The following is a 57,671-nucleotide window of genomic DNA, read 5'->3' as shown; positions in this document are numbered from 1 at the left end:
TCCATCATTGGCAGCCGTACAGTTAAGCTGGAAATTGCGGATCATTCCAATCCAGCGTTGAACCAGTGGTGGTCTGAGGCCATGTTTCCGGTAGCTGAAGCGATGGAGAATAAAAAATACACTCAAATTTCATCTACCGTTGAGCAGATGAAAAAGAAAAAAACCGGTATCGAGGCCGATACCGATATGGATTCAAACAACGTCTATATCCGACTCAGCGAAGGCAAAGCGACCAAGTTTATCGTTTTGCCACGTCAATCTCAGCAAATGGGGGTATGGCCTAATGCCTAGATGGATCAAGGAAACACTAATCGGCATTGTGCCGGTCACCATTATATTTCTCATTTTTATCGGGGTGAATATTATCCCTTTTCTTATCGTAGGTTTGATGCTCAGCGGCTTGTTAATGCTCATGCATGCACGTGGAGGCTTGGCTGTAGGGGCCGGGCAAGAACGTAAACGTAAAAAGAATGGCCCGGACAAGCTGACTTTTGAGGAAATTGGCGGGCAAGAAAGCGCCAAGCAGGAGCTGCGTGAAGCGCTGGATTTTTTGAATCGTCATGATGAAATTTCCAAGTTTGGCATTCGTCCATTAAAAGGTGTTTTGCTTACAGGCCCTCCGGGGACCGGGAAAACACTGATGGCAAAGGCAGCTGCGCACTATACCAATTCTGTATTTGTTGCCGCTTCAGGCAGTGAGTTTGTTGAAATGTACGTAGGTGTTGGTGCAGGCCGTGTCCGTGAGCTGTTTCGGGAGGCTCGTACTCGTGCAGCCAAGGAAAAGAAGGAAAATGCTATTATATTTATTGATGAGATCGACGTGATTGGCGGCAAGCGTGAGGGTGGACAGCAACGTGAATATGACCAAACCTTGAATCAGTTGCTGACTGAAATGGATGGCATCTATTCAGTAGATACTCCGCGCATTTTGATCATTGCGGCTACAAACCGTAAAGAAATGCTGGACAGCGCCCTAACGCGTCCGGGGCGTTTTGACCGTCATATTCAAGTGGACTTGCCAGATAAGAAGGGCCGTCTTCATATTCTTAAAATCCATGCCAAAAACAAACCGATTCAGGAAGATGCGAATCTGGACAAAATTGCTGAGGAATCCTACGGGTTTTCCGGTGCACAGCTGGAAAGTGTTATGAACGAAGCGGCAATCTATGCGATGAGACAGGAACAGGAAACGATTGCGCAAAAGCATCTGTCGATGGCGATTGACAAGGTGATGATGGGTGAGAAAACGGATCGTGAATCAACGCTGGAAGAGAAAAAACGTGTAGCGATTCATGAACTGGGACATGCTATTATGGCTGAAATCGTTCGTCCGGGCAGTGTCAGCCAGGTAGCGCTCAGCCCGCGTGGGAAAGCGCTCGGCTATGTGCGGCACAATCCACAGCAAGAGCATTATTTGTATACCAAGCAGTTTCTGGAGGAGCAGATCATGATCTCGCTCGCAGGAGCTACGGCGGAAGAAATGTACTATGGCGGTCGCAGTACAGGCTCTAGCAACGATTTTGAGCAGGCGCTGAACATTGTTCATACGATGATGACTTCCGGTTTGACTTCACTTGGCATTATTAACATGGAAATGGTAACGAAAGAAGAGCTCATGCGCGAAAATGGTGAGATTATGGACGACCTCCATAACCGTACTTTGGAGCTGCTCGAAAAGCATCGTCCAGTGTTCGACAACTCTCTTGACATCCTTATGAAGGAAGAAACCCTGTCCGGGGATCAATTTAGATGTCAATTTAGTGAAAATGCTCTATTACCAGCATAATTTTTTGTGCTGGTTATTTTTTTTTACTTTTAGTCCGTGCTAAGATATTATTAGCTATTGGGACATAAACATGTATTTTTCGACAAAGAAGGATACAATATAAGAGAGTGACTAGGAAAGGGTGGAGTAAAGAACCATGCAATTTAAAAAAATCGGCGTCATCGGCGGCGGCACCATGGGACAGGGTATTTCTGAAATGCTCGCGTCCAAAGGAATTGATGTGCTGCTGGTAGAGCAGACACCAGAGAAACTAGACTACGCCTACAATATGATTGAAACGAGTCTGGACAAGCAACTGGAAAAATGGGCAATCACACAAGCGGAGAAAAAATTGATTTTATCCCGCATCCAGAAAGTTTCCCATTTGGCTGAACTTGGAAGCTGTGACATGGTCATTGAAACCATTACAGAAAATCTGGACGAGAAGAAAGCTATTTTCCAAGAATTGGACTATGTGTGTCCAAACAACATTATTCTTGCAAGTAATACATCCACGCTGAGCCTGACCGAGCTTGCCAGCTCGACCAAGTATCCTGAGCGTGTTATTGGTATGCACTTTATCTATCCAGTATCCCGCATTGATCTTGTGGAAATTATTCGTGGCTTGAAAACTTCGGACGATACGTTTGAAAACACAAAAATGTTTGTTGAAGAAGTAGTGGAGAAAAAAGGGGTAATGATTTATGAATCCCCGGGCTTTGTAACAAGCCGTATCATTTGCCTGCTGATTAATGAAGCAGCTCACGTTCTTCAAGAGGGCGTAGCTTCCGCTGAAGATATCGACGATGCTATGCGAATCGGCTACAGCTTCCAAAACGGTCCTTTGGAAATGGCTGACCGCTTTGGTCTGGATTCCGTTTTGGCTGCTCTGGAGCGCATGTTCCGTGAATTCGGCGAATTGAAATATCGTCCGTCCATCGTCCTGAAGAAAATGGTGCGTGCAGGTAATCTGGGCGTGAAATCGGGCGAAGGCTTCTTTAAGTACGACAAGGATGGTGACCGGGTATGAAAATTCTCGTAATTAATGCAGGGAGTTCTTCCCTGAAATACCAGCTGTATGATATGACGGACGAGTCCGTTCTGGCAAAAGGTTTGGTCGAGCGCATAGGTATGGATTCATCCATCCTGACGCATAAGCCAACCAACAAAGAAGAATACACTGAGGTTAGCGAAATTCTGGAGCATACTACAGCGATCCGTAAAGTGCTGAATGCACTTACAGATTCGGAACATGGTGTAATCTCCAGCACTAGCGAAATTCAGGCTGTGGGACATCGCGTTGTTCATGGAGGCGAAATCTTCAAGCAGTCAGCGGTTGTAACGCCTGAAGCGAAGAGTGAAATCCGCCGCTTGTTCGACCTTGCGCCATTGCATAACCCGGCTTCCATGATGGGGATTAAAGCGGCTGAATTGAATATGTCGGATGTTCCGCAGGTTGTTGTATTTGATACCTCATTCCATCAAACGATGCCTGAAAAAGCTTATATGTACGCCATTCCAAGAGTGTTGTACAATAAGTACAAGGTTCGTCGCTACGGCGCACACGGTACTTCCCATGATTATGTAAGCAAGGAAGCTGCCAAATTCGTCGGTCGTCCTTTGGAAGAGTTGAAAATTATCACTTGTCATATCGGTAACGGCGGTAGTGTAACAGCGGTTCAAGGCGGTTTGTCCGTAGATACTTCCATGGGTATGACTCCACTGGAAGGACTTATGATGGGGACACGTAGTGGTGATTTGGACCCAGCAATCGTGCCTTATGTGATGAACAAGCAAGAATTGACCGTCAATGAAGTCAATTCCATGCTGAATAAGCACAGTGGACTTTTAGCTATCTCCGGTATCAGCAGTGATATGCGTGAAATCACGGAAGGTATGGAAAAAGGCGAAGCTAATTCTACATTGGCATTTGAAATGTATGAATACCGTCTGCGCAAATACATTGGTTCATATGCCGCAGCAATGAATGGGGTAGATCTGATCGTATTCACGGCAGGTGTAGGCGAAAACTCCGTCGTTCTGCGTAAGAGAGTGTTGGAGCAACTGACATTCCTCGGTATCGAGCTGGATGAATCGTTGAATGCTATTCGTTCTGGCGAGCCTCGCCGGATTACAACAGCAAATTCGAAGGTTGATGTATTGATCGTTCCGACGAACGAAGAACTGGTTATTGCCCGCGACACGTACCGTCTGGTTCAGTAGTTCGACCCGAAGTTTAAACTTTATACATACGGGCTATCACTTAAATAGGTTCCGTATGTACCAAACAGCGAGAGCAAACAGCCTGACCCAGGGGGAAGGGCTGTTTGATTTTCGGTTAAGAGGAGAGAGACGGTCATGACGAATAAAAGTACGATTGCCCTAGTGGGCCGCCATGTAGGGGAAACGGTTACAATCGGCGCTTGGGTAAATAATAAACGATCAAGCGGTAAAATCCAGTTCCTGCAACTGCGCGATGGTACCGGATATATTCAAGGGGTTATCGTGAAAAGCGAGGTGTCCGAGGACATTTGGAATGATGCCAAATCCTTGACACAAGAAAGCTCTTTGTATGTTACCGGAGTTGTGCGCGAAGAACCGCGTAGCCAATCCGGCTTTGAATTAACGGTAACGGGCATCGAAATCATTCATTTGACAGAAAACTACCCGATCACGCCAAAAGAACACGGTGTAGATTTCCTGATGGATCACCGTCACCTGTGGTTGCGTTCCGCCAAGCAACGCGCGGTTCTGATCGTACGGGCGGAAATTATCCGTGCGGTACAGGAATTTTTTAACGGCAATGGCTTCACAAAGGTGGACCCGCCAATTTTGACTCCTTCTTCCGCAGAAGGCACAACAGAGCTGTTCCATATCAAATATTTTGACGAGGATGCTTATCTGACACAAAGCGGACAGTTGTATATGGAAGCGGCAGCCATGGCGCTTGGCAAGGTATACTCGTTTGGTCCTACCTTCCGTGCGGAAAAGTCTAAAACACGTCGTCACCTGATTGAGTTCTGGATGATCGAGCCGGAGATGGCTTTTGTAGATCATGAGGAATCTTTGCGCGTACAGGAGCAGTTTGTGAGTCATATCGTACAATCAGTGCTGAAAAATTGTGCAAAAGAGCTTGAAACGATTGGACGCGATGTTTCGAAGCTGGAGCCAATTCAGGGAGAATTCCCGCGCATTACGTATGATGAGGCGATTGCTTTCCTTCAAGGAGAAGGATTCGATATCCCTTGGGGCGAGGACTTTGGCGCTCCGCATGAAACGGCTATTGCTGAGAGATACAACAAGCCAGTGTTCATTACACATTGGCCGACTCACATTAAGGCATTTTATATGAAGCCTGATCCAACTCGTCCAGAGGTTGTATTGTGCGCCGATATGATCGCTCCTGAAGGCTACGGCGAAATTATCGGGGGTTCCCAACGGATTGATGATCCATCCTTGATGGAAGAACGTTTTGACGAGCATAACCTGGCGCGTGAAGCTTACCAATGGTATATGGATCTGCGCACCTACGGCACCGTTCCGCATTCCGGCTTTGGACTGGGACTGGAGCGTACGGTAGCATGGATTTGTGGGCTCGATCATGTACGTGAAACGATTCCGTTCCCACGTATGCTGTATCGTCTGTATCCGTAAGCGATGACCGGTTCATTCGACAAGACATCATCGGCAGAGTGGGCAGAGGGAGTAGCCTTTGCTATGGAAGCTGGAATGGTCCAGATTCCCTACGCCCTGCTCAAGCATTACCGGACGCTTCGGCTGACGGACGGCGAAATGCTCCTGCTTATGCAGTTGCTTGCTTTTAAACAAGCCGAGCGCAATGAATTTCCAACCTGGGAGCAATTGCAGACTCGCATGGGATGCACAGCGAACGAAATTGCGCTCCATTTTAGCAAGCTAATGAAGGAAGGCTTTCTGCGGATTGATACCGTGGAAGATCGCAGCTCATCCGTACAATTTGAACGCTACAATCTAACGGGGCTGTACCGTAAGCTGGCGGAATGTATGATACCCGAGCGCACAGAGCAGAACGATGAAGATGATATTTTGTTTGCCGGGAAACCGGATGTGCTGAATGGAATATCGGAATCTCCGCCTACGGAGGAGCGGAATTTGTTCACGATTTTCGAGAAGGAATTCGGCCGACCGTTGTCACCGATGGAATATGAGACGATCACTAGTTGGGTGGATCAGGATCGTTATCCCGAGGAGCTGATTTTGCTGGCCTTGAAGGAAGCGGTGTTTGCAGGGAAGGTGCATTTCCGTTATATTGACCGCATTTTGCTGGAATGGAGCCGCAACCGTGTCCGTAATGCACAGGATGCAAAGGAATACGCTCAGCGTTTCCGTGGGAGCGGACGCAGCTAAAGTGATAGACTGAGGTTTTCAGGCAGCAGAAAGATTTATACGCTTGGTTAAAGTAACTATAAGCTAAACGTATGTAAGTAAAATATTCCAGCATACAGCAGCTTTAGCGATAGAGGACACGCCACTCCAACAGGAGGGTGTGTCCTTTTTAAATATTTTTTTCGAAATATGCAGGGGGAGTAAATTCTCCGGCGTCTATAGTATTGGGAAGGGGGAGAGCGTCATTGATATAGAGAGAATCATTGAACGAATACGGTCTGGTGACCGGCAGGCGTTCCGTGAGATGGTAGAGCTGTACAGCAAGCATGTGTATCATGTGGCCTATTCGGTGCTGCATGATAGCAAAGAAGCGGAAGATGCCGCGCAGGAAGCGTTCGTTCAGGTGTATAAGTCTCTCTCCCAGTACCGGAACGAAGGTTTTAAAACGTGGCTGACCCGAATTGCGCTCCACAAGGCGCTGGATATCAAGCGCAAACAGGACAGACGGCCCGCAGAGCTTATAGATGTGACAGAAACCCTCGTACAGCTCCCTTCCCGGGATGAGGATGTGCTGGTCCGTCTGATCCGCGAAGAGCGAAATGTGGAATTATCGCAAAAAATCGCCCAGCTGCCCCAGCAGCATCAGGATATTATTAAGGCCTATTATATGCAGGGCAAAACCTACGATCAAATTGCAGAAGAGACGCAAGTAGCTTTAAAAACAGTAGAGTCCAGACTCTACCGGGCACGGCAGTGGATTCGAAATCACTGGAAGGAGGAGGAATGGCAATGACTGACCAACATGATAAACCTTGGACTAAAGGACAGAGGAATGACTGGCACGCTTATATTACAGGAACTTGCACGACAGAGGAATCCGTACGGCTGGAAAAGCTTTTGCTGGAAGATGAGCAGGCGCTGGGTTTATATCTTGTTGCACTGGAGCAGTTGGAGTCGACATTGGAAGATTGTTCTGCCTGGATGGATACGGAGCGCTTCACAGATCAGGTAATGGCTGCTCTTCCCAATAAGGAAGCAGAAGCGAGCCAAGCCATTGTCAAAAAGCGTCGTTGGTTTGAAAAGCCTGTATTTCACTACGTAGTTGCGGCAAGCTTGACGCTAATTCTACTGTCTAGCGGTGCTTTTGACAAAATGATGCCGCAAACCAGTGGTAAGCCCGTTCCTCCAAAAAAACGCGTCTCCTACAGTGAAGAGGTCATGCGGGCTACGACAAGCTGGCTCGACAAATTAAAGCCCTAAAATCAATGAAAGTGGCAGATAAAAAGGTTTAAATTCAAACCTTAAGATGAGAATTTTATCAATATCGCAAGATTAGAAAGGAAGTGTAGCGGTGCCTTATACGGAACGAAGCAAGCTCCTGGCATTTCTGTTGAACATGATTCCCGGTGTGGGACACTATTACTGGACCAGAAAAGCCAATGCGTTTGTATACACCATTTTGTTTTTTGGATGTTTGGCTGGAGGATTATTTTTTTCGGTAGTTTCAAGAGACGAGTTGCCTATATTGGGCAGTATGCTTGTTGCTGCCCTCTTCTGGGGGCTGAGTATGCTGCATATCATTATTAGCTTGTTGCGTTATGACCCTCGTGCAGTCGCTACTCCGTATCCCCCTCATGCAGGCCCCAATCCATATGGTTTTTACCCCCAAGGTACGCCTTATGGAGATGGAGGCTTGGCGGGCGAGGCTCCGGAGGGAGCGCGGAACGCGGATACGGATATACCAGGAGCAGGAGCGGATTTTGATGCAGGTTATCATCAATATGCGCAGGGACACTACGGATTGGCAGGTTCGCCTGCTTTTCAAAAAGGCTCGGACAATGAACGCTTTTTCACCATATTGCTATCGTTCATCCCGGGATTGGGACACCTTCATCTAGGGCTGATGCAGCGTGGTCTGTCTTTTCTGATGTCCTTCTTTGGCTTTGGAGCGATTCTCGTTTTTATTTCCAGCATCACAAACGAATCGGGATTTATGGCGTTTGCGGGCGTGTTGCCGATCATATGGTTGTATTGTATGTTTGATGCAGTGCAGCATGTACATCGTAAACATGCGGGAGAAATCCTTCAGGATCGGACTTTGTTTGAAGAACTGGAGCATGGAAGAGTCGAGGGGCGGCGAAGCAAAATGCTGGCTACCATTTTATCGGTATTTCCCGGGGCGGGACATATGTATATCGGTCTGCAAAAACGGGGTCTTCAGCTCATGCTTCTGTTCTTAGGCGGTATTTATGTGCTGGATGTGCTGCAATTGTCTCTCTTTTTGTTCCTGATTCCGGTGGTCTGGTTCTATAGCTTTTTTGATGCATTGCAGCAAATAAGCCGCTATGGACGGGAACCGTTGATTGACAAGCCTGTGATCGATATGTTTGCTCAATATCACCGCTGGGTAGGCTTGGGGTTGCTATTGCTGGGTGCCTATTACATCTTGATCAACGTACTTGTTCCTACTCTGGATCGCCTGTTTCCGAACGGAGAGATTTATAATTTGGTTGACATGTATCTACGGACGATTATCGTATCCTTATTGTTGATTGGCGGTGGTATTTGGATGATGATCGGTAATTCCAAATCTAAACGGGTAAAGGAGAAACAATAGGATGGATACTGAGTTTTCAAAGAGTGAGGCTCCCTTTAAGGGAGTCCATCATCCTCATGGTGATGCAGGAGGCTCCACAGGCATATTGGGTACATCATCCAACAAAAGCAGCTCCTCCAAAGCACCAAACGCCCCGGAAGGGGTATGGAAGGTTGGAAGGCTGTCGATGGGACTTTTTCTGGTCTTGTTGGGAGGGGTAACGTTTGCCTCCAAGTTTTGGGGAGCAGGCATATTGGATCAGGCGTTGACGTGGTGGCCTGTCGTTTTTGTTTTGCTGGGACTCGAAATTTTAATGTATACGGCGTGGAAAGGGACACGTGAGCGCATCCGTTATGATTTGTTCAGTATGTTTATTACAGCAGTCTTGGTTTTTTGTTGTATCGGATTTGCTTTGGTCAGTTCACTGGGACTTACTTCGCAAGTCAGGGATATGATGAGCTCGGTTCAGGAAACAAGGGTCCTTCCTGATTGGCATGAAAAACTGCCTGTCGGAGTGACCAAGGTGATCGTGCAGGGTGAAAATCCCTATGCGGTCAAAATTGACGCAACCACCTCACCAGAGGTGCATGTGTTCGGAAGTTATGTCTATACAGGCAACGAGGATGAATTAAAAGGACAGGAGCTGTATCAAACTAAGCATATCGGAGATACGCTGTATGTGCTACTGAGCCAAATCCCGACACGTTTTATGCAGCCTCAGCATCAGCTCGACGTTACAATTGCTGTACCCGAGGGGATTACGGTTACCGTGCGCGATAATCAGGGAAATGTAATTGAAAAATAGGAGGGAAAAACAATGATATCGTTAAATCCTGATACACTTACAGGGCGTGAAAATTATAAGCTGTTAAGCGGAAGCATTATCCCAAGGCCAGTCGCCTTTGTGACCACACTGAGCAATGAAGGGGTGCTGAATGGTGCGCCGTTCAGTTATTTTTCCATCGTAGCTTCCGAGCCGCCGCTTCTGTCTGTGTCCGTGCAACGTGTCGATGGGGTGTCCAAGGATACAGCACGTAATGCGATGGAGCAAAAAGCCTTTGTCGTTCATATTACGGATGAGGACAATGTGGGCGCGGTGAATGTGACGGCTTCCCGTCTGTCGCCGGAGGAAAGTGAAATCACACTAGCCGGACTTACGCCGATAAAAAGCACAAAAATTGTGGTTCCTGGCGTGGTTGAAGCGAAAATACGCATGGAATGTGTCCTGGAGCAGGCGATACCGCTGGGGGGCACAGAGGGCGCACCTGCCTGCGATCTGCTGATCGGGCGCGTGGTGCAGTATCATTTGTCCGAGGAAGCGTATCAAAATACATACATAATCGCCAAGGAGCTGCGTCCGGTGAGTCGTTTGGCCGGCAATGATTATGCAAAGCTCGGAGAGCAATTTAAGCTGGAGCGTCCCCAATAGGGGACGTTGCTTTTTACAGCATAAAGGGTTACGATTATAAAAAAATAGCACGGGAGCCTGCGGAAGCAAGCTGAGAGTACGACTAATCTGTCGTAGACCGTATGAACCTGTTGGATAATGCCAGCGCAGGGACCTTAGTGTAGGAACACTCTGCTTTTGCATAGTGTTTTTTTGTTGTTCTATACACTTGAGCATGTGCATGCTGAAAACCATAGCTCTCGGCTGGAAAGAAGCGCAGGCTCCTGTCATCAAAGGAGCAGGGTTCGCTTGATATTGAAATTCATTTTACTTTATACCAAAAATCAGATTCAGAATGAGCGGCAGAATTGGAAGCGGCAAGACGTTGTCAGGGGGGCGCAGCTATGACTCATACGGTGTACAAAGCGTTAACCATTGCAGGCTCGGACAGCGGAGGGGGTGCAGGCATACAGGCTGATTTAAAAACCTTTCAGGAGCTGGGCGTGTACGGCATGTCTGCCCTGACGGGAGTTACTGCTCAAAATACACGCGGTGTACAAGCTGTTCATCCTGTCCCTGTTGCCATGGTAGAGGCTCAATTACAGTCCATAGGTACGGATTTACCCCCTGATGCCGTTAAAACGGGTATGCTCGTGGGGGCTGAGGTCATTCGTCAGGTGGCCGCGCAAATTCGCCAGTTTCGGTGGCCTAATGTTGTCGTAGACCCGGTAATGATCGCCAAGGGCGGAACTTCTCTACTTCAAGATGAGGCAGTGGAAACGCTAAAATCGTATTTATTACCTTTGGCAAAGGTAGTCACCCCGAATTTTCCGGAAGCGGAGGCGTTGACTGGACTAGTTCTCTCTAGTCGCGAGAATGCGAAGGAAGCGGCTCGAATGCTGGCTGATTTAGGGAGCGGCTACGTGATCATCAAGGGAGGACACAGCGCGGAAGCGGATCGGTCGGTGGATTTGTTGTTCGACGGGCGCAATTTTACCGAACTGGACGGCCCCCGAATTCATACCCCGCATACCCATGGAACGGGATGCACCTTTTCAGCGGCGCTGGCGGCTGGATTGGCGGCAGGACGAAGTGTACCCGAGGCGGCGCAGACGGCCAAGGCTTTTATACAGGCGGCGATTGAGCAGGGCTTGGGTATCGGCTGTGGGCATGGACCAACGAACCATTGGGCATGGAACGCACGCTGGACAGGAGAAGGGGCGTCTGTATGGAGCAGGGCCATGAGGGAGGAACAAAGCGATGCCAAGAGTTGATATAGGGCGTATGCGGGAGCATCTGCGTCTTTATTTGGTCATGGGCAGTGTGAATTGCGACCGTGATCCGCTGATGGTTTTGGAGGAAGCGTTGCAGGGAGGTGTGACCCTTTTTCAATTGCGTGAAAAGGGTGTGGACTGTCTGACGGGAAGTCGCTTGCACGAATTTGCCCAAGCCGCCGGGAGGCTGTGTCATCAGTATGATGTTCCATTTCTCGTCAATGATGATGTCGAGCTTGCCTTGGCTGTGGATGCAGACGGCGTCCATCTCGGACAAGATGACGAGCCTACAGACCACGTGCGCTCTCGAATGGGCGACAAAATCATCGGCGTATCGGTACACAGCTTAACGGAAGCGGAGCAGGCGGTACGCGCTGGCGCTGATTATGTGGGCGCAGGGCCGATGTTCCCGACTCGTTCCAAGCTGGATGCACATCCTGTGCAGGGACCGGAGCTGGTCCGCAGGCTACGTGCAGGTGGTGCAAGCCTTCCGCTGGTAGGCATTGGCGGCATTACGGTGGACAACGCAACAAACGTCCTACAGGCAGGAGCAGATGGCATAGCAGTCATTTCAGCCATCTCATGGGCAGAAGCCCCACGTGAAGCTGCACAAAGTCTGAAAAGCATCCTGAAATGATCAAATGGGTTCAATAATGATACAAAGGCAGTCGGGACTTTTGTTTCACGTCCAAGGCTGCTCTTCTATTAATAAAAAGAGAACGCTCCCCTGCTTTCGCTGGGGCTACGTTCTCTGCATTCAATTTGCACTTTTCAATTAATGCAGGCGCGCATGTAGTAAGTTATTCTTCATAACTAAGGTCTCAGCAGCAGGGAGCGGTATGTCGCTTCAAACAAAAATTCAAACGCCTCCAGATGCTTTTTAGCCTCAAACACATCACGCCCCCACGCATAAATGCCGTGGTTACGCAGTAAAATTCCCGGCACCTGATCATTCAGCACACCTGGCACCAGCTTGGAAATCGCAGCAATATCCGCGTAATTTGGCAGTACGGGAATGTCAATCGCTGCATTTTCCTCCCAAATGTTAAAAGCCTTAATGAGTTCAATGCCTTGCACAGGTACAGAGCCTTGTTCCCCGTAGTATTCGGAAATGAGATTGTTGAACACCGTATGGACATGGAAAACGGCTCCGCAGCCTATCAGGCGGTAAATTTCACAATGAATCAGCGTTTCGGCGCTTGGCTTGAGGTTTGTGGCTTCTGCCGCTTTTCCGTGCTGGTCTACGAACAGAAAATCTTCCGGTGTCCGCTTGGTTTTATCCTTGCCGCTGGCAGTAACTGCAAAATAAAATTGTTCAGGATGAAATTCCCCGATCCGTATCGACAAATTGCCGCTCGTGCCGGGGAACCAGTTGCGAGATGCGAATAGCTCCTTGACATCAGCGAGTTCTTCCAGTGCGCGGCGTTTTTCTTCCAACGTAATGTCTGCCAAGCTATAGCTCATTTACAGCACCCCTTGCTCCTGTTTTTGCTTTAAATCCTTAATAATGTCGTCAAATGTTTCAAAGGGCACATGTGCTACGCCCAGCTCCTGACACTTTAAAGTCAGGTGCGAACGGGAGTACACAAGGTCGGCAATTTTGGCTCCTTCAAAATCCGTCAGGCTGTCCCCGATCAAAATTCGTTCGTACTGTTCGGCAGGGTATTGGCGAATCACGGTTGTTTTGCACATGCCGCAGTCGTTCGTACATGGCTCCTGACATGGATGCGGCCACGTAATCTCAATATGATTCCCTGAGAAATGGGCACCATTGCAGTAAACGTGATCCTGTGGAATGTCGAAAGGCTCCAGCAGAGGGTCAATAAAGAAATCAATACCGCCGCTGGTGACTAAAAATTCAATATCCTGTTCCCGTACATAGTCCAAAAAACGGGCAAAGCCCTCGCGTATACCAGCTTGTCCAAGTACATAAGAGATGATTTCATCTTTTTGCGTGGAGGGCATCAGAGCGAACATGGCGCCTACGCCTTCACGAATAGACGTGTGTCCGTTCACGATATCATGCATGATAGCCTCACAGCCGGCAGGCTGAAAATGCTTCATTATGGCGACAATATTGTCGCTGTTCGTAATTGTCCCGTCAAAATCGCAAAAAATGACGGGCTTCTTCGCTGTATTCATCGTTCCCCTCCCCACGTATCGAGCGCGGATTGCAGCTCCGGGTGCGTGCGGGCGTATTCCGCCAGCGGCACAGCCTGACGCACAGCTTCAATCGCCTGCACAAAGGCGCGTCCGCCAGCTTCGGTGCCGAGCGGATGGCCGTGAATGCCGCCCCCGGCGTTAACGACAACATCTGTGCCAAAATCACGCACAATTAACGGCACCAGGCCGGGGTGAATCCCTGCGGATGGCACAGGCATGCTGGCCTTTAGCGGCAGATCAGGGGTGATCAGCTCATCGCGGATCGCCATGTTTTCCTCACGTGGCATCGTAACCGAGCCGTAAGGAGAAGGGAAGAGCACGAGGTCGGCTCCTGCCAGTCGCATGAGCTGACCGAGCAGCACCGATGCCGAAATACCATAATGCGGTGACGGATAAGCAGCACCCGCCAACGAAGGGTGGGCTGCAATCGGCACCGAGATAGCGGGATCACTGCTTAGTTCATGCAGCACATCGTAGCCATAGGCCAGCACGTTGAACAGCAGGGCATTTGCGCCTGCGTCGATGGCCTTGAGGGCTTGCGCTTTGAGCTGCGAGGTTGGTCCAGTTAAATTAGCTGCATACAGCAGCTTTTTACCGGTTTCACGCTCAGCCGCTTCGGCGGCTTTGATGCAGGCTGCGACGCGTTTTTCAATCGGCGTCAGCGCATTTTCAAACAAAATCTCGTCGTCCTTGATCAGATCGACGCCGCCCAGGGCTTGTCGGGTAAACTGCTCGCTCAGCTCGTCCAGATTAAGACCAATCACTGACTTGAAAATGCTCATTAGCAGTGGACGGTCATATACGCCGAGCTGCTCACGCAAGCCGCTGATGCCAAATTTAGGCCCCAGAAAAGCGGAACGGAATGCTTCCGAGAAGCTCAGCTTCGTCAGCTTGATACGGCCGTCCATCGAAATTTTGCCGAAGACCGTCACCAGCAGTGCGGGAATGTCCCGGCTGAAATTTACATCCGGGTAAGCAATAGTCAGGTCGGCATATCGTTCACCGGGCCCTCCATCGTGAACATCCACAGCTTGAACCGAGCCGAGATGCTTTTGCATCGCGTCCCGCTTGGCTTGCGGCAGCTCAGTCCAGCTGCCCACCGTCATGCCGATGGCAATGGATTGTGCCTTTTTATTAAAATCTGCTTTGTCATCATATACTCGGTAGGTCGCTAAGCAATAGCTCATTCAATTCCCTCCTTTAGTACCGCTCCCATCTCACGGGATCGTTCAGTACAACGTTGTACCGCCGCAATGACCGTTTCGTAGAAATCGCCTTTGTCCAGCCTTTCCAACGCGGCTACCGTCGACCCGTTGGGCGACATGATTTTGTGGCGCAGGGCAGAAGGCTCCTCCCCGGTTTGTTGTACCATGCGTGCCGCTCCAAGTGCCGTTTGCACTGTCAGTTCGTGCGCTTGCTCAGGAGTCAAGCCACCACGGATTCCCCCGGCAATCATGGCTTCCATCAAGTAGTAAACATAGGCAGGGCCGCTCCCGGAAATCCCGGTCAATACATCCATTTTCTCTTCTTCTATAACCGTCACCGTACCCACAGATTCGAATATCGTAAGCACGTTTTTACGCTGGTCTTCGCTAATCTCCTTGGAAAAGCTGATGCCTGTGGCTCCCAAGCCAATCGAACTGGATGTGTTCGGCATCGTCCGGGCGATGGGCTGCTTGCGGCCAAGCAACGTCTGCATCGTACGAATGGATAGTCCGGCGATCACCGAAATGATCAACTGCCCATCTGACAGGAGCGGACCGAGCTGTCCAAGGGCTTGTGCAGCATCCTTGGGCTTCATGGCAAGCACAATCACGGGAGAACGGCGCAGCAGCTCGATTTTGGCGGCATCCTCGGTTTGGAACAACACCCCATATTGCTGTTGAAGTTCCTCCAGGCGTGCCTGATTGCTGCGGTTGATGACCGTAATACCGCCACGTTTGACAACGGAACGGGACATCATCCCGCGGATAATAGCCTCTGCCATCGAGCCTGCTCCGAAAAACGTAATTTGCTCTTGAATTAAAGCCTTTGTTTGTGATTCACACATGGTTTCATAACCTCCAAGGATACGGATTGATAAATGATATTATTCCCTGATTTGTCCAGTACCGTACACACGATATTTGGTTGAAGTTAGCGCAGGCAGTCCCATTGGACCGCGGGCATGTAATTTTTGCGTACTGATCCCGATCTCGGCACCAAATCCGAACTCAAAGCCATCCGTGAAGCGGGTGGAGGCATTGTGATACACGGCTGCCGCGTCCACTTCTTGCAGAAAACGTTCGGCATGGGCTTCATCTGCGGTCACAATACACTCCGAGTGCATCGTACCGTACCGGGCAATATGCTCCAGTACTTCGTCCAAATGGTCTACGACCTTGATGTTCATAATGTAATCATTATACTCGGTGCCATAATCCTCATCCGTGGCTGGAACAGCCCAGGGAACCAATGCCCGTGTCCGTGCGCAGCCACGCAGCTCGACTCCGGCCTCACGAAAACGTTCTGCCAAGCTCGTCAGATGTGCTTCTGCATAATCCGAGTGAACGAGCAGTGTTTCCATGGAGTTACATACCGACGGTCTTTGCACCTTGGCGTTCAGTGTGATCGCCTCAGCCATCTGTGTATCTGCCGTAGCATCCAAATAGGTGTGGCACACGCCAGCTCCGGTTTCAATGACAGGCACAGTGGAATTTTGAACAACATTTTGAATAAGTGAGCGCCCGCCGCGTGGAATGATCACATCCAGCAAACCGTTCAGCGTGAGCATTTCGTTGACAGAGGCACGGTCTGAATCTTCAATGAGCTGAAGCGCATCGCGCGGTACAGCAGTGGTGTCCAACGCCTGTTGGAGAACTTCAATGATTTTGCGGTTGGAAAACAGGGCAGCCGAGCCACCACGAAGCACAACCGGATTTCCTGTTTTCAGACACAGGCCCGCAGCATCCACCGTCACATTCGGACGCGCTTCATAGATGATCCCGATGACACCTATCGGCACACGTATTTTCTCAATCCGCAGACCGTTTGGACGCTCGATATGCTCCAGCGTGTCACCGACCGGATCAGGCAGCTCCACAATTTGGCGTAAGCCTTCGGCGATGGCCCCGATACGGTCCTCGGTCAGCTTGAGGCGGTCGAGCAGCGATTCAGACGTTCCCAGTTCCCGACCACGCTCTAAGTCGTTTTTGTTCGCTGCAATCAGCTCTTCCGTATGATGTACCAGTGCTTCAGCCATGGCGAGCAGCGCTTCATTTTTTTGTGCTGTCGTCAGTCGGTTCATGACCCCGGCGCTTTTTTTGGCCAGCGTCGCTTTGGTCCGTACCTCACTGAACTGGCTTTCATCTGTTGTGGCTGTGTTCGTCGTTAATTCACTCATGTTACGGCCTCCCCGCATTTATAATGTAATCCATTCATCCCTGTGAATCACCTCAAGCCGGTGAATGGGGCCGATCTTGCCCACAACCTCGCCGCTTGGTAATCCTTGTACGCTTCGAAGCTGCCCATCGTCATAATTGACGATGCCGCGCCCCAATACCTTACGTTCCGGCCCCAGCACCTCAACAACATCTCCGGCATGAAAGCTGCCTTCAACGCGTCGGACGCCAACGGGAAGCAGGCTATGACCGCCATTCACCAGCGCTTCCTCGGCTCCCTGGTCCACATGCACTGTGCCGAGCGGCGTCGACATGAAGCCAAGCCATTGTTTTTTCATCGGCAGGGAAGAGAGGTGGGTGTCAAAATAAGTCCCCGGCCCGTGTCCCTCCACGGCGGCATCCAGATCGCCGTCTGCGTTGACGCGTCCCACAAACACAGGTACACCACCGCGTGTGGCGACTTTGGCTGCTTCGATCTTGGATCGCATACCGCCAGTCCCTACGGCTGACCCGGAACCTCCAGCTAATGCATAAATTTCCTCGGTAATCTCGTCGATGTGTTCAAAACGTACGGCATTCGGATGCTTGCGTGGATCTGCCGTATATACGCCATCGGTATCTGTGATAATGATCAAATGCTGTGCTTTGACCAGATTGGCAACCAGCGCAGACAGCATATCGTTATCACCGAATTTCAATTCGTCAATCGACACCGTATCATTTTCGTTGAAAATGGGAATGACCTGCTGGCGCAGCAGTTCTTCTACGGTCATTCCAGCATTGTTCATCCGTTTGCGGCTCAAAAAGTCACTGCGTGTCAGCAGGATCTGCGCGCTCACCAAGCCATAATCCCTAAAAGCCTGCTGATAGGCTTGCATAAGCAGCGCCTGACCTACGGCTGCCGCCGCTTGTTTCTCATGCAGCAGCTTGGGGCGAAACGGGTACCCGATCTCCCGAAACCCGGCGGCGACTGCCCCTGATGTGACCAGCAGCACTTCATGGCCTTTCGAACGAAGTCCGGCGATTTCGCGGGCAAAATAAGTAATTGCTTTCCGATTCAAGCCCCCTTCAACTCCGGTTAAGGAGCTGCTTCCGATTTTAATGACAATTCGTGTTGACAAGACGTCCACTTCCTTAATTTTTATATACAAAAAAACTTTCATCCTTTGTATGCAAAGGACGAAAGTTTGTGCTTCCGCGGTACCACCTTCATTGATGACTCATGATCATCCCACTTGAAACCTGTTAACGGCAGGAACCGCCTGACTGCGCAGGGCGCTCGGGGATAGGAGTTGGGAGAGGGTCCAGGTAAATTCTTGCAGCCTATCGGAATTTACTCTCTGAACAGGACGGGTCTCTCTTAATAGTCCCTTCAACGCGCTTAATGATATAGGTAACAGAATACCATGAAAAGGTCGGGTTTGGCAAAGAAGTTCTAGCTGAAAATACGGCTTAACCAAACAGGTTCAGCTTGCCAATTCGTTCAACCGCCTCAGTCAGTCGAGCTTCTGAGCTTAGCAGCCCCGCCCGCACATATCCTTCGCCGCCATTACCGAAGCCGATCCCTGGAGCGACAGCCACCTTGGCTTCCCGCAGCAGCAGATCGGCAAAGGAAGCTGAGGTATAGCCCTGCGGCACAGGCAACCAGCTAAAAAAGGAGCCGCTTGGACGCGTCGCCTTCCAGCCAATTTGCCCAAGCGCATCATAAAAAGCATTGCGGCGCGATTCATAGCGTGCAACCAGCTCGCCCACGCAGTCCTGCGAGGACGTGAGAGCAGTCGCCGCCGCTACCTGAATGCCGCCAAACAGGCTGACATAAATATGATCCTGTAGCAGATTAATCATCGAGATGATTTCAGCATTACCAAGCGCGAAACCGACGCGCCAGCCCGCCATATTGTACGTTTTGGACAGGGTATAAAACTCAATCCCTACGTCCCTGGCACCCTCGGCCTGAAGGAAGCTCACCGGACGTTCGCCGTCAAAGCCGATAGCGCCATAGGCAAAATCACTGGCCACCACTATGCCATTACGCTTCGCAAATTCAACTGTTTCCTTATAGAAGGAAAGAGGCGCGGTGGCCGAGGTCGGATTATTCGGATAATTGAGGAACATCAGCTTGGCTCGGCGGCGATCTTCCTCGGAAATAGCCTCATAATCGGGCAGAAAACGGTTCTCTTCCTTTAAGGGGAGAAAGGACATTTCCGCTTTAGCCAGGGCTACGCCAGACCAGTAATCCGGATAGCCGGGATCAGGTACGAGACACATATCGCCGGGATTGAGTAAAATTTGCGGTAGCTGCACCAAGCCTGTTTTTCCGCCAAACAGGATGGCGACCTCAGTTTCCGGGTCAAGTGTCACACCGTAGTCCTCCTGATAGCGCTGGGCGACGGCTTCCTTGAGAAAGCCGTAACCGCGAAAAGGCGAATATTTATGATACAGCGAGTTATCCGCTGATTCCTGCAAGGCTTTTACAATATGAGGTGGGGTAGGTGTATCCGGGTTCCCCTGTCCAAGATTAATGACATCATGGCCTGCCGCAATTTCACGGTTTACATTTTGTACTAGTGTGGCAAAAAATTGAGTCGGTAACTGCTTCATCACATCAGCAGAGGGAATGGAAAAATTACTCATCATTTCACACGACCTTTTGGAATAGTTTGAGGATTAATTTATCACGATTTAACCAAGTTGTATAGAGGGGATTAAACCTATGCGGTTGCGTGGTAGAGCCTGAACGGGCTATGATGGGAGAAAATGCCGGACAAGCGCTCACCGGAAGCTCCGGTTCACAGGGAGGATGAACGATTTTGACGTATCATGAAGCTCAGCCGTTCAGTGTTGCACTCATACAAGCTCATATTGAGCTGGGGAATCCCCCGGAAAACCGCAGTCATATTCGTACGTTAATGGAACATGCGGTGACAGCCGAACTGAAGCCGGACCTGATTGTACTGCCCGAAATGTGGAATACGGGGTATGCGCTGGATCGCATTCATGAGCTGGCGGATCAGGATGGAGCGGAAACCCGTGAATGGATATCGGCATTCGCTGCTGCTCATCAGGTGAACGTGGTAGCCGGATCTATAGCGGAGAAGAAAAGCGACGGTCATGTATACAATACAATGCTCGTTTTTGACCGGACAGGCGCAGAGGTTGCTTCATATTCCAAAATTCATTTGTTCCGCCTGATGGATGAAGAAAAATATTTGCAGCCTGGTCAGGAAAAGGTGTTATTCACGCTGGATGGAGGGATTCAGGCGGGTGCGTCGATCTGCTACGACATCCGTTTTCCCGAGCTAGCGCGGAGTCTGGCCCTGTCTGGCGCAAATCTGCTTATCGTACCTGCGGAATGGCCACATCCCCGTCTTCATCACTGGCGTACGTTGCTGACTGCAAGGGCCATTGAAAATCAAATGTACGTTATCGCCTGTAACCGGGTAGGACGCAGTGGAGATACGGATTTCTTCGGGCATTCTCTCATTATTGATCCGTGGGGAGAAATCATTGCCGAGGGCGGAGAGCAGGAGGACATCATCACAGGAACGATTGAGCCAGCCTTAGTGCAGGACGTACGTGGGCGTATTCCAGTATTCGAGGACCGTCGTCCTTCTCTGTATGATCTGTAATAATCACGAAATGGGCTATGATCAGGATAAAAGTCCACCAGATTCACGGTGACCCTGATTACGACAAGGCGAGGAAAGCGTGGAACTGAACATTAAATATGGAATGTATAGGGGTGTAGCCCCGGGACCGTCTCCTTCTCTGGCTTTGGCTGGGGAGGAAGACGGTCTTTTTACGAGAGACTACTTTTCGGAAAGCTGTTTGACCGTTTCGCGGAAGGTTTCAATAAAAGCCTCGGCCGCTTTGGATAAATAACGTCCATTCCGATATGCAATAGCCAGCGTGCGGCTTGGCGTCGGTTCAGCCAGTGGCAGCAATGCCGGAACAAATTCGCTGCTGGCAGCCCGGGCAATAAAACGAGGCACGAGTGTTACCCCCATCCCTGTTGCTACGAGCGATTGGAGGGTTTCCATATTGGTGCTTTCAAACACCACCTTTGGCTCAAAGCCCGCTTGATGGCACAAGTCCATCGTCAGCTTGCGGAAGCCCTGCCCCTTTTTCAGGACGACAAAAGGTTCATCTTTCAGTTCTTCCAGATGCACAGGCTGCGGCTGGTCGCCGTTTTTGCGCAGAGCCAGCGGGTGACCCGGGGGAACAGCAAGATCAATCCATTCTTCACCGATGGGCACATAGGAAAGTGTCGGTTCTACCAATGGGAGAGAAAGCAGGCTGAGGTCGGTATCGCCGCTGGCTGTTTTTTTCTCCAGATTCATGGATGAATCCTCGACCAAAACAATTTCAATGTCAGGGTGAGCTTTCTTAAACACAGGCAGCACATGCGGCAGCAAATGGGAACCCGTGATAGGCATACTACCGACGACAACCTTCCCTTTACGCAACTGAGAAATATCGTCCATTTCCTGTCGGAGTTGCTCGACGGCGTCGACGATCTTTTTCGCTTTTTCCACAAAGCTTGCTCCTGCATGCGTTAATTCCACCGCGCTTGTATTGCGTTGAAATAACAGCACCCCAAGCTCTTTTTCCAGTTTGGACAATTGCTGGCTCAGGGAAGGCTGGGCAATGTGCAGCTTTTCCGCTGCGCGTGAGAAGTTTTTTTCCGCTGCAATTTGCAGGGTGTATTGAAGCTGCCTGAATTCCATCGAGTTTTAGACCCCTTTTATACGCTTTTATAAGTATTGTCAGCTTATAAGATTTACCTATTACATCATGTGCTTATTATACAATATTTAAAATCGAAATCCCAATCCCAAATGAACTCCATGTGTTCACAGGCTGGAAAATCCCTATGTTTACTTTTATCTTTATTTTTTAAAATTATGGTATTTAATTCTGTTTGACATGGCAAATGGGTTCATCCATAATACTATTCATATTAAAACAATATGTTTTATTGGGGAAAAGGGGAAAATGGGATGTCCAAACTTAGTGTATCTTTTAGGAAGCCGTTTTTGGTTGGATCTTTAGTATTACTTTTATTGGTTCTCGTGGCAGGATGCTCCGGCTCCAAAAATGATGCAGGTCAAAATACAAACGCAGCTAACCCAAGCACAACCGCTGATCAACACGCAGAAGGGGGAACCTTTACATATGGTCGCCCGGCTTCCGTAACCTCGTTTGATTTGCACAATCAGATTACATCCAATAATGCTTTTGCTATCGACAAAGTATTTGAGCCGCTGGTCGCCTTTAACAGTGATGGAAAGATTGTGGATTGGCTTGCAGCGTCTCACAATATAAGCTCAGATGGTTTAACCTATACTTTTGTTTTACGCGATGGCTTGAAATTTTCAAACGGAACCGGAGTTACTGCCAAGGATGCGGTGTTTTCAATTCAGCGTCATTTAAATGTAGGAGGTCCTCTTGAAATAGCGGCACAGGTGGCTTCGCTTTCGGCTAAAGATGAAAAGACACTCGTAATTAAGCTTAAAACGCCATATACGCCGTTTATTTCTGAGCTCTCAAACTTTTCCAATGGTATTCTTCCAAAGGATTTCGGCGGTGTCTCAGAAAAAGAATTCTTTAAAAATCCGGTCGGTACCGGTCCCTTCGTCGTTAAGAAATGGGATTCTGCCGGTGATGTTACTTTCACCAAAAATAAATACTATTGGCAGAAAGGCAAGCCATATATCAATGAACTTGTCTACAAGCTCATTGAAGATGACAGCCAAGCGATTAACCAGCTGAAGGCTGGCGCGATTGATGCTATTGAGTCTGTAGCTGTTGAAAATGTAAATGAATTAAAACAAGGTACGGATACCAAGGTGGCGACCAATGGAAGCTGGGTGACAGAGCAATTGTTCTTCAATACCTTGGACAAGCATTTTTCGGATGTGCATGTTCGCCGTGCGCTGGCGTTGGCACTTGACCGTAATGGATTGACTAATGCGGTTACCTTTGGTTTCGCAAAGCCAGCCAATTCGCTTTTGCCGCCGGCCATTCCCTACAACACGAACGATACGATTAAAGCACTCGGCTTTGATACGAATGCTGCCAAAGCAGAGCTTGCAAAATCAAAGTTCCCTAACGGGTTTTCTACAAAATTACTCATTGCCTCTGGAAACAACTCAAGAACTCAGGAGGCACAGATTATTCAGGCGGCCGCCAAAACGATCGGCATTGATATTCAAATCGAATCTGTTGAGTTGGCCTCATTCCGCGAGCGTTTCTTTGCCTATGATTTTTCGGCAATGATCAACAGCGGACAAGCGGATTCTCCAGAAGCCAACTCGATCCTCGCTTTCCAGACAGACCCGGAAGGCTTTAGCAAGTCGTACTGGACTCATTACACGAACAATGAAGTTACCAAGCTCCTGCACGAGGGGCAAAAAACACCTGATGGGGAAGAACGTGCGGGAATTTACGCCAAGCTTCAACAAATTCTTGCAGATGAGGTGCCTTACATCCCGCTTTATTATCCGGATATTCTGAAAGGTATTCGTTCTTCCGTTGACGGCCTGGTCGTGCTTCCCAATAACAGCGTTCGTTTTGAAGATGTACGTGTGAAAGGTAATTAGATCCTTGAAGGCTCACCATGTATTTAAAAAGTCTGCCGGATTGTCTGCAAATCTTACTTCCCCACACAAATGGCTTGTGCGCGCTATGATAAGAGCGGCATCAGTAGTCATCTGTGTGGTGGTGGCAGTCTTCTTCATCATAAGGCTGGTGCCGGGAGACCCCGCCAAAATGATTCTGGGGGAATACGCCACAGCTGAGTCTATTGAGAGTATGCGTCACAGGTTGGGGCTGGATCGTTCTCTTTGGGAGCAGTTTATAGGCTTTGTGCACAATTTCTTTACACACGGTGATACCGGCGTTTCGATTGTTTTTGAAACTTCTGCAAGAGAGTTGATTGCAGAGCGGGCCCCCGTGACGCTGTTGCTCATTGCAATGACCTGTCTTTTTGCCATCATTGTTTCGCTGGTGCTGGCCACCCTTGCGGCAACACATAAAGACGGACTACTTGATCATATGATACGCATCTTGCCTGCTGTAACGCTCGGTATGCCGATTTTTTGGGTTGGACTGCTACTGATTCTGGTATTTAGCGTTCGGCTTCGCTGGTTTCCCGTTGGGGGAGTAGGAGAGGGCTGGCTCGGAATCTTGTACAGTCTCACCCTTCCTGCGATAACTGTCGGATTGTCGCAAATTCCCTCGCTCGTTCGTTCTTTAAGAGCGCAGATGCTGGAAGTGCTGGAATCTGATTTTGTTGTAACCTTGAAGGCAGCGGGAATCCCCGGTCGGGTTATATTGGTAAAGCATGTCCTGCGCAATTCCGCTCTTCCCGCTCTTATGCTGCTTGGCGTAAACATTGCCTACCTGATGGGCGGCACGTTGGTAATTGAACAGGTTTTTGGCCTCAAAGGGATCGGAAGCCTGTTATTTTCAGCCATTTCAAATCGGGATTTTCCTGTTATACAGGGAATTGCTCTTTATTGTGCGATATCTGTGGTCATCATCGGCTTCGTGATTGAGGTTGCTTCTGGGTATCTTGATCCCAGGACGAAAGGAGAACAATGAAACGCACGCAATTAGATCTTCAGATTCAGAAGGCAGGTCATAGCAACCGCTCTTGGGGAAAAATGCTAAATACTCCATCTCTTCTATGGGGCAGTATTATGTTTGCGTTGCTCATAGGGGTTGCAGTGTTCGCACCGGTTATTAGCCCCTACCAGCCTTCTGATCCCAATATTTCGGCAACTTTACAACCCCCGTCCTTCGAACACTGGCTGGGAACCGATCAACTGGGGCGTGATTTGTTTACACGGCTGATCTATGCCGCACGGACTGATTTGAAGATTATGGTACTGGCGGAGATCATCCCTTTTTGTATGGGGGTGTTTCTGGGAATGCTTGCCGGGTATTATGGTAAATGGGTAGACACGGTTATCACGCTTTTGACCGATACGTTGATTGCGTTCCCTTTTTATTTGATTGTCATTATCGTGGCGTTTGCAAGCGGTACGGGTGAACAGGGGATATATATTACGTTTGCTCTCGTTGGCTGGATCGTATACGCTCGTGTGGTTAAGGGTCTTAGCACATCCTTTCGCAAGCAGGAATGGATAGCCGCTGCCAAGACACTGGGAATCCCGAATATTAAAATCATACTGCGCCATCTTCTGCCGAATGTGCTACCGCAAGCAGTGGTAGTGCTTATGACGGATATGGCTGTTCTGCTTGTGGCCATTGTTACGCTGGGCTATCTCGGTATCGGCATTGCGCCGCCAACTCCGGATTGGGGAACGATGATTTCTGATGGGCAGCCCTTTATATCTACAAAGTGGTGGCTTTCAGCAATCCCGGGCTTTGCGGTGGTATACACGGGGATAGCCTTATCCCTTGTGGGCGATGGGCTAGCAGATATATGGAGAAGAAAATGAACGCTATGAATCCAATTTTAGAAGTGGAAAATTTGTCGCTCGCGACGCGATCGAATCATAAATTGGTCACCGATGTGAGTCTTAAAGTCGAAGCGGGCGAAAGCATAGGACTGGTAGGGGAATCCGGATCTGGAAAATCGCTTACCCTGCGCTCCATCATAGGGCTGCTTCCCTCCGGCATTGAACAGATTGGCGGGAATATCAGGAGCAATGGCAGATGCGCAATGATTTTTCAAGACCCGATAAGGGCACTTGATCCTCTCTGCCCGGTGGCCCGACAGCTTGCCGAGGTTGTGTACTACAGGCAGAAGGTGAGCCGGAAGGTCGCGCGTACAATAGCTTTGGAATTGCTTGAAATGCTTGGCCTTCCCGATTCCTTAAAGCATACTGACCGTTACCCCCGCCAGCTTTCAGGCGGCCAGTGTCAACGTATTGTTATTGCGATGGCTTTGGCGTGCAAGCCGGGCATCCTTCTTTGTGATGAGCCAACAACGGCGCTTGACGTAACGGTTCAACGGCAAATACTTGACGTTATTTCACGTCTTCAAAAGGAGTTGGGTTTTGCCATGGTGTTTGTTACGCACAATCTTGCCGTAGCTGCTTCGATGTGCTCAAAGCTTTGCGTTATGAAAGAGGGAAGAATCATAGAGCGGGGAGACACTTTGCCCCTTTTACAAAACCCGCAAAATCCGTATACACAGTTGCTGATAAGCTCAGTGCTTCCTCTCCCGGATCTTGAAAGGAGCGCTGATTTATGAAAACAGCCTTGCGGATAGAAAATATAACGGTTGCTTATGGTAAGTTCACCGCGCTTGATCAAGTAAGCCTGGAGCTGCAGGAGCGTACCACGCTTGGTCTTGTGGGAGAATCGGGTTCAGGAAAGTCTACCCTCGCGCGGGTAATAGCTGGGCTGATCGCCCCGGATGAGGGCCGGATCATGCTGGGTTCTCAGGTACTGGGCAAGCGACGGAACCGGGAGCAGCATAAAAGAATACAAATGGTTTTCCAAAACCCGGATTCCTCGCTAAATCCAAAGCATACGATCAGGCAAATTCTTGCCGAACCCTTGCTTTTTCACAAGATTGTTGACCGCGCTCAAGTGGACAAGAGATGTAGGGAACTGCTTACACGTGTTCACATCGCTGAAAGCGCCCTTGGCAGATTCCCTCACGAATTTTCCGGTGGTCAGCGTCAGCGGATAGCCATTGCCCGCGCTTTAAGCGTGGAGCCAAGCATACTTATCGCAGATGAACCAACGAGCGCACTGGATGTTTCGGTACAACGCAGTATGCTTGAACTGTTGAGCACACTCAAATCGGAGCTTAATCTTACGATGCTTTTTATCTCTCATGACCTAGGAGTTATCAATGCCATAAGCGATATAGTTGCTGTAATGCGGCAGGGGAAGCTGGTTGAGATCAACCCCAAGGAGAAATTCTTTTCTCGTCCTGAAACGGCTTATAGCCAGGAGCTTTTGTCCGCTGTTCCCAAAATGCCAATATCCCATTCTGCAGGAGGTATTTATGAGTCAAAATAATAAAGGATTTGTACCTCTTACAATATCGGAGTTTGATACGCTAACTAACCTGCTCTCCAAGCTCCTGTCCACCCAAGAATCCCCGGTAATCATACCGGGCGAGGCGATTCTGGGAATTGAAGCCATAGCAGCAGGCATAGCTGCGCCAGACCGTACAATTCTAAACATTGTGACAGGTCCCTATGGAACGATTTTTGGTAACTGGCTTGCGCGCGGCGGAGCAAAAGTCATTGAGCTCAAAACATCTTTTGATGAAGTGGTGACTGTAGATGAAGTCGCCGCAGCGATTGAGCGATATAATCCATGTGCGCTTTCTTTTGTGCAGGCGGAAGTGGTCACAGGAGGCTCCAATCCAACAAGGGAAATATTGGAGCTTGCGCGTCGATCCAATATTATAACCGTGATAGATGCGGTTTCAGCAATCGGGGGTGAACCGGTGCTGATGGACGAGTGGGGAATTGATTTTGTAGCTGTGGGTGCGCAAAAAGCATTAGCTGGCCCTAACGGGATCAGCGCTGTGGGGATTTCTCCCCGTGGCTGGGAGTTTCTGGCCTCCAACAAAAATGCGCCGCGCAATTCCATTCTGTCTTTGCTTGACCTAAAGCGTCCCCCTAATCATGTGACGCCCATACGAGTTCCTGCCAATATCCCTGTATTGGAAGCCCGGGCGCTTATAGAGGCATTAAAGCTTATTGAAGAAGAGGGTCTGGAAGCGGTTAATCGTCGCCATCGTTTAACTACATCCGCTGCAATTGCCGGCATTAAAGCCTTGGGTCTTGAGCCGTGGCAGCGGAACAAAGATCGCTACTCAACGTTGACTACAACAGTTCGGATTCCTCAAGGCGGCCAGTTCAATATTGAACAGCCCATAGGTATTGTCGCTCCCGGAGACGGAGAATTGCATCATAAGCTCTTACGCATTAACCATTTTGGAGCGAAGGCAAATCAACCAAGCGTTGAAGAAGCTATTCAAACGCTTGCTGAGCTTGTACATCAAGACCCTTCTCATGCGCTTGCCGTCCAAAGGTTAATCTGGGGGAATGAAGATGGTAAATAACATCCAAAAAGAGTTAACCTACAAAAATATATTTGTGGCGGGGATTGATGGGAAACGATTCGATATTACGATCAGTAATGGTCGTTTTTCGTCCATTGCAGAGTCCGTATCTCCATACGCGCAACAAAATAGTCCAGATGGCGACTTATGGATTAGCCCCGGCGTAATTGACCTTCATACGCATTTGGCATGGACGGATTTTAATCATGCTGACCAGGAGAAGCGCGATGAACTGGAGATTGAAGTGATGCAGGTGCAAGCCTTTGAGGCTACTTTTCGGGCTGGAGTGACTTCGGTGCGTGATGCAGGTGGGCTTTTGCCAAGTACGGTGAAGCATATAGGTCAGCATTATAGCCAGCCTTTAAGAGTTTATACCTGTGGTGATATGCTTGGAGCCGGAGACGCACGAGGTCTTAAGCATTTGGAACGGCGGGTAACAGAAATTATTAATTCCGGGGCAAGCTGGATTAAAATTCTTGCAACGGGGGGACTAGGAGCGTCACCAGATACAGTGCTGAACCCGATTTTTTCTGAGGAAGAATTCTCTTTTATTGTGCGAAGCGCCCATGCACGCAAGATAAAAGTCATGGTTCATACCTGGGGCGGACCTACTGTGGACTGGTCTATTAATGCTGGCGTGGAATCTATAGAGCATGGAATGTATTTGACCGAGGATCAAGCCAACCGGCTTGCGCAATCCAGGACAGCCTTTGTGCCTACTGCTTCCATCTACCGTATTGCTGCAGACCCGTCTGGAGTTCTTTCACTCGACAGGGAAATTTGTGATCGCGCTGCCCGCGCCGCCGAAGCCCATCCTAAAGCTGTCAGCTATGCCAAAAGAGCAGGCGTACGAATTGCGTTCGGTACAGATTTTGCCACACCTTCGTTACACGGACGCAACCTTGAGGAATTAGACGCACTCTTAGACTGTGGATTAACTCGAAAAGAGGCTTGGCAGGCTGCCACGGAGTTTGCCGCTGAAATTTTGGGATATGGGGACAGATTGGGACGTATAAAAGAAAACTACACAGCAGATACAATCCTTTTTAATGCTGATCCGTATAAGTCACCAAATGTCAAAGCACTGCGTGAAAGTATCGTATCGGTAATTCAGGGGCAATTAGAGTGAGACTGATATACCAACGGCGTTGATTCATTTGTACCACAGCAGGCGGTTGATTTCATTCAATAATAAGCTTGAATAGAAGCTGTTTTTTCCATTAAAGGAGAAGCAGCTTTTTTTGTTGCGATAAATATGTATTTTTTGCGGCAGAGGCTGGAGTTTATATTCAGAAAATGGGATTTTTTGTGAGTCTAGTCACGTTCTATGCCCTCTGATGTTGCTAGAATAATACATGTACGGTACAAGCAGCTGACGATGTGGGGTCCAGATGGACGAGGAAAGAAGGGATGAGTCACGGACGAATTATTACTGCGTCTGGCTGACGGCAAGGAATGGACGCATACGGAAATGATGGAGCTGCTGGTACGTCTGGAGGAAGAACCGACGGTGCGGACACAGTTACGAAAATTGGCAGCTCGCATCAAAATGGAGCGTTACGGTAAAGGTGTTTTTTTACGTGGATTAATTGAGTTCTCCAGCATATGTCGTCAGGATTGCATGTATTGCGGGCTGCGTGCTTCGAATAAGCAGGCGGATCGCTACCGTTTGCGACTGGAAGAAATTTTGGACTGTTGCGCGGAAGGTTATGAACTGGGATATCGGACCTTTGTCCTGCAAAGCGGCGAAGATTATTGGTTCACGGCAGCCCGGCTGGCCAAACTGATTCGGGAGATCAAAAGGCGTTTTACCGATGTGGCCGTTACACTGTCCATCGGTGAGCGGGATGATGCAACCTATGCGCTATTGTACGAGGCGGGGGCGGACCGCTTTTTGCTGCGGCATGAGACGGCTTCACCAAGTTTGTACGCTAAGCTGCATCCGACGATGACGATAGAAAGCAGGCGCAGTCGGCTGCTGGCCTTGCAGCGAATCGGATTTCAGATCGGGGCTGGATGTATGGTTGGTTTACCGGGACAAACGAACAGTGATTTGGCAGACGATTTGGTCTATTTGCACAGCCTGTCGCCGGATATGATCGGGATTGGACCGTTTTTACCGCATAGCAACACGCCCCTCCGGGATGCCAGTCAGGGAAGCATGGAAAAGGCGCTGGATATTGTTTCGTTGTCTCGGTTGGTCGTTCCAGATGCGCTTATTCCTGCATCCACGGCGATGGGAACGATTCATCCCCAAGGTCGGGAGAAGGCGCTACAGGCGGGAGCGAATGTAGTTATGCCCAATTTGTCGCCACTTGCGGTGAGGCCAAAGTATGCTATTTATGAAAATAAAATATGCTTGGGTGATGAATCTGCCCAATGTCGACATTGCCTGGAGCTGCGCATCCGTGGAGCGGGGTTTGAAGTCGATATGGGGCGTGGCGATAGTTTGAGGGTGCAGCGACAGCTCCTAAGTCAATGATGGGGCTGAACTAAAAAATAGTAGGTAACCATAGGATTTTGCGAAATCCTCACCATAATAAGGGAGATGGATCTACGTGAGTGAAGTACGGGAGAAAGTGTCGGCGGATTTCATTAATGAGGCAGAGATTATGGCAGCGGTGGAGCAGGGAAAGCAGGAAGCAACGGATCGAAACCGTATTTTAGACATTTTGGAGAAGGGAAGAGCTTGCCGGGGGTTGAGTGCGACTGAAGCGGCGGCTCTTTTACATGTGGATGATCCTGAACTGCTGGAGGAAATGTTTAGATCCTCACGGGCGGTGAAAGAGCAGATTTACGGCAATCGGATTGTGCTGTTTGCGCCCCTATATGTAAGTAATCACTGTGTCAATAACTGCGAATACTGCGGCTATAAGCATACCAATGACAGCTTTACCCGCAGCCGTTTGACGCCAGAGGAGCTGGTCGAGGAGGTCAGAGTGCTTCAGGAGTTGGGGCATAAGCGCCTCGTACTGGAAGCGGGGGAAGATCCGCTCAATTGTCCGATTGATTATATCGTCGATTGTCTGCGTCAGATTTATGAGGTTAAAGTGGACAATGGCAGCATACGCCGAATCAACGTCAATATTGCTTCCACAACCGAAGAAGACTATCGGAAGCTGGCAGAGGTAGGAATTGGTACGTATATTTTGTTCCAGGAAACGTATCATCGCGAAAGCTACCGCAAATATCATCTTCAAGGGCCAAAACGGAATTATGACTGGCACACGACTGCCATGGACCGCGCTATGCGAGCAGGGATAGACGATGTGGGTATTGGTGTGCTGTATGGTTTATACGATTTCCGTTATGAGACGATAGCTATGCTTAAGCATGCTGAGCATCTGGAGGAAGTGTTTGGCTGTGGTCCTCATACGGTTTCGGTTCCACGGTTACGTCCGGCTGAAAATGTGGATCTGGAGCGCTATCCGTATTTGGTTGACGACGAGGATTTTATGAAAATTGTGTCCGTTCTCCGACTGGCTGTACCTTATGCAGGTATGATTTTGTCTACACGTGAAGAACCGGAATACAGAGACCGTGTTATTGGTCTGGGTGTGTCACAAATTAGTGCAGGTTCAGCTACGGGTGTAGGGGCTTATGCAAAACAGGACACGGAAGATAAACCCCAGTTCGAGGTCGGGGATCATCGTTCGCCGATGGAAATCATCAAAAGTCTGTGTCGTGGCGGATATATGCCAAGCTATTGCACAGCCTGCTATCGCGAAGGAAGAACCGGAGATCGGTTCATGGAGCTTGCTAAAACAGGGCAGATCCACAATGTATGCCAGCCGAATTCGCTGCTGACCTTTCAGGAATTTCTATTGGATTATGGAGATGAAGAGGCGCGTGAGCTGGGAGCTGAAGCCCTGCGTGATAATTTGGAGCGTATCCCGCGTGAGTCGGCACGCCGTTTGACACTTGATAAGCTGGAACGCTTGGAAGCGGGCGAGCGGGATTTGTATTTTTAGAATATCGATCTTCTCTTTGGAATGGGGCAAATAAAAAGCAGCCGCGTGAGAGTCAGCGCGGCTGCTTTTGCGTGTATGGAGGCGGAATATGTTGCTTTAATCATCCGTTTCATTCAGGAATGGCTGCCAGCACCAACGGCTTGCTCCCATGCCAGTATAGCGGACGGGAAGCATTCGATGGCACGGGGGAAGACTCCCTGAACATAGGCAATGAAAATACCATAGTTCACGATGGGTACCCCGGCGGCTTCCGTTTCTGCCATTCGGTGAAGCATGGTACGTCGATTGAGCATGCAGGCCCCGCAGTGAATAACCAGCGCATATTCGCTTAGATCGTCAGGAAAGCTGGAACCGGATGCATGCTCAATGATGAGATGTTTACCTATCGTTTGACGGAGCCAACGGGGGATTTTCACACGACCGATATCGTCAGACTGACATTGATGCGTACAGGCTTCGGCAATGAGTACGCGGTCGCCATCCTTGAGACGGTCAATGGCTCTTGCACCTCGTACGAGTTCGTCAAGGTCACCTTTATGACGGGCGAACAGGATGGAAAAGGAGGTCAGGGGCACATCCTTGGGCGTATCTGCGGCTACCTTCATAAAAGCCTGTGAATCGGTAACGACCAAGCGGGGCTTGCGTCCCAGGCGCTCCAACGTCAGCCGTAGTTCATGCTCTTTGGTCACTATGGCGATGGCATCGCTCTCTAATGCATCGCGGATCGTCTGCTGCTGTGGCAGAATCAGTCGGCCCTTTGGCGCAGCTTTGTCGATTGGAACGACCAGCACGACAAAATCTCCGGGCGACAGCAGGTCACCGACGATACGGAAACGATCCTCGTTTTGCGGAAGGGCATCCTTGATGGCCTTTTTCACTTCCGCGTCTCCCCATAGTTTAGAGGCACTGAAAGGAATCAGGGATAAATCCAGTTCAGCCCCCAGCGTTGCAGTTATTTTCTCTGTCTCTGCCAAGATGTCCGTCTTGTTTAATACACCAATGACGGGAATCTTCTTGGCACGCAGCTTTTCGAGTAATTCATGTTCGAATGCGCTAACCCCAACAGTAGCATCGAGGATTAGCAGTGCCAGATCCGTGCTGTTTAATATTTCCAGCGTTTTGTTGCGACGCAGTGCTCCGATCTCACCCTCATCGTCCAGTCCGGCGGTATCCACCAGAACAATGGGGCCGACAGGGAGCAGCTCCATCGGCTTGAAAACCGGGTCCGTGGTCGTTCCTCCTACGGGAGATACCACGGCGGCGGGCTGGCCGGTCAGGGTGTTCAGAATGCTGGATTTGCCAGCGTTGCGGCGACCGAGCAGGGTGATGTGCGGTCGGTTGCTACGGGGGGTATCATTCATTCCCATCGTGAATTCCTTCTTCCTGCCCCGGAATACCGGGCTTGGTTACTGTATAGGGATGGCACAATTGCTCCATGCGCGAGCGTGTCAGCAGACCGCGTTCTTCGGCAATATCCTCCGGTGTGCGGCCCTGCGTAATGGCTGCTGAGGCAATGGAGGCAGCTTCATCATGGCCAAGCTCCGCGACCAGCGTAGAAGCCATCACAGCGGAGTTACGGAGATTAGCTGAACAGCGGTCCTCGCATACGATCAAACCGCGTACACACCGTTCATCGAACAGCCGAACGGCGCCGTCCAGAATGTGTAGCGATTCCAGCAGTGATTCGGCAATCAGCGGCAGGAATGCGTTTAGCTCTAGCTGCCCGGAGGCAGCCGCCATAGTAATCGCTGCATCTTCGGCTATCACGCGCAACGCCGTTAGTCCGGCCAGTTCAGCCATCACCGGATTAACCTTGCCAGGCATAATGGATGATCCGGCCTGAACTGGAGGTAGAGTGAACTCGCCAATACCGCCGAGAGGACCGGAGGCCAGCAGGCGAAAATCGCCTGATATTTTGAACAGGTTCACAGCAGCGGCTTTGAGCAGACCAGATACCTCCACAAAGACATCCATATTCTGAATCGGGTCCATCGGGTGGTCACTTCGGCATAGCCCAAAGCCAGTCTCGTCCGCCAGCTTCTCTACCATCCGATAGCTGTAAGCACGAGGCGCATTCATGCCTGTACCAATCGCTGTACCGCCGATAGGGATTTCCCGCAGCCGTTCCTCGGCTTTGTAGAGCCGCCAGCGGTCACGTGCCACGGCTTTTGCGTAAGCACCAAAGCCTTGCCCGGCCATCATGGGCAGGGCATCCATTAGCTGTGTGCGACCTAGCTTGAGCAGATCGGCATATTCCGTTTCTTTGTGCTGTAAAGACTCTTGTAACGAAGCCATCGCGTCACATAAAGGACGAAGCAGTCGAATGGCCGCAATTCGTAATGCTGTCGGATAAACATCGTTCGTGGACTGACAGCAGTTCACATCATCCAGAGGATGTACCAGCTCATACTGTCCGGGTTTTCCACCAAGCCGCATAATCGCCAAATTAGCAATGACCTCGTTGACGTTCATGTTGGTGCTGGTGCCTGCACCGCCTTGCAGGGCATCGACTGTGAACATATCCAGATGCCGTCCGGCGAGCAATTCATCGCAGGCGTCTATCATTGCAGCCGCCCGGTGGGGAGGGAGCCGATTTTGCTCACAGTTCACCTGAGCGGCTGCTTTCTTCACCAGTACTAGCGCGTGAATCAGCTTTTGATTTACAGGTCTGCCGCTGACTGTAAAGTTGTTCATCGCACGTGCGGTATGAATGCCGTAGCAGGCATTGGCTGGAATCTCCATTTCCCCTAGCGCATCCCGCTCGGTTCGCGTATCTTTTTGCAGAGGAAAGGCTTCGGTCATGTCACAGACCCGTTGCCGGAATGCGCGTCATATGCAGTAACTGGCGTGCGCTCGCAGCACGTTTTTCCTCAACACGGGCGTGAACCAGATCAGGCTCAACCAGCTTGAGGGCACGTGTTGGGCATTTTCCAATGCAGGCGGGACCCCCCTCTACACCTTCACACAGATCACATTTGCTGGCAATCATTCGCTCTTTGGGCTGCAAACGTCCCGACACATTCGTGTACAGTCCATCCTGTACTACAGGCCGCCCGTCCCGATATTCGGGTACCATGGTAATGGCACCGTAAGGGCAGGCAATCATACAGGTTTTACAGCCGATACAGCTCTCGCTGTTAATGAGAATACAGCCGTCCGCGTTCGTAATGGAGCCGTTCGGACAAGCGTTGGCGCAGGGTGCATCCTCACAGTGACGGCATTGGACAGGGGCAGTGACCCCAATGGATTTGATGACCTTCAGACGCGGGTGAAAATGAAACTCATCATCCGGCGAGATAAAAGGGTTACCTGCTGAATGTGCGATGACACATGCGATTTCACAGGTACGACAACCGATACACTGATCGGGATCAGCTAAAACAAAGCGGTTCATACAACTCGACTCCTTTCTAACTAACGACAAAATACAATGGGTACAGTATGAAAAGGTTTAAAAATGCAATTTGTTGGTGCAGAACATGATGAGCACAGGATGAACATGAACAAGACTCAGCAGCTTCTTTTTGCATGGAGAGGGGGGATGTCGCCTGGTCCGCGCTTTTGGAAGGTCGTGTGCAGCAAATGATGCGATACATGACCAAGCGGCTCACCTAAAAATTCATCGTACAGCTTAATAATGTGAGGGTTTTCATGTGATTTTCGCACCTGAAGCCCCGCATCATGTCCATAAATAGAGGATTTGCGTGCCCGGTAAGCTTCAATCCGGTGTTTTTCCAGCATGAGCTTGGGTTGACCGCCTCCGCTAATACATCCGGCAGGACAGCCCATGACCTCAATAAAATGATAATCACATTCGCCTGCCTGCACACGATCCAGCAGCCCATAGGCATGTTGCAGCCCCGCGACGACCGCTACCTTGAGTTGCAGCTCACCCACCTGAACCTCGGCGACTCGAATGCCTTCCTCACCGCGTACAAAATCCAGTTGGAGCTTCGGTAGCTTTTCATTCGTCAGCAGCTCGTAGCCTGTACGGATGGCGGCTTCCATCACGCCTCCGGTTACACCAAAAATGGACCCTGCTCCTGAATAACGTCCTAGCGGTGAATCGAATTCTTCATCTGGCAGATTCATAAAATCAATGCCGCTTTTCTTGATCCAGTATGCCAGTTCACGCGTTGTCAGTACCTCATCCACGTCACGGTACCCGTCGGATTCCATTTCAGGACGATCACATTCGAATTGCTTGCAGGTACAAGGCATGATCGCGACGCTATAAATGTTCGCAGGTTCCACCTCGTCCAGTTGGGCACCATAGGTTTTGACCAGCGAGCCTAGCATTTGCATAGGGGATTTGCAGCTGGATAGATGGTCCAACAGATCGGGATATTCAATCTCGGCGAATCGAACCCATGCCGGACAGCAGGAGGTAAACATCGGTAGCGGCCCACCTTCGGTTACACGACGAATCAGCTCGGTGCCTTCCTCCATAATGGTGACATCAGCTCCAAAGTTGGTGTCATATACCCGATCAAAGCCAAGACGGCGCAGGGCCGCAGCCATTTTACCTGGTGTGAGCGTGCCAAATGGCATACCAAATTCCTCTGCGATTGAAACGCGAATGGCTGGAGCACATTGGACGATCCGAAACTGTCCCGATTTCGTCATCATGTCGGTTACCTTATTCAGGCTACCGCTATAATAGGCAGCGAATAGCGGTTCTCCGATGTCAGCAGGCATATCGCGCTCACGCAAGCGCTCCTGTCGTCTGCTGGCGGCTTCCTGTGGGGATGAACCAGCCCAATCGGATGCGTATACGCTGCATATTTGTACACATTGGCCGCAGATCACGCAGCGGTCTGCGTTCACGGTTTGCGGCTCTCCGGGCTGTCCTTCTATGGCATCTACCGGACAAACCCCTGCACAGCGTCTGCACCCGGTACACATACTGGGATCAATATGAATAATGGGGTTGGTGTAATCCGTCGTCTCCATACAAGGAGCCGAAGAGGCATTGTTAGTTGTTATGGACATCTTTTTTCTACCTTTCTGCGGCTGATTTTGGCCTTACAGGCGAGGGAAGAAGACTTCCCGCCGACGCTCGGGAAGCGGATCGGACTCGACTATAGCCAGCCGTAGTACATCGTTTGGACAGGCTTCTACACAAGCAGGCTGTCCTCCGTTTGTGTCTGCGCACAGGTCGCATTTGCCTGCGGCGGTACGGGGGAGAGCCTTGTGAGCGGCACGATCAGTCAAGCCGGGCTGCGTCATCACACGTCCTTCCCGGTAGACGGCAGATACCTCAATGGCCCCGAAGGGACAGGCCAAAACACAGGAGGTACAGCCGATGCACAGCTCCTCGTCAATCATGACCACACCGTTCTCCTGTCGAATGGCCTGAACCGGACAGGCATGTGCGCAGGGTGCATTCTCACAATGCCGGCATTGCACAGGCACATACGTATCCCCGGCGCGTACAACATACACCTTAGGTACGACAGGCACGCTGACGGTTCCGACCGAAGCGCCTATGCCGTTAGTCTGACTGTGAACGGCGAAGCAGGCTAGCTCGCAGGCTTTGCAGCCGATACAGTGCCCGGCATCTGCGACCACAAAGGAAGAGGCGACAGCGCTTGTTCTATCGGCTACTCCCATTCTACTCATCGGACGGCTCATCTCGTTTCGTGCCCCGCTCATCTCGTCACCTTATCCGCCAAAACAGCTTCCTGAACGTTCATTTGTCTGCGAATCCGTTGGTACGATTCATGTACATCACGCTCGGCCTGTGCTTGGTCGGCGATCCGTTCCAGCCGAATGGCGCAGTATTTTAATTCCGGGGTCTTAGATACCGGATCGAGAAAATCAGCGGTCAGCTCGTTACATGCTCCAACCCACCAGTGATAGGTCATATAGGTCGCGCCTTGCTGCACACGGTCACTAATCTGCGCCCGTGCCATAATGCGTCCACGACGGGAGGATATGGCAACAATTTCGCCATCGAGAATGTTCAGATCTGCTCCGTCTTCCGGGCTAATCTGAATAAAGCCAGGCTCATCAGACAGTTGGCGCAGCGCACGGCAGTTACCGGTCATGGTACGCACGGAGTAATGGCCTACCTCACGAACTGTAGATAAGACAAGCGGGAATTTCTCATCCGGCTGTTCTTGTGGCGGACGCCATTCGCAGGCGAATAATCGGCCTTTGCCACTAGGTGTAGAAAATTGATTCCCTTTGTACAAATACGGTGTACCAGGATGATCCTCTGTAGGGCAGGGCCATTGCACGCCGCCTTGATCCTCCATTTTTTGGTAGCTGGCACCAGCGAATAACGGGCAGAGGCTGCGCATTTCATCCCAAATTTCCTCTGTGTTTGCATAGGACATAGGGTAGCCCATGGCGGTAGCGACTTCGCTAATAATGGCCCAGTCCGGCTTAACGTCACCTTGTGGCTCGACCGCTTTGCGAATGCGCTGAAAGCCGCGGTCTGCCGAGGAATACACACCATCATGCTCGCCCCAAGAGGTGGAAGGGAGGATGATATCGGCGTGCAGCGCCGTTTTATTCATGAAAATATCCTGCACCACGACAAATTCCAATTGGTCTAGCGCTTCACGTAATTCCGCGGCGTTCGGATCACTTTGCACAGGGTCCTCGCCGAAAATATAATAAGCTTTCAGCTTGTTCTCCTTCAGGATGAGGTGTGGCACCTCCGTAAGGGAATATCCTTTTTTACGCGGCAGCTCAACACCGTATGCTTTTTCAAACTTTTTGCGAACCGTGCTATCCGTTACTTCCTGATAACCAGGATATACATTCGGCAATGCGCCCATGTCGCAGGAGCCCTGGACATTGTTTTGCCCCCGTACAGGCCCAATCCCCACATTCGGCTTGCCCAGATTTCCGGTCAACAGTGCAAGAGAAGCGAGTCCCTTTACCACGTCAACGGCCTGTGAAAATTGACATACGCCCATTCCATACAGAATTGTAGCGGTAGGGGCCTTTGCATATTCCCTCATAGCTGCTCGAATGTCAGCCGTCTTGACTCCCGTAATGCCTTCCGCATATTCGGGCGTATATTTTTGAATGCTGTCTACGTATTCGGCAAAGCCTTCTGTGTTTGCTTCCACATATCGTTTGTCGTACAGTCCTTCATGTACAAGCACATGACCAAAAGCATTCACCAAAGCCATGTTCGAACCGCCTTTTAGAGGTAGCCACATATCTGAAATGCGTCCAGTTTCAGTCATGCGCGGATCACATACAATAATTTTGGCACCTCTTTGCTTGGCAGCTACAATGCGTCTTGCGACGATTGGATGTGTTTCGGGTGCATTATACCCAAACACGAAAATAAGATCAGAGTGTTCAATTTCTGGAATGGAGTTGGACATGGCCCCGTCCCCGAGTGAGTATGTCAAACCAGCCACAGAAGGGCCATGGCATACACGAGCGCAATGATCAATATTGTTCGTGCCAATGACCGCCCGCATGAACTTTTGCATGACATAGTTGGCTTCGTTCCCCGGACCGCGTGCGGAGCCTGTTCCCATAATGGAATCGGGTCCGTATTTTTCCTTGATGGCTAATAGGCGTTCAGCGGTATACTGAATGGCTTCTTCCCACTCCACTTCCTCCATGACTCCATTTTTTCGAATCAGGGGCTTGCGCAAGCGTGCGGTTAGAATTTGCGGGTCATTCAGAAAATCCCATCCATAATGTCCTTTCAGACACAGTGTTCCTTCGTTTGTACGACCACCAGCCGGCTCTGCGCCAATTACCTGTCCTTTGTCTACTAGCAAATGAAGCTGACATCCGCTTCCGCAGTAGGGACATACGGTCAATACCTTGTCTGCCATGTGTGCAGCACCTCTTTTTATATGAATTAGATGAAGCTCGTAACATGAAAAAAAGCCAATACAAAAATGCCGCTTTACGCTGCATCCTGTACTGGCTTATCCGCGGGCGAGGAAACAAGCTCCTTCCCGCTAATCCAACCGGTGTATGTGTTGTAATTCAAGAGTAATGATAATATGTCCGTCCCCATGGACGGAGGGGCAGACTTCCCAAGTGTAAGTGAAGGGACTGCCAAGTGTTTTTTCAGCTTCACTCATAAATTCTTTTTCCAGATAAGGACGAAGGACGTTCCAATATTCCCTGACCTTGTCCTCGGCCCCTTCATGAACGAGAATTTCGGACAGGTTGGATAATGTTCCTCGAATTTCTACCGTAATCCGGAGTGGCGAATCCAGTGAAACCTTGACGTTTTCTGGTCCTTTTCCTCGATAATGCTTGACAATGCATACGGCCAGCTTCCTGATGCGCTCACGGTATTCCCATTCGGTATTCAACATCTGAACACTCCGCTTCGAATCAAAATAAAAGCGTGCTTGCCGCACATGCCAGACAGCCTGTGTAGCTGATTTGCAGCAGAACGCCCCCGTCCCGCCCAAAGTGGTCTGCCCAGCACGGCGTATCACTCTTCTATGGTAGAACAGGTTGACCCGGAAAGATGTGAAATTCATTACACTAAGCCATAATTTTACATAGAAGAGGTTGGGGTGGACCAGATTGGCGGTTAGTGAGGTCAATCGAATGACTTTAGTTTGCGGCCAGCATATATGAAAAAGCCCTCTTAAACGGAGGGCTTTTACTCTTTTATCGTAATTTACTTTTTTTCCATTACAGCAAAGTAATTTTCTTCATTGTCTGCAAAGTTAAATACTCTGCCGGAAGGCATATTTACAATTTCTCCGACTTTGACATTTTTATTGGATAAGTCGCCATGTAATTGATCGAGATTTTCGGAAAAAAACATTAAAGAAGGTGTACCGAGATTTAATTCAGGTGACATTTTAGCAACGAATTCCTTATTATGGAGAATGATACTTGTTTCTGCACCCTTTTCAGGAGCAATTTCAATCCATCTCATTCCTTGACCATTATTTTCTTCAGAAATTACATTAAATCCTACTTTTTCTGTCCAAAAATCCAGTGACTCATCTTGGTTATTGACATACAACATAATTTGACCGACTTTACTAATCATTGATTTTTCACTCCTTTGTATAAATAATTACCCAACTCGATGATCCTAATCCTTACTATAGGCACAAGTTTCTTTACTGAACCAGACGCCAGTATTATTACTACTACAGACAGAGCTGACTTGTGGTATGATTCCCCCATTGTCATTCACAAAACTAATCTTGTGGTCTATTTAGTGTTTTTTCTTTTTCAAATATTGTCTGTTCATAACTTGCGATTTTATAATCCATGCGTTCCAACACGTTCTTCATGTCTTACATTGCTTTTTGTTTAGTCAGTTCTATAGTGATCTTCGAAGCACTCGATAAAATTATTTATACTGTCGTGCTGATTCTCAGAAAAAAGTCTAATATTATCTTTGAGACACCAAAATATCCAATTGAGGATATTCAGAATTCATACTTTTGTACAATCGGATATAATAAGAATTTCGACCGACATTGTAGTAATCGGTTAAAGAGAGATTACCTAAAGACAGGTCTTCGGCCCATTTACTCTGATCTCTTCCTCGTGGTCGCTCCCTTTCAACTGGCGTACCGTATGCCAATTGCATTTTAGAACTAATTTTAAAGAAACGATCTATATAGTTTTGCATGTTACTAAATTTTTCAGGAAATAAAATCTGTCCGTCAATCAGTTTAGTGCTGTTTTTATTCTTCCCGGATAGGATATAAGTGTAAACTGCTTTGTACCCGTTGTATTCACCTTTGTAGTCCAAATAAGTATAGTACATATTACTCATACCATAATCATCCAATTCAGTGACAGCATTAATGAGGGGCAGTGTTTCAGACCTTTTAATTTGCTGAACTGTCATACCCCATACAGCATTTCTAAAATCTTTCCCTTGCAATTCTGGAGGGGTATTTTGGTTTTTATTTGGTGCAACTCCAATCCATGCGTACTGTTCTGTTGCGTTACTGCCAAACGGTCTCCCAAGCGCCTGCGAAATGGCGCGCAGAGGAAGGTAAGTTACTCCATTGTATGATTTAGAGCTAACAGGCATACGAATTTCTTTTCCGTTGATATACATATTTTTATCACCCACTACAAAGGTAATCGAATTATTGGAATTTGTTATTTTTACACGATCAGGAATATCGGGATCTACAGCAGCTGTATAGCCTAATTTTTTTAACAACGGGACAACCGGAACCATAAGTGTGTTACTTTCAATGCGAGGGGCAGATTGAAGTGTCACAATCTTTCCATCCAAAAAAATACGATAATTCGACGGATTCGCATGAATTGTTGGAATCGTTCCAAAATAGACCACACAAATGAATAATAGGACAAGAAGGCGCTTCATAATAATCTCCTCTTTCTGGTATTTCATGAATTTGCAAATGCTCATTTTATAAGTAGTCTATCAGACCTAGGAATATTTTTCTATCTGCAAATGTATTGAACGGAACATATGTTTCTATTGTGATTTGTACTTAGTGTTGTCACCTTAAAACACAAGCAGAAGTAAAGTAAAGCTGTCCGCTGGGAAATACTTATTAAATATTTATCCTAGAACTAAATGCCTAGTTTCATATGATGAGGAGTAATCTTGTGTCCTTATTCCACCTTATAGCCTTAACCTATCACTTCTATAGAATATATATGTTAAAAAAACTTGTTACATCTGGTCATACCCCTGTCAAGTAGACAGATGAAAAAAAGCTATGCTGCCAGCGCGCATCGATATTCAATCGGTGCGCGTTGTTTGAGTCTGGCTTGAAAGCGGCGGTAGTTGTAATCGTACATGTAATCTTCCACTGCTTGTCGAATCTCTGCTTCTGAATTACACGGGTTAAGGTACAGCTTCTCGGTCTTGAGATGCAAAAAGAAGGATTCGATGCATGCGTTATCCAGGCAGGTTGCTTTGCGAGAGTGGCTGCCTTTCACGCCGAATGCTTCTAATCGTGTGTTGTACGCCTGAGACGTATATTGGAAGCCCTGATCCGAGTGGAGCACGGCTTCCGAAACGTCTCTTTTTTGTGTCCACTGTTCCACCGTATCCAATACGAGTTGAACATCATTCCGTTTGGACAACTGCCAAGCTACAATCTCATTGTTAAACAGGTCTTGAATCACGGACAGGTAAACAAATGTGGTTCCATCCGTAATATAGGTAATATCCGTCACCATTTTTTGCTGGGGAGCTGTGGCATGGAATTTGCGTTTCAGGCGATTCGGATAGATGACAGAAGGTGTATAGTTGGACTTCTTTCTCTTCCTGCGAATCACCGATTGGATCGATAGCTCCCGCATGATTCGCCATACTTTCTTGTGATTGACGTTCAGACCTGCCTCACACAACGCTGTTGTCATGCGAGGATAACCAAACTCTGGGTTTGTAAAATGAATAGCCATCATGTGTTCTTTGATCTCGCGATCCTGATCTTGTCTTGCGTCTCGCTGTAGCTGTGTAGCTCGCCATTTGTAGTAACTCGGGGTATTCCGGCGTGTAATGCCATGTAAGCTGCGCAATTCATCTACGATGTCGTAGTTCTCACGTTGGTTGGGCGCTTCTCCTTTACTAGATTTGGATACCGCTTTTTTAAATAGTCCACCTGTGCTTGGAGATAGTCTCGCTCTTTCTCCACACTGCCAAAGGCTGTACGAGGACGTCCCTTCAGTGGATTCGTTACATTCCTTTTTCGCTCATCGAACGCTTCCCCGTTTTTCCACTTTTTCACCCACACCTTCAGTTGTGAACAATTCCGAATCCCCTCACGCTCAGCGATCACCTTATAACTTGAAGTACCTTCGACATACGCTCTCACCGCATTCAATTTGAATCTTCGGTATACGTCTGGAATGTTTGCCCTTTTTCGCCATAAAAATATCCCCTCCAAGCTTCACTTGAACCCCCATGATAACATGAAGGTTTTTTTAAGTGTCTACTTGAAGGGGATAATACCACTGTGGCTAAGCTGGTGGGGTGTTTTTATGTTTGCCTGTATGCCCGGTCAGAGAGTGTACTTATACATATATTAAGGTGATAACAAATAAAGGAGGGCTTAAGCTATGAGTGGATGTGCAGGTCCAGCTGTTTGCGGTGTGGGGACTTCTACAGCGGCAATTTTAGTGCTCTTTATTCTGTTGGTTATAATCACTAAAGCGTGTTGGGTTTAATTGTGAAAGGAACTGTTGAATAAAAAAGCTCTGCTAACCTTAATTGGTCGGCAGAGCTGTTATCGTTTCTAACAGGTCCGTGTTAGCTGGATTATATTTCGATTTAGCTTCTTCATATAATTTTCCGAGGTTACGAAACTCAATTGTCGTCCTTTACCACGTTGAAAATATGTTTACTTTTTAATATTTTTCGTATATATTAATATTTGGAAATTATCTTTTCACAAATATTTCCTACAAAGCTAGATTAAATTAACAGAGGAGATTATTTCAATGAGCATTTCATTAAGAATAGAACGCAAATCCGGTGGTGAACCAATCGAGTTTGTAAAAGGTGAAATCATTGGCTTTACTTATAAGAATAATAGTTCCCTAAACCTTTCAGCTAAGTCTCCAAACTTGGCTCATTCGCTACATATTCGAAGCAAAATTCCGCTTCATTCGCTTCCTTCAGTTATAGACAATGCGGATAATTCCAACATGCTGTATACATGGGCAAACACAGAATATAAACCTGATAGTGAGGATTACTATCGCAAATGTAATATCCAAATCGTTAGAAATGAAAACACAATCCGAGATATTACGTTTACACACGCTTATGTAGATAAGTATCAAGAACAGATTGATACCAGCAAAGAGATTCTTGAGTTTGAACTTGTTTTAAAACAAAAAGAAGATCAATTTGGAAAAATTCAGTACAGTCCTCAGGTAGAACCTAAGGAAACAAGAGAACAGGATCAGTCTGATGTCTCGCAAAAAATACTGGAAGGCGCATATAGTAAGAATATGCTAGTGTATGCAGGAAATAATACTTTTCCGTTTGAAAATCCGATGGTAGAACTAGAAAAAACTTGGGTACGAGGCGTAGAGAAGGTAAAGGATTCGACAGACACTGTAATACATTATCCTGATCGTAAAGCATTTACATTAGTAGCTGTTCCTATAGCTCGAAAGAAGTACGGGGACATCACAGCCAATTTACTTAAACATTCACTTGATTACAAACCAGGAAATTTAAACTTTAACGAATGGTCATATGAGGCGCAGCAAGTTAAAAAGTCTAAAGAGCACATCGCAATAGTTAATGATGAAGTCAAAAAAGCTAATGCTAAAAAAGTTAAAAGTTTTTCTTATAATGGATCTGAGCAATTAGAAAGTGATAGAGATTTATATAATGCTTTTCACAAAATGAAGTACAAAATAGATGGAACATATGTAAACGGGCAATGGAAAATTACTACAACGTATTCTGATGTCTATAATTTTGAGTATAATTTTAAGCAAATGTTTACTGGGAACAACAAACTTGGTTGGGCTGCAGCAAACCTAACAAATTTAATGGAATCATGGGGAACACTAAATGAGTATACGTCTTATGTAACAGTAACTGATACAAGAAAAGCTTGGAAGTGAGGTGTGAATTGCAGATGAAGCGTAGATATATCTTTATTTTGATCTTGATCTCTCTACTAGTTATAACTACTACTCTAATTTTCTTGGTGAATTCCGGGGATAATACGAAGTATAAATACCCATCAGGCAAAGATACCGTAGAATATTTTGGTGACGGGACTTTTCAAATTTTGAGAGGGGGGCCGCAAGACCCTTTAATACTTTATAATCATCTTGCTGATCCACTAGAAAAAGCTGTTGATAATATTGTGTCATATAAGATAAAAAAAAATATCGTATATGTGGTTGGTGAAAATGGCTTTATTAAATTGGATTCAAGTACCAACACGTACGAGCAAAAGAAACGGATTAACGACTTTACTTCCAAAGATAGAGAGATATTTAATAAATTAATGGAAAAATAAAAGTAAAGTCTCCAGACCTACCTAGAGCTTTTTTATGGTATAATTTGGATCGTGCGACAAAACGGCTATAAAGGGCGGTCGGCTAATCTCCCGGAAGGGAGATGATGCTTGTGGAGGTTAAGATGCTTTGACATTAATGATGATGTTCGGCACGTTATTAATTACGTTGATCGGATTTATCGTTACGATTGTTATTGCGCTGAACCAAGACAAAAGAAATAGACCGCCCCCACTAAGGATACGGTCTTATTCCTAGATCAACACCTTAAACGCCGACCGCTCTTATATCGGCAAGTCGTGCAGGGGAGCGGTGGTAGCCGTTCCCTTTTTCTATTCTTATGTTACCACACGGAAATTATTCAGGCAATAAAATTGCCTTTGTTGACTATGGTCAAATATTAAAACCCCGGATTGCTCCGGGGCTATTTTACCAATCGCGTTTCCAACTATATTTGGTTACCTACTCTGCTTCTACTTCATCACATAACCTCTGAGCCATTTCTGGATTGCCGTCTTTGATAGCTGCTGCAACTTCTATAAATTTCTCTTTTACGTCTTTATCAAATGATTCAGCAGAACTTTCTACAGCAGACGCAATTGTTTCTTGCATGTCAGAGTCTTCTTTTACATCATCATAAAGTCGCGCTAGTCTTACAGTCGTAGCAATGAACCTTGTTTCATCATCTACGTATACAATATCGTCCTGCGGATCATTAGTAATTTCACTATCAGATGTTTGTGTTTGTTTAGGAGCAGGTTGCTCACCATTGGTTGCACAACCTGAAATCAAAAGGATAAGTATGAATAGAAAAGTAAATGTTGTCTGCCTAAACATCTGACCCCAATTGTTCCGCCTCCTTATTAATGGTCATTGAGGGTGTTTCTTTTTTATGTTCAAAGCGATCCAGAATAAAAAAGAAGCATCCAAGTACAGCGAACACAAGGGAAGCAACCCCATATAGCATACCTCGCATACCCATTATAATGTAATTGTACGCATCACCGCCTACAACATGGCCCATCTTATCCCACGAGTTGTCATGCAACGAAGAGTATTCCGCATTATAATCTCCATAGTGATAAGCAACTACAAAACCAGTTATAAGTAATACACACGAAAGCAAAAAGAAAAAATACGAAGCCTGTTTCATCTTTAAATCTCCTTTAGGTCTTTGTTTCAGCCCGTTTTAATAACTTTTAACAAGAATCCATTAGCGTAGATTTCAAAGCGGTAGATGTTCATGATGCGCTCTCCTTTAGAAGTACCGTATATAGTAACATTTTTTAAAGTTCCAAAGGAGAAAAAGCAAACAAAATGTAGGGGGCGAATTGGGGCCGAAATGTACAATTAACCTCTTAGTCCACCTTATAGCCTTAACCTATCACTTCTATAGATATCATATCTTGGATCAATCAAGCATGTCGTGGTATATTGTTGACATCCAAGAGAAAGCCGTACAGCCTTCTCTATAATTAGGTTCGAAAAACACAGGGGTGAATGTTGATGAGCAATAAGACTATGTTCGAGAAAATTTGGGATAACCATGTCATCTATCAGGAAGAGGGAAAGCCGAGTATTTTGTACATTGACCTTCATCTAGTACATGAGGTGACCTCGCCGCAGGCGTTTGAGGGGCTTCGTCTTAGCGGACGCAAGGTGCGTCGTCCAGAGCTTACGTTTGCGACGATGGATCATAACGTACCGACGCAGGATCGTTACAATATTACGGACCCGATTTCCAAGCAGCAGATTGATACTTTGACTCAAAATTGCCGTGATTTCGGTGTCACACTGTATGATCTGGATACGATTGATCAAGGTGTCGTTCACGTTATGGGACCGGAGCTCGGTCTGACTCACCCGGGTAAAACAATTGTTTGTGGTGACAGCCACACCTCCACACATGGCGCGTTCGGAGCGCTCGCTTTTGGTATCGGAACCAGCGAAGTAGAGCATGTAATGGCAACGCAATGTCTACAGCAAACAAAAGCAAAAACAATGGAAATCCGCTTTGTGGGCCGCCGCAAGCCGGGTGTGACAGCAAAGGATATGATTCTGGGTGTCATCGCCAAATACGGCACGGATTTCGCTACCGGTTATGTTATTGAATATACAGGTGAATCTATCCGCGAATTGAGCATGGAAGAGCGCATGACCGTGTGCAACATGTCTATTGAAGGCGGAGCCAGAGCGGGTATGATTGCGCCGGATGAAACAACCTTTAACTACTTGCGTGGACGTCAACATGTAGCGCAAGGAGCTGCTTTCGAGCAGGCGGTTGCTGAGTGGAAAGATCTTGTTACAGATGAAGGCGCTGAGTTTGATATCGTGCTAGAGTTTGATGTGGATGCTTTGATTCCACAAGTAACCTGGGGGACTAGCCCGGGCATGGGTACAGATATCTCTGCCACAGTACCGATTCCGGCAGAATTGCCAACAGAAAACGAACGTAAAGCTGCTGAAAAAGCGCTTGAATATATGGATTTGAAGCCAGGCACACCGATTACGGATATTGCGATTGATTATGTATTTATTGGCTCTTGTACCAACGGGCGAATTGAAGATTTGCGCGCTGCGGCCGAGGTGGCCAAAGGCTATCAGGTATCCGACAGGGTAACAGCAATTGTCGTACCAGGCTCAGGACGTGTGAAAATTCAGGCCGAGGAAGAAGGACTGGACGTCATTTTCAAGGAAGCAGGATTTGAGTGGCGTGAAGCGGGATGCAGCATGTGTCTTGCGATGAATCCGGACGTACTTCAACCGGGACAGCGCTGTGCGTCGACTTCTAACCGTAACTTTGAAGGTCGACAAGGACGTGGAGGCCGTACTCACCTCGTATCTCCGGCAATGGCAGCCGCTGCGGCGATTCATGGACATTTTTTCGATGTGCGGGACTGGAAGTTCAAGCAGGAAGCAGTAGTCCACTAGGATACGGAGGAGGAATTTACAATGGAAGCATTCACAACTTTAAAAGGGATTGTAGCACCTGTGGATCGGGTGAACGTAGATACAGATGCTATTATACCCAAGCAGTTTTTGAAACGAATCGAGCGCACAGGTTTTGGACAGTTTCTGTTTTACGAGTGGCGTTTTGATGAGGAAGGAAATATAAATCCTGATTTTGAACCGAATAAGCCTCGCTATGCAGGGGCATCTGTTCTGATCTCCCGTGCCAACTTTGGCTGCGGCTCCTCCCGTGAGCATGCGCCGTGGGCAATCATGGACTATGGATTTCGTTGCGTAATTGCACCGTCTTATGCGGATATCTTCTACAATAACTGTTTTAAAAATGCTATTTTACCGATCAAGCTGTCTGAGGAGCAAGTAGAGGATTTGTTTCAACGCACAGCCAAGCATGATAACTACCAATTGAACGTAGACCTGGACGAAAAAACAATTACCGACGATTATGGTCTGCATATTGATTTTGATCTGGATGAGCATCGACGTCAATTTTTGCTGCAAGGTTTGGATGACATTGGCTTGACGCTCCAGCATGAGGCTGAAATTCTGGCTTATGAACAGAAGCGTGCTGCGAAGCAAGGCGCATAATTCCAGCTCAGTATGAGTTTGTAGCGATAAAGTGAACTGGTTTGTTGGACAAAAAGCCCGTACTGGCAATTTTTTTGCCTGCGGGCTTTTGTCATATTCATAAGATAAATTGGTAAATAAGGGGTTGACGGTTCGTCACAGCATGGTATGGTAAATGTATAATTGTTGAAGGACTATGCCTATGTAGTAGAACAAAAAAATACATATATTAAGTTAGGGGAATGAGGATGAAGAAATATAGTTGGTTGATACTGGCGGCTATCTTAATTTGGTTGTGGCCGTCCTCCTCTCATGTGAATGCGGCTGGAGCAGATTTGTTTTTAGATGGAAAAAGGATAGAAGCACCTTCAGATGCCAAGCCTGAAATGGTTAATGGAAAAGTCATGGTTCCGCTTCGAGTGGTTGGTGAACAGCTTGGCTATCAATTTAAATGGGAACCACAAGCCTATAAAATCTCAATCCAAAAAAACAGCACGGATATGTCCATGTATGTAGGCCGTACATCGGCTGATGTGAATGGAAAAATGGTCAATTTGGATGCACCTCCTGTGCTGCGTGGTAACTCCACGATGGTTCCGTTACGTTTTGTCGGGGAGCAAATGGGGCTGAAGGTAGATTGGAATAATAAAAATAAATCCGTGAATCTCAGTCAAAAGGTGACAGACCAGCAGACAGAAAAACAGTCTCCATCCCAAAAAACATCACAAACGCAGACACAGATCACGAGTACACAAAAAACGTCTTCGTCAACAACAACGACTACAAAGCTGACTGGATCAGACAAGCTTACACAGGACGAACTCGCATCATCCAAGCAGCAGGATACAGAACAGCTACAAGTAAATACACTACTGGTACAAAACATTACCTTTCAAGATGAAGCATTACAGATTTCATTGAACAGGGGTGTAACGCCCAAAGTGACCCAAATGACGGGACCTGACCGCATTGTTGTAGATCTGGCAGAAGCGGCGCTGACGTCGGAGCTTTCTCAGCAATTTCCGGTTCGTAGCGATGGATTACGAGTGCTGACGAATATTGACAGTGGGGATGTGCAGGAAGTCAGGTTTGCCCCCGCCGATGGACAAAAGGACGGCGTCCGTATTGTAATTGTTTTAAACCAGGTACGTGACTACGAGCTTTCAACTAACAGCACAGGTGAAATCACACTCCAATTGCGTGAACGCAGTGTTGATCAGGCTGTGACACCAACCAACAGCGGCGGACGGAAAATAGTCGTCATTGATCCAGGGCATGGTGGCAGAGATCCCGGAGCAGGCAGTATCACTGGAAGACACGAAAAGGAGTTTGCACTGGCTGTAGGGTTAAAGGTCAAGCAGCTCTTGCAAAACGATCCTGATATTCAGGTAGTCATGACCCGCAATGGAGATACGTATCCTACGCTGGATGAACGCCCCCAGCTAGCAAACGAACAGCAGGCGAGCGTGTTTGTTTCGATCCATGGAAACAGTATGCTGCCCTCCAATAAAGGAAAAGCTAATGGTTCTGAAACCTACTATGCACGTCAGGGAAGTCTGGCTCTGGCAACAACGATGCATAAGCATCTTGTGGCAGCAACCGGATTTAAGGATAACGGGATTAAGGTGGCGAATCATATCGTAACGAGAAAGGCTCAAATGCCAGCCGTGTTGCTGGAATGTGGCTACCTTAGCAATCTGTCTGATGAAGCAGCCATGTTCTCGGAAGAAACACAGCAAAGGATTGCGGAAGGGATTGTGGACGGTCTAAAGGAATATATGGGGACTGTGACGGTTAACGACACGAGTGATTCTATCAACTCATAATTTTGAAAATTTTAAATGAGATCGTATCAAACTCACCAAAAAGCTGCTTTTTCTCCCTATCCATGTTTAGGGAGAAAGCAGTTTTTTTTGTAATCCGATCAATGACTTTAGCCGCAAAGCGAATGAACTATATTTTTAGCTATAATTCGACAAAATTAGTTCTTTGGCACGTAAATTTCTGTTATGATGGAATATATTCGCAACTTTTGGTGTGGAATAACGTCTAAAAGGTTGTCTGATATTACATAAGCGCGTATATCAGGTCGCCGCACCGGAGCATGTGGCAAAAAAATTATGAATGGAAGGGTGACGAATGAAGAAATTTGGTTTTTTGTTGTTATTATTTGTCTTCATGTGGGCGGTTCCGGGTTATGGACATGCGGCTTCGAGTGGAACACAAATCTATCTCGACGATCAACAGTTAAGTGTCCCGAACGGTGCTAAGGCACAAGTGATTGGCGGAAGTACAATGGTTCCGCTACGGGTAATTTCTGAAAATTTAGGTTATGACGTGACATGGAAGCAGCAGGCGCGAACCATAACGATTGAGAAGGACAGTACCTTGATCCGAATGATAATCGGAAGCAAGACAGCGACTGTCAATGGAAGCGACATTAGTCTGGATGCTTCGCCTCTGCTGCGTTCCAATTATGCTCTTGTACCGCTTCGCTTTATCGGCGAGCAAATGGGACTGGACGTAAAATGGGACAGTAGCTCCAAGTCCGTAAAATTATATACCCGCAGCAGCGGGTCGGGAAACGGGGAATTTACTCCTCCTAAATCTGGGAATAGCAGCACAGATACTGGAAGTGTAACTTTACCAACGAATAATGCCAGTTCAGGTGTAATGCAGGTACAAGGAATCAGTTTCAGTCAAAACCGCTTAACCATTACGACTATGGGTGAAGTGAAGCCAAAAGCATTTACAATGACTGCCCCTGATCGAGTAGTTGTGGATTTGCCGGCTACGGCTTTTGCTGACAACTTTGGGGCCCAGCAAAAGCTGGACAGCAGCCAGAATGGTTCACTGGATATTCAGGATGAAGCGGATGTATCCGGTATCCGTTATGCTTTATTCCAAAAGGAACCTTCAACGGTTCGTGTTGTTATTGATCTGAAGCATGTCATGAATTATACCGCATACAATGACGGCTCGAATCGCGTTATCGTCGATCTGGCATCGAAGGATTCAGTGAATACAGCACCTGATGCTACCTTACCGGATGGGTCACAGACCTCACCAGTTAACAGCAATGGCAAAAAAGTCGTTGTTATTGATGCCGGTCATGGAGCGAAGGATTCAGGAGCCGTAGGGATTTCTAAAAAAAATTACGAAAAGACCTTCAACTTGGCTATGGCTCTGAAAGTAGAAAGCATTTTGAAGCAGAACCCTAATCTTGAGGTTGTGTTGACACGCAGCGATGATACGTTTTTGGAGCTTAAACAGCGCGTAAAAGTGGCTGAAAATCTCAATGCCAACGTATTCGTGTCCATTCACGCCAACAGTAGCGGCAGCTCGGCTTCCAATGGTACAGAGACGTATTACCAGCGTAGTGCAAGCAAAGCGTTCGCGGACGTCATGCATAAGTACTTTGCACCAGCGACAGGTTTGACAGACCGGGGCATTCGTTATGGCAATTTCCATGTCATTCGGGAAACGACGATGCCTGCTGTTTTGCTTGAGGTAGGATATCTCAGTAATGCGAAAGAGGAAGCTACATTGTTTGATGAAGATTTCCAAAACCGGGTAGCTCAAGGGATTGCAGATGGCATCACAGAGTATCTTGGTGTAAAATAAATCTTCAACAAATCGCTTGCCAACGTCAAGCAAGGAGGGGGACATATGAACAAGAAAATCGTAATCGCAGGTCTGCTGGCACTGTTTGCTATTGCAGGTGCAGGCTGCGCTTCCAAGGAGACAGCGGCTCCTGCTGCTCCATCTCAGGAAACGGAAACGTCTGCGGCGCAAAATAGCACACCAGAACAAACGACCCCTGATTCATCGACTCAGTCTGTTGAAAATAACGGAGCGAGTCAAACACCTGCATCCTCGTCAACCGAGCCTACAAACACCAAGACGGATACGGTAAAATCAGGAGACCGCCAAACTCAACAGATCACGGTGTACTACACTGATACACAAGAGACAGGCTTGAAGGAACAGAAAAAGGAAATTACCTACCCAAGCGAGCTGGAAAAATTCCAAAAGGCGTTTGAAGCTCTGCAAAAGAGTGGGAATTCTACCCTGATACCGTTATGGTCTGAGAAAATTTCCGTGCATAAAATCAAATTGGACAATGGAGCATTGACGTTTGATATTTCCCTGCCGGACGAGGCTCGTCTGGGTGCAGGTGGTGAGGACTTGGCTATTGACGCTTTGAAGAAAACGATGTTCCAGTTCAAGGAAGTCAAAACGCTGGATCTGCTCGTAGATGGTCAATCCCTGGAATCCTTAATGGGACATGTAGACCTGGAACATCCGATGAACCGTTAACAGATCAGACTGTATGAAAATTTCTTGGGAATTACATACTTTTCTCGTGCAATCTGTGACAGTTAATGTTAATATAGGAGTGTATTTCTCGCCTATGCAGGCAGTCATGCACAAATAGTATTCGTTTCTTTCCGGATGATTATTTAGAGTGACCGTCTTGATGCGGGCTATCCCGTATCAAGACGTTTTTTTTGGTAGGAGGTAGGATTCCGTGAATGCAGCAACCGCACGTTATATATTGGACACCATCGGTACGATGTTTCCGGATGCCCATTGTGAGTTGAACCATGACAATGCTTTTGAATTAACGATTGCTGTGTTATTGTCCGCTCAATGCTCCGATCAGATGGTGAATAAAGTAACGGCAGACCTGTTTCAAAAATACAAGACACCCGAGGATTATTTGGCTGTTCCCATTGAAGAACTGGAGCAGGATATCCGCAGAATAGGCTTGTACCGGAACAAGGCTAAGCATATTCATAACCTGTGCCGTTTATTGATAGACCAGTATGGGGGAGAAATACCGTCTGAGCATGATGAGTTGGTCAAGCTTCCCGGTGTTGGGCGCAAGACGGCTAATGTCGTTGTGTCCACCGCTTTTAATGTACCAGCTATTGCGGTAGATACGCATGTAGAGCGTGTTTCCAAACGACTGGGCTTTGCGGGATGGGACGATTCAGTGCTAGAGGTGGAGAAAAAGCTGATGAAAAGGGTACCTAGGGACGAATGGTCCTTGACCCATCACAGGCTCATTTTTTTCGGCCGCTACCACTGCAAAGCGCAAAATCCTCAATGTCAGGTATGTCCGTTGCTCGATGTATGCAGGGAAGGCAAGAAACGTATGAAAACGTCCCCGATCAGGAAAGATAAGGAACGTAGAGCTTAAAGACCCCGTAGAAATTTCGAGGGTTTAACCATTTATGTGTAGAAAAGGATGAAGAGTATGAAATGCATTTCGGTATATACAGACAATTTTGAGGCTTTTTCCGATATTTTTGAGCAAATCGTAACATCGGAGTTTGCTGAAAACGAAGAGCGCGAGCTTGAAGGAATCACAGTTAGCCATTCTGGTGATGTACCGGAGCATTATCTGGAGCGTATGTCTCAAAAGCCGGAAGTAGTCGTAATGAAGGACAAATCCCGCGGAATTACGATTTTGCAACATGGTCAAGTATTCGAAATTTTGTTGCCAGTGCTTGAGACGGCAACAAATTAAGTTCAATTAGCGGACATGCTTGCATGTCCGCCGTAGGCGGCTCGGCTGGTCTAACCAGCCTGGGAACGCATGGTGTATAACTTACAGAGGAGTTATTCTTAAATGAGCATTTATGATTATTCAGCCGTTGCAATGAACGGCAAGGAAATCTCCCTTAGTGATTTTAAAGATAAAATGGTGTTAATTGTAAATACAGCCAGCCAGTGCGGTTTTACATTTCAATATCAGGATTTGCAGCGTTTGTACGATCACTATAAGGATAGAGGTTTAGTGATTCTCGGCTTTCCGTGTAATCAGTTTGCCGATCAGGAGCCGGATTCCAATGACAGCGTGCATACTTTTTGTACCCTGAATTATGGTGTAACGTTCCCCATGTTCCAAAAAGTGGATGTACGTGATAAGCAGGCTCATCCGTTGTTTACATATCTTGCTTCATCGTTGCCCTTTGAGGGCTTTGATGAAACGCATTCGGTTGCCAAAATACTTATTCCTTTAATTCATGAGCGTCATCCTGAATACTTAGCTGGAGATTCGATCAAATGGAATTTTACAAAATTCCTGATTGATCGGAACGGGAAAGTGGTCAAACGCTTTGAGGCGACGACGGATCCCCTGGATATGGAAGAGGATATTGAAGCTTTGCTGTAAAGATCAGTTTTGGACAGAATGAGATGAACTTGTTGGTACTATTGATAAAAAGGCGGTTTCCCAAAGTCATGTACATGACTTTGGGAAACCGCCTTTTTTTAACATCTTTTTTAATTCAGGATTTTGCAAAATTAGAATCCAGTCGCTCCAAGGTGCAACATATAGATGAATAAAATCATTTCGATCTATATATTGCTGGTTACACGTCGCTTTGTGGATTTTTTGCGAAATCCTCAACTGTGATGATTCTCACAGCGCCTAAGGAATGCTACAATAAAGCTATTTGAGGCAGCTAAGGGACAAGGAGTGGAACTATAGCTTATGATGCAAACGATTACAGGGAATGCTCGGGAAGAAATGAATACGATAGAACAGTTACGGAATTTTTTGCGCACAGCCGGGGATGAGGAAGGAGCGAAAGCCGTAGCAGACTTGCTGGCTAAGGCGGAAGCAGAGGAATTGACCATTGCATTTTGCGGGCATTTTTCCGCTGGGAAATCGAGCTTGATCAACAGTCTGTGCGGCAAAACGGTGCTGCCATCCGGGCCGGTTCCTACGAGTGCTAATGTGGTGTCCATCCGTTACGGACATTCGAGAGCACGAATTCACCTGGCTAAAACATTTGAAAACCCGGAGCCGGAGGTACTGGAAACCTCTCTGTCCGAGCTGGCTGAATATTGTAAAAATGGCGGAGCTTACGAATCGGTTCAGGTATGGGAGGATGTCCCGATGTTAGCTGGTGGAGGGGTACTGCTGGATACACCTGGTGTCGATTCTACAGACCGCGGCCATGCGCTGGCGACACATTCTGCTTTGCACTGGGCGGATATTGTTTTTTATGTGATGGATTATAACCATGTTCAATCGGAAAATAACTTGTCCTTTGCCAAAAGTCTGTCGGATTGGGGCAAGCCGTTATATTTGATTATTAACCAAATAGATAAGCATCGAGAGCGAGAGCTTTCATTTACACGTTATCGTAGTGAGGTGGAGGCCAGCTTTCATGCTTGGCAGGTTCATTACGCGGATATACTGTTCACCTCCTTGAAAGAGCAAAACCATCCTTTGAACCAATGGGAAGAGCTGTCGTTGCTGATCAAAGCACTGTTGGAGCGAAAAACAGAGCTATTGTCGTACAGTTTGGTTTCCTCCATGCGCCATTTGGCGGATCAACATGTGGAGGTTGTGCAGGCTGCCGAGGAAGAGGAACTGAATACGTTGCTGGAAGAGGCAGGCGGGGAGGAAGTCATTTCGCGTCTGGATATGGAGCTGGAAGTTTTGCAGCAAGAGGATGAACACTGGAATATACTACCAGAGCAGGGGCATAAACGACTGCGGCAAGAACTGGATCATGTACTGGAGCATGCCCATTTGACACCTGCAGAGCTGCGTGAGGCGGCGGGCGAATATTTGGAGAGCCGCAAGCCGGGCTTCAAGGCCGGGCTATGGTTTGCCGGAGGAAAGACGGAGCGGGAGAAGGAAAACCGTTTAGAACGACTGACTGGTATGCTGGCTGATCAGGTGGAGGGGCAGTTGCTTCCTCATGTGCGAGAGCTGCTGCGTTCCTGGGGGGATGGGCATAATTTGTGGTCGGCTGCGTTGGAACAGGGGCTGGACGAAATTCGTCCTGTGACGGATCGGGGACTGATTGAGCAGACGGTGAAGGAAACAGCGTTGTCGCCGGAGTATACGCTGAACTATTGCAAGGATCTGCGCAGCGCCGTCACGGCAGATTGCCGCCGCAAGGCGCTGGCGCTGGCAGACCGCCTGCTGGCGCAGCTAGCTGCGCAGGCCGAAGCACGCCGCGCGGCGCTTGCGTCCGCGCGCACCGAGCTGCTGGCGCAGGCGGACGCGGCAGGCCGTTATCGCGCCCGCCTAAGCGCCTCGGCTGCATACGCGACCGCGCTGCGCAGCCTGCTTCCGCAAGCAGCCGCGCCTGACGCGTTGCCTCAGGCGGCGGCGCCAGCGCCTGCGGCGGAAACCACCGCTGCGGCTTCGGCCACGCCAGCGGGCGCTGCGCGTACTGCCGCCGCTGGCGCACAC

Annotated in this window: 56 protein-coding genes and 1 pseudogene (1 of these 57 running past the window's edge); 36 read left to right on the top strand and 21 right to left on the bottom strand. The window is 48.1% G+C overall.

What is annotated here, in order from left to right; genetic code table 11:
- The 13 genes from ACIFQM_RS19830 to thiE form a co-directional block, all read left to right on the top strand.
- Positions 1-291, top strand: partial view of a hypothetical protein gene (locus tag ACIFQM_RS19830; protein ID WP_430042838.1) — the 3' portion only. The gene continues 243 nt to the left of window position 1, outside the view; only the last 291 of its 534 coding nucleotides appear in the window; the start codon falls outside the window, past its left edge; it ends in the stop codon at positions 289-291.
- On the top strand, positions 284-1,786 hold the full coding sequence (locus ACIFQM_RS19825; RefSeq protein WP_430042839.1) for an AAA family ATPase: 1,503 nt from the start codon (positions 284-286) through the stop codon (positions 1,784-1,786). The genes ACIFQM_RS19830 and ACIFQM_RS19825 overlap by 8 nt, the downstream gene beginning before the upstream one ends.
- Positions 1,787-1,922: 136 nt before the next feature.
- A complete protein-coding gene (locus tag ACIFQM_RS19820; RefSeq protein ID WP_430042840.1) occupies positions 1,923-2,795 on the top strand; it encodes a 3-hydroxyacyl-CoA dehydrogenase family protein in 873 nt (290 codons plus the stop codon).
- Complete coding sequence (locus ACIFQM_RS19815; RefSeq protein WP_430042842.1) at positions 2,792-3,988, top strand: acetate/propionate family kinase; 1,197 nt, start codon at positions 2,792-2,794, stop codon at positions 3,986-3,988. The genes ACIFQM_RS19820 and ACIFQM_RS19815 overlap by 4 nt, the downstream gene beginning before the upstream one ends.
- 135 nt (positions 3,989-4,123) lie before the next feature.
- The gene (gene asnS, locus ACIFQM_RS19810; protein ID WP_430042844.1) at positions 4,124-5,419 is read left to right on the top strand and encodes an asparagine--tRNA ligase; all 1,296 of its coding nucleotides are present in this window, start codon (positions 4,124-4,126) and stop codon (positions 5,417-5,419) included.
- A gap of 3 nt (positions 5,420-5,422) precedes the next feature.
- Complete coding sequence (locus ACIFQM_RS19805) at positions 5,423-6,151, top strand: DnaD domain protein (protein ID WP_430042846.1); 729 nt, start codon at positions 5,423-5,425, stop codon at positions 6,149-6,151.
- A 139-nt stretch (positions 6,152-6,290) separates the two neighbouring features.
- Positions 6,291-6,923 (top strand): RNA polymerase sigma factor, encoded by a 633-nt coding sequence (locus ACIFQM_RS19800; RefSeq protein WP_430042847.1) that lies wholly within the window; start codon positions 6,291-6,293, stop codon positions 6,921-6,923.
- Complete coding sequence (locus tag ACIFQM_RS19795; RefSeq protein ID WP_430042849.1) at positions 6,920-7,390, top strand: hypothetical protein; 471 nt, start codon at positions 6,920-6,922, stop codon at positions 7,388-7,390. The genes ACIFQM_RS19800 and ACIFQM_RS19795 overlap by 4 nt, the downstream gene beginning before the upstream one ends.
- Positions 7,391-7,481: 91 nt before the next feature.
- Positions 7,482-8,747 carry a multi-tm2 domain protein gene (locus tag ACIFQM_RS19790; protein WP_430042850.1) on the top strand — a complete coding sequence of 422 codons (1,266 nt, stop codon included), beginning with the start codon at positions 7,482-7,484 and terminating at the stop codon, positions 8,745-8,747.
- Between the two features lies 1 nt (position 8,748).
- Positions 8,749-9,531: a hypothetical protein gene (locus ACIFQM_RS19785; RefSeq protein ID WP_430042852.1), complete on the top strand. Its 783-nt coding sequence runs from the start codon at positions 8,749-8,751 to the stop codon at positions 9,529-9,531.
- 12 nt (positions 9,532-9,543) lie between these two features.
- Positions 9,544-10,155 (top strand): flavin reductase family protein, encoded by a 612-nt coding sequence (locus ACIFQM_RS19780; protein ID WP_430042854.1) that lies wholly within the window; start codon positions 9,544-9,546, stop codon positions 10,153-10,155.
- A gap of 362 nt (positions 10,156-10,517) precedes the next feature.
- On the top strand, positions 10,518-11,387 hold the full coding sequence (gene thiD, locus ACIFQM_RS19775; RefSeq protein ID WP_430042856.1) for a bifunctional hydroxymethylpyrimidine kinase/phosphomethylpyrimidine kinase: 870 nt from the start codon (positions 10,518-10,520) through the stop codon (positions 11,385-11,387).
- Positions 11,374-12,024 (top strand): thiamine phosphate synthase, encoded by a 651-nt coding sequence (thiE, locus tag ACIFQM_RS19770; RefSeq protein ID WP_430042858.1) that lies wholly within the window; start codon positions 11,374-11,376, stop codon positions 12,022-12,024. Before thiD ends, thiE begins: the two co-directional genes overlap by 14 nt.
- A gap of 176 nt (positions 12,025-12,200) precedes the next feature.
- Here the strand turns inward: thiE and mtnB are convergent, their stop codons facing one another.
- The 7 genes from mtnB to ACIFQM_RS19735 form a co-directional block, all read right to left on the bottom strand.
- A complete protein-coding gene (gene mtnB / locus ACIFQM_RS19765; RefSeq protein WP_430042860.1) occupies positions 12,201-12,851 on the bottom strand; it encodes a methylthioribulose 1-phosphate dehydratase in 651 nt (216 codons plus the stop codon).
- Positions 12,852-13,529 carry a 2-hydroxy-3-keto-5-methylthiopentenyl-1-phosphate phosphatase gene (locus ACIFQM_RS19760; RefSeq protein WP_430042863.1) on the bottom strand — a complete coding sequence of 226 codons (678 nt, stop codon included), beginning with the start codon at positions 13,527-13,529 and terminating at the stop codon, positions 12,852-12,854.
- On the bottom strand, positions 13,526-14,737 hold the full coding sequence (locus ACIFQM_RS19755) for a 2,3-diketo-5-methylthiopentyl-1-phosphate enolase (RefSeq protein ID WP_430042865.1): 1,212 nt from the start codon (positions 14,735-14,737) through the stop codon (positions 13,526-13,528). Before ACIFQM_RS19755 ends, ACIFQM_RS19760 begins: the two co-directional genes overlap by 4 nt.
- On the bottom strand, positions 14,734-15,600 hold the full coding sequence (gene proC, locus ACIFQM_RS19750; RefSeq protein WP_430042867.1) for a pyrroline-5-carboxylate reductase: 867 nt from the start codon (positions 15,598-15,600) through the stop codon (positions 14,734-14,736). Before proC ends, ACIFQM_RS19755 begins: the two co-directional genes overlap by 4 nt.
- Before the next feature lie 39 nt (positions 15,601-15,639).
- Positions 15,640-16,932 carry a glutamate-5-semialdehyde dehydrogenase gene (locus ACIFQM_RS19745; RefSeq protein WP_430042869.1) on the bottom strand — a complete coding sequence of 431 codons (1,293 nt, stop codon included), beginning with the start codon at positions 16,930-16,932 and terminating at the stop codon, positions 15,640-15,642.
- Positions 16,933-16,950: 18 nt separating this feature from the next.
- Positions 16,951-18,051: a glutamate 5-kinase gene (gene proB / locus ACIFQM_RS19740; RefSeq protein WP_430066006.1), complete on the bottom strand. Its 1,101-nt coding sequence runs from the start codon at positions 18,049-18,051 to the stop codon at positions 16,951-16,953.
- 331 nt (positions 18,052-18,382) lie between these two features.
- Positions 18,383-19,564: a pyridoxal phosphate-dependent aminotransferase gene (locus ACIFQM_RS19735; protein ID WP_430042920.1), complete on the bottom strand. Its 1,182-nt coding sequence runs from the start codon at positions 19,562-19,564 to the stop codon at positions 18,383-18,385.
- 176 nt (positions 19,565-19,740) lie between these two features.
- Here ACIFQM_RS19735 and ACIFQM_RS19730 point away from each other — a divergent pair, with 176 nt between their 5' ends.
- Positions 19,741-20,559 (top strand): carbon-nitrogen family hydrolase, encoded by an 819-nt coding sequence (locus ACIFQM_RS19730; RefSeq protein WP_430042872.1) that lies wholly within the window; start codon positions 19,741-19,743, stop codon positions 20,557-20,559.
- 180 nt (positions 20,560-20,739) lie between these two features.
- Here ACIFQM_RS19730 and ACIFQM_RS19725 read toward each other — a convergent pair whose 3' ends face one another.
- Complete coding sequence (locus ACIFQM_RS19725; protein ID WP_430042874.1) at positions 20,740-21,657, bottom strand: LysR family transcriptional regulator; 918 nt, start codon at positions 21,655-21,657, stop codon at positions 20,740-20,742.
- Between the two features lie 273 nt (positions 21,658-21,930).
- Between ACIFQM_RS19725 and ACIFQM_RS19720 the strand changes: the two genes are divergently transcribed.
- From ACIFQM_RS19720 to hydG, 9 genes are all read left to right on the top strand, one after another.
- Positions 21,931-23,532, top strand: coding sequence for an ABC transporter substrate-binding protein (locus ACIFQM_RS19720; RefSeq protein ID WP_430042876.1), 1,602 nt, complete (start codon positions 21,931-21,933; stop codon positions 23,530-23,532).
- Positions 23,533-23,536: 4 nt separating this feature from the next.
- Positions 23,537-24,535 (top strand): ABC transporter permease, encoded by a 999-nt coding sequence (locus ACIFQM_RS19715; RefSeq protein ID WP_430046342.1) that lies wholly within the window; start codon positions 23,537-23,539, stop codon positions 24,533-24,535.
- Positions 24,532-25,398, top strand: a complete 867-nt coding sequence (locus ACIFQM_RS19710; protein WP_430042877.1) for an ABC transporter permease — start codon at positions 24,532-24,534, stop codon at positions 25,396-25,398. The genes ACIFQM_RS19715 and ACIFQM_RS19710 overlap by 4 nt, the downstream gene beginning before the upstream one ends.
- Positions 25,383-26,156 (top strand): ABC transporter ATP-binding protein, encoded by a 774-nt coding sequence (locus tag ACIFQM_RS19705; protein WP_430042878.1) that lies wholly within the window; start codon positions 25,383-25,385, stop codon positions 26,154-26,156. The genes ACIFQM_RS19710 and ACIFQM_RS19705 overlap by 16 nt, the downstream gene beginning before the upstream one ends.
- Complete coding sequence (locus tag ACIFQM_RS19700; RefSeq protein ID WP_430042880.1) at positions 26,153-26,935, top strand: ABC transporter ATP-binding protein; 783 nt, start codon at positions 26,153-26,155, stop codon at positions 26,933-26,935. Before ACIFQM_RS19705 ends, ACIFQM_RS19700 begins: the two co-directional genes overlap by 4 nt.
- A complete protein-coding gene (locus tag ACIFQM_RS19695; protein WP_430042881.1) occupies positions 26,922-27,992 on the top strand; it encodes a pyridoxal-phosphate-dependent aminotransferase family protein in 1,071 nt (356 codons plus the stop codon). Before ACIFQM_RS19700 ends, ACIFQM_RS19695 begins: the two co-directional genes overlap by 14 nt.
- A complete protein-coding gene (locus ACIFQM_RS19690; protein ID WP_430042883.1) occupies positions 27,982-29,121 on the top strand; it encodes an amidohydrolase family protein in 1,140 nt (379 codons plus the stop codon). Before ACIFQM_RS19695 ends, ACIFQM_RS19690 begins: the two co-directional genes overlap by 11 nt.
- Positions 29,122-29,430: 309 nt before the next feature.
- Complete coding sequence (gene hydE, locus ACIFQM_RS19685) at positions 29,431-30,474, top strand: [FeFe] hydrogenase H-cluster radical SAM maturase HydE (protein ID WP_430042924.1); 1,044 nt, start codon at positions 29,431-29,433, stop codon at positions 30,472-30,474.
- Between the two features lie 76 nt (positions 30,475-30,550).
- The gene (hydG, locus tag ACIFQM_RS19680) at positions 30,551-31,963 is read left to right on the top strand and encodes a [FeFe] hydrogenase H-cluster radical SAM maturase HydG (RefSeq protein ID WP_430042885.1); all 1,413 of its coding nucleotides are present in this window, start codon (positions 30,551-30,553) and stop codon (positions 31,961-31,963) included.
- A gap of 113 nt (positions 31,964-32,076) precedes the next feature.
- Here the strand turns inward: hydG and hydF are convergent, their stop codons facing one another.
- The 11 genes from hydF to ACIFQM_RS19625 all read right to left on the bottom strand — a co-directional run bounded on the left by hydF (position 32,077) and on the right by ACIFQM_RS19625 (position 43,740).
- Positions 32,077-33,330, bottom strand: coding sequence for a [FeFe] hydrogenase H-cluster maturation GTPase HydF (gene hydF / locus ACIFQM_RS19675; protein WP_430042887.1), 1,254 nt, complete (start codon positions 33,328-33,330; stop codon positions 32,077-32,079).
- Positions 33,317-34,765 (bottom strand): aspartate ammonia-lyase, encoded by a 1,449-nt coding sequence (locus ACIFQM_RS19670; RefSeq protein WP_430042889.1) that lies wholly within the window; start codon positions 34,763-34,765, stop codon positions 33,317-33,319. The genes hydF and ACIFQM_RS19670 overlap by 14 nt, the downstream gene beginning before the upstream one ends.
- Before the next feature lies 1 nt (position 34,766).
- On the bottom strand, positions 34,767-35,357 hold the full coding sequence (locus ACIFQM_RS19665; RefSeq protein ID WP_430042892.1) for a 4Fe-4S dicluster domain-containing protein: 591 nt from the start codon (positions 35,355-35,357) through the stop codon (positions 34,767-34,769).
- 116 nt (positions 35,358-35,473) lie between these two features.
- Positions 35,474-36,955, bottom strand: coding sequence for a [FeFe] hydrogenase, group A (locus ACIFQM_RS19660; RefSeq protein WP_430066004.1), 1,482 nt, complete (start codon positions 36,953-36,955; stop codon positions 35,474-35,476).
- A 33-nt stretch (positions 36,956-36,988) separates the two neighbouring features.
- Complete coding sequence (locus ACIFQM_RS19655) at positions 36,989-37,585, bottom strand: 4Fe-4S dicluster domain-containing protein (protein ID WP_430042898.1); 597 nt, start codon at positions 37,583-37,585, stop codon at positions 36,989-36,991.
- A gap of 29 nt (positions 37,586-37,614) precedes the next feature.
- Complete coding sequence (fdhF, locus tag ACIFQM_RS19650; RefSeq protein WP_430042900.1) at positions 37,615-39,777, bottom strand: formate dehydrogenase subunit alpha; 2,163 nt, start codon at positions 39,775-39,777, stop codon at positions 37,615-37,617.
- Positions 39,778-39,906: 129 nt separating this feature from the next.
- Entirely contained in the window at positions 39,907-40,443 is a 537-nt protein-coding gene (locus ACIFQM_RS19645; protein ID WP_430042902.1) for a hypothetical protein, read from the bottom strand.
- A gap of 143 nt (positions 40,444-40,586) precedes the next feature.
- Complete coding sequence (locus tag ACIFQM_RS19640) at positions 40,587-40,967, bottom strand: VOC family protein (RefSeq protein WP_430042903.1); 381 nt, start codon at positions 40,965-40,967, stop codon at positions 40,587-40,589.
- A gap of 351 nt (positions 40,968-41,318) precedes the next feature.
- Positions 41,319-42,275, bottom strand: a complete 957-nt coding sequence (locus tag ACIFQM_RS19635) for a copper amine oxidase N-terminal domain-containing protein (protein WP_430042904.1) — start codon at positions 42,273-42,275, stop codon at positions 41,319-41,321.
- Positions 42,276-42,634: 359 nt separating this feature from the next.
- Positions 42,635-43,444: an IS3 family transposase gene (locus tag ACIFQM_RS19630; RefSeq protein WP_430042906.1), complete on the bottom strand. Its 810-nt coding sequence runs from the start codon at positions 43,442-43,444 to the stop codon at positions 42,635-42,637.
- A gap of 5 nt (positions 43,445-43,449) precedes the next feature.
- Complete coding sequence (locus ACIFQM_RS19625; RefSeq protein WP_430042926.1) at positions 43,450-43,740, bottom strand: hypothetical protein; 291 nt, start codon at positions 43,738-43,740, stop codon at positions 43,450-43,452.
- A gap of 244 nt (positions 43,741-43,984) precedes the next feature.
- Between ACIFQM_RS19625 and ACIFQM_RS19620 the strand changes: the two genes are divergently transcribed.
- The 4 genes and pseudogenes from ACIFQM_RS19620 to ACIFQM_RS19605 form a co-directional block, all read left to right on the top strand.
- Positions 43,985-44,092 carry a YjcZ family sporulation protein gene (locus ACIFQM_RS19620; RefSeq protein ID WP_430042909.1) on the top strand — a complete coding sequence of 36 codons (108 nt, stop codon included), beginning with the start codon at positions 43,985-43,987 and terminating at the stop codon, positions 44,090-44,092.
- Positions 44,093-44,365: 273 nt separating this feature from the next.
- Positions 44,366-45,508: a hypothetical protein gene (locus ACIFQM_RS19615; protein WP_430046332.1), complete on the top strand. Its 1,143-nt coding sequence runs from the start codon at positions 44,366-44,368 to the stop codon at positions 45,506-45,508.
- Positions 45,509-45,522: 14 nt separating this feature from the next.
- Positions 45,523-45,912, top strand: coding sequence for a hypothetical protein (locus ACIFQM_RS19610; RefSeq protein ID WP_340958640.1), 390 nt, complete (start codon positions 45,523-45,525; stop codon positions 45,910-45,912).
- Between the two features lie 127 nt (positions 45,913-46,039).
- Positions 46,040-46,129, top strand: a pseudogene (locus ACIFQM_RS19605) (putative holin-like toxin); the annotation flags it as partial.
- A 243-nt stretch (positions 46,130-46,372) separates the two neighbouring features.
- Here ACIFQM_RS19605 and ACIFQM_RS19600 read toward each other — a convergent pair.
- Both ACIFQM_RS19600 and ACIFQM_RS19595 read right to left on the bottom strand, forming a co-directional pair.
- Positions 46,373-46,747 (bottom strand): hypothetical protein, encoded by a 375-nt coding sequence (locus ACIFQM_RS19600; protein ID WP_430043635.1) that lies wholly within the window; start codon positions 46,745-46,747, stop codon positions 46,373-46,375.
- Positions 46,740-47,063 carry a hypothetical protein gene (locus tag ACIFQM_RS19595; protein WP_430043638.1) on the bottom strand — a complete coding sequence of 108 codons (324 nt, stop codon included), beginning with the start codon at positions 47,061-47,063 and terminating at the stop codon, positions 46,740-46,742. Before ACIFQM_RS19595 ends, ACIFQM_RS19600 begins: the two co-directional genes overlap by 8 nt.
- A 353-nt stretch (positions 47,064-47,416) precedes the next feature.
- Between ACIFQM_RS19595 and leuC the strand changes: the two genes are divergently transcribed.
- The 9 genes from leuC to ACIFQM_RS19550 form a co-directional block, all read left to right on the top strand.
- Positions 47,417-48,841, top strand: a complete 1,425-nt coding sequence (leuC, locus tag ACIFQM_RS19590; protein ID WP_430043641.1) for a 3-isopropylmalate dehydratase large subunit — start codon at positions 47,417-47,419, stop codon at positions 48,839-48,841.
- Positions 48,842-48,862: 21 nt separating this feature from the next.
- On the top strand, positions 48,863-49,465 hold the full coding sequence (leuD, locus tag ACIFQM_RS19585; protein WP_430043642.1) for a 3-isopropylmalate dehydratase small subunit: 603 nt from the start codon (positions 48,863-48,865) through the stop codon (positions 49,463-49,465).
- Between the two features lie 227 nt (positions 49,466-49,692).
- The gene (locus tag ACIFQM_RS19580) at positions 49,693-51,270 is read left to right on the top strand and encodes an N-acetylmuramoyl-L-alanine amidase (protein WP_430066002.1); all 1,578 of its coding nucleotides are present in this window, start codon (positions 49,693-49,695) and stop codon (positions 51,268-51,270) included.
- A gap of 313 nt (positions 51,271-51,583) precedes the next feature.
- Positions 51,584-53,068 (top strand): N-acetylmuramoyl-L-alanine amidase, encoded by a 1,485-nt coding sequence (locus ACIFQM_RS19575; RefSeq protein ID WP_430043647.1) that lies wholly within the window; start codon positions 51,584-51,586, stop codon positions 53,066-53,068.
- Between the two features lie 45 nt (positions 53,069-53,113).
- Positions 53,114-53,764 (top strand): GerMN domain-containing protein, encoded by a 651-nt coding sequence (locus ACIFQM_RS19570; protein ID WP_430043649.1) that lies wholly within the window; start codon positions 53,114-53,116, stop codon positions 53,762-53,764.
- Between the two features lie 211 nt (positions 53,765-53,975).
- On the top strand, positions 53,976-54,650 hold the full coding sequence (gene nth, locus ACIFQM_RS19565; RefSeq protein ID WP_430043651.1) for an endonuclease III: 675 nt from the start codon (positions 53,976-53,978) through the stop codon (positions 54,648-54,650).
- Positions 54,651-54,707: 57 nt separating this feature from the next.
- Positions 54,708-54,980 carry a hypothetical protein gene (locus tag ACIFQM_RS19560; protein WP_014282011.1) on the top strand — a complete coding sequence of 91 codons (273 nt, stop codon included), beginning with the start codon at positions 54,708-54,710 and terminating at the stop codon, positions 54,978-54,980.
- 102 nt (positions 54,981-55,082) lie between these two features.
- On the top strand, positions 55,083-55,628 hold the full coding sequence (locus ACIFQM_RS19555) for a glutathione peroxidase (RefSeq protein WP_430043653.1): 546 nt from the start codon (positions 55,083-55,085) through the stop codon (positions 55,626-55,628).
- A 321-nt stretch (positions 55,629-55,949) separates the two neighbouring features.
- Positions 55,950-57,671 (top strand): dynamin family protein (locus ACIFQM_RS19550; RefSeq protein WP_430066000.1); only part of this gene is annotated, 1,722 nt, incomplete at its 3' end.

The organism is Paenibacillus sp. NRS-1782, assembly GCF_050467685.1.
Lineage (GTDB): Bacteria > Bacillota > Bacilli > Paenibacillales > Paenibacillaceae > Paenibacillus > Paenibacillus terrae_A.
This window is presented reverse-complemented; position numbering and strand designations above follow the sequence as displayed.

Coding starts and splice junctions, on each gene's coding strand:
- ACIFQM_RS19825 (WP_430042839.1), top strand. CDS start 284: ATGCCTAGATGGATCAAGGAAACACTAATCGGCATTGTGCCGGTCACC.
- ACIFQM_RS19820 (WP_430042840.1), top strand. CDS start 1,923: ATGCAATTTAAAAAAATCGGCGTCATCGGCGGCGGCACCATGGGACAG.
- ACIFQM_RS19815 (WP_430042842.1), top strand. CDS start 2,792: ATGAAAATTCTCGTAATTAATGCAGGGAGTTCTTCCCTGAAATACCAG.
- asnS (WP_430042844.1), top strand. CDS start 4,124: ATGACGAATAAAAGTACGATTGCCCTAGTGGGCCGCCATGTAGGGGAA.
- ACIFQM_RS19805 (WP_430042846.1), top strand. CDS start 5,423: ATGACCGGTTCATTCGACAAGACATCATCGGCAGAGTGGGCAGAGGGA.
- ACIFQM_RS19795 (WP_430042849.1), top strand. CDS start 6,920: ATGACTGACCAACATGATAAACCTTGGACTAAAGGACAGAGGAATGAC.
- ACIFQM_RS19785 (WP_430042852.1), top strand. CDS start 8,749: ATGGATACTGAGTTTTCAAAGAGTGAGGCTCCCTTTAAGGGAGTCCAT.
- ACIFQM_RS19780 (WP_430042854.1), top strand. CDS start 9,544: ATGATATCGTTAAATCCTGATACACTTACAGGGCGTGAAAATTATAAG.
- thiD (WP_430042856.1), top strand. CDS start 10,518: ATGACTCATACGGTGTACAAAGCGTTAACCATTGCAGGCTCGGACAGC.
- thiE (WP_430042858.1), top strand. CDS start 11,374: ATGCCAAGAGTTGATATAGGGCGTATGCGGGAGCATCTGCGTCTTTAT.
- mtnB (WP_430042860.1), bottom strand. CDS start 12,851: ATGAGCTATAGCTTGGCAGACATTACGTTGGAAGAAAAACGCCGCGCA.
- ACIFQM_RS19760 (WP_430042863.1), bottom strand. CDS start 13,529: ATGAATACAGCGAAGAAGCCCGTCATTTTTTGCGATTTTGACGGGACA.
- ACIFQM_RS19755 (WP_430042865.1), bottom strand. CDS start 14,737: ATGAGCTATTGCTTAGCGACCTACCGAGTATATGATGACAAAGCAGAT.
- proC (WP_430042867.1), bottom strand. CDS start 15,600: ATGTGTGAATCACAAACAAAGGCTTTAATTCAAGAGCAAATTACGTTT.
- ACIFQM_RS19745 (WP_430042869.1), bottom strand. CDS start 16,932: ATGAGTGAATTAACGACGAACACAGCCACAACAGATGAAAGCCAGTTC.
- ACIFQM_RS19735 (WP_430042920.1), bottom strand. CDS start 19,564: ATGAGTAATTTTTCCATTCCCTCTGCTGATGTGATGAAGCAGTTACCG.
- ACIFQM_RS19725 (WP_430042874.1), bottom strand. CDS start 21,657: ATGGAATTCAGGCAGCTTCAATACACCCTGCAAATTGCAGCGGAAAAA.
- ACIFQM_RS19720 (WP_430042876.1), top strand. CDS start 21,931: ATGTCCAAACTTAGTGTATCTTTTAGGAAGCCGTTTTTGGTTGGATCT.
- ACIFQM_RS19710 (WP_430042877.1), top strand. CDS start 24,532: ATGAAACGCACGCAATTAGATCTTCAGATTCAGAAGGCAGGTCATAGC.
- ACIFQM_RS19705 (WP_430042878.1), top strand. CDS start 25,383: ATGGAGAAGAAAATGAACGCTATGAATCCAATTTTAGAAGTGGAAAAT.
- ACIFQM_RS19700 (WP_430042880.1), top strand. CDS start 26,153: ATGAAAACAGCCTTGCGGATAGAAAATATAACGGTTGCTTATGGTAAG.
- ACIFQM_RS19695 (WP_430042881.1), top strand. CDS start 26,922: ATGAGTCAAAATAATAAAGGATTTGTACCTCTTACAATATCGGAGTTT.
- ACIFQM_RS19690 (WP_430042883.1), top strand. CDS start 27,982: ATGGTAAATAACATCCAAAAAGAGTTAACCTACAAAAATATATTTGTG.
- hydF (WP_430042887.1), bottom strand. CDS start 33,330: ATGGGAATGAATGATACCCCCCGTAGCAACCGACCGCACATCACCCTG.
- ACIFQM_RS19670 (WP_430042889.1), bottom strand. CDS start 34,765: ATGACCGAAGCCTTTCCTCTGCAAAAAGATACGCGAACCGAGCGGGAT.
- ACIFQM_RS19665 (WP_430042892.1), bottom strand. CDS start 35,357: ATGAACCGCTTTGTTTTAGCTGATCCCGATCAGTGTATCGGTTGTCGT.
- ACIFQM_RS19660 (WP_430066004.1), bottom strand. CDS start 36,955: ATGTCCATAACAACTAACAATGCCTCTTCGGCTCCTTGTATGGAGACG.
- ACIFQM_RS19655 (WP_430042898.1), bottom strand. CDS start 37,585: ATGAGTAGAATGGGAGTAGCCGATAGAACAAGCGCTGTCGCCTCTTCC.
- fdhF (WP_430042900.1), bottom strand. CDS start 39,777: ATGGCAGACAAGGTATTGACCGTATGTCCCTACTGCGGAAGCGGATGT.
- ACIFQM_RS19645 (WP_430042902.1), bottom strand. CDS start 40,443: ATGAATTTCACATCTTTCCGGGTCAACCTGTTCTACCATAGAAGAGTG.
- ACIFQM_RS19640 (WP_430042903.1), bottom strand. CDS start 40,967: ATGATTAGTAAAGTCGGTCAAATTATGTTGTATGTCAATAACCAAGAT.
- ACIFQM_RS19635 (WP_430042904.1), bottom strand. CDS start 42,275: ATGAAGCGCCTTCTTGTCCTATTATTCATTTGTGTGGTCTATTTTGGA.
- ACIFQM_RS19620 (WP_430042909.1), top strand. CDS start 43,985: ATGAGTGGATGTGCAGGTCCAGCTGTTTGCGGTGTGGGGACTTCTACA.
- ACIFQM_RS19615 (WP_430046332.1), top strand. CDS start 44,366: ATGAGCATTTCATTAAGAATAGAACGCAAATCCGGTGGTGAACCAATC.
- ACIFQM_RS19610 (WP_340958640.1), top strand. CDS start 45,523: ATGAAGCGTAGATATATCTTTATTTTGATCTTGATCTCTCTACTAGTT.
- ACIFQM_RS19600 (WP_430043635.1), bottom strand. CDS start 46,747: ATGTTTAGGCAGACAACATTTACTTTTCTATTCATACTTATCCTTTTG.
- ACIFQM_RS19595 (WP_430043638.1), bottom strand. CDS start 47,063: ATGAAACAGGCTTCGTATTTTTTCTTTTTGCTTTCGTGTGTATTACTT.
- leuC (WP_430043641.1), top strand. CDS start 47,417: ATGAGCAATAAGACTATGTTCGAGAAAATTTGGGATAACCATGTCATC.
- leuD (WP_430043642.1), top strand. CDS start 48,863: ATGGAAGCATTCACAACTTTAAAAGGGATTGTAGCACCTGTGGATCGG.
- ACIFQM_RS19580 (WP_430066002.1), top strand. CDS start 49,693: ATGAAGAAATATAGTTGGTTGATACTGGCGGCTATCTTAATTTGGTTG.
- ACIFQM_RS19575 (WP_430043647.1), top strand. CDS start 51,584: ATGAAGAAATTTGGTTTTTTGTTGTTATTATTTGTCTTCATGTGGGCG.
- ACIFQM_RS19570 (WP_430043649.1), top strand. CDS start 53,114: ATGAACAAGAAAATCGTAATCGCAGGTCTGCTGGCACTGTTTGCTATT.
- ACIFQM_RS19560 (WP_014282011.1), top strand. CDS start 54,708: ATGAAATGCATTTCGGTATATACAGACAATTTTGAGGCTTTTTCCGAT.
- ACIFQM_RS19555 (WP_430043653.1), top strand. CDS start 55,083: ATGAGCATTTATGATTATTCAGCCGTTGCAATGAACGGCAAGGAAATC.